The sequence below is a fragment of the Burkholderia sp. Cy-637 genome, from assembly GCF_011753175.1.
Taxonomy (GTDB): Bacteria; Pseudomonadota; Gammaproteobacteria; order Burkholderiales; family Burkholderiaceae; genus Burkholderia; species Burkholderia gladioli.
The window spans coordinates 1-49,315 of record NZ_VWWC01000036.1; the positions used below are offsets into that span (position 1 = coordinate 1).

General features: G+C 69.1%; 42 protein-coding genes and 2 pseudogenes. 21 read left to right on the top strand and 23 right to left on the bottom strand.

Annotation, left to right across the window (positions count from 1 at the left end; genetic code table 11):
• Positions 1–350, bottom strand: a pseudogene (locus tag F3J10_RS12785) (cytochrome c biogenesis protein DipZ); the annotation flags it as partial.
• A 284-nt stretch (positions 351–634) separates the two neighbouring features.
• A complete protein-coding gene (locus F3J10_RS12790) occupies positions 635–1,135 on the bottom strand; it encodes a DUF3331 domain-containing protein (protein ID WP_161783269.1) in 501 nt (166 codons plus the stop codon).
• 546 nt (positions 1,136–1,681) lie between these two features.
• Between F3J10_RS12790 and F3J10_RS12795 the strand changes: the two genes are divergently transcribed.
• From F3J10_RS12795 to F3J10_RS12805, 3 genes are all read left to right on the top strand, one after another.
• Positions 1,682–2,959: an epoxide hydrolase gene (locus tag F3J10_RS12795; protein ID WP_025097902.1), complete on the top strand. Its 1,278-nt coding sequence runs from the start codon at positions 1,682–1,684 to the stop codon at positions 2,957–2,959.
• 192 nt (positions 2,960–3,151) lie between these two features.
• Positions 3,152–3,493, top strand: a complete 342-nt coding sequence (locus F3J10_RS12800) for a DUF4148 domain-containing protein (protein WP_167232104.1) — start codon at positions 3,152–3,154, stop codon at positions 3,491–3,493.
• 94 nt (positions 3,494–3,587) lie between these two features.
• Positions 3,588–4,391 (top strand): alpha/beta hydrolase, encoded by an 804-nt coding sequence (locus F3J10_RS12805; RefSeq protein ID WP_103692525.1) that lies wholly within the window; start codon positions 3,588–3,590, stop codon positions 4,389–4,391.
• Positions 4,392–4,436: 45 nt separating this feature from the next.
• Here the strand turns inward: F3J10_RS12805 and F3J10_RS12810 are convergent, their stop codons facing one another.
• The 4 genes from F3J10_RS12810 to F3J10_RS12825 all read right to left on the bottom strand — a co-directional run bounded on the left by F3J10_RS12810 (position 4,437) and on the right by F3J10_RS12825 (position 8,166).
• Complete coding sequence (locus tag F3J10_RS12810) at positions 4,437–5,084, bottom strand: DNA-3-methyladenine glycosylase (protein ID WP_167242247.1); 648 nt, start codon at positions 5,082–5,084, stop codon at positions 4,437–4,439.
• 19 nt (positions 5,085–5,103) lie between these two features.
• Positions 5,104–6,366 carry a multidrug effflux MFS transporter gene (locus F3J10_RS12815; protein ID WP_166915464.1) on the bottom strand — a complete coding sequence of 421 codons (1,263 nt, stop codon included), beginning with the start codon at positions 6,364–6,366 and terminating at the stop codon, positions 5,104–5,106.
• A gap of 184 nt (positions 6,367–6,550) precedes the next feature.
• Positions 6,551–7,318 (bottom strand): glycoside hydrolase, encoded by a 768-nt coding sequence (locus F3J10_RS12820; protein WP_167242248.1) that lies wholly within the window; start codon positions 7,316–7,318, stop codon positions 6,551–6,553.
• A 152-nt stretch (positions 7,319–7,470) separates the two neighbouring features.
• Entirely contained in the window at positions 7,471–8,166 is a 696-nt protein-coding gene (locus F3J10_RS12825; RefSeq protein WP_167232095.1) for a class I SAM-dependent methyltransferase, read from the bottom strand.
• Between the two features lie 156 nt (positions 8,167–8,322).
• Between F3J10_RS12825 and F3J10_RS12830 the strand changes: the two genes are divergently transcribed.
• Complete coding sequence (locus tag F3J10_RS12830; RefSeq protein WP_167242249.1) at positions 8,323–9,168, top strand: helix-turn-helix transcriptional regulator; 846 nt, start codon at positions 8,323–8,325, stop codon at positions 9,166–9,168.
• A 180-nt stretch (positions 9,169–9,348) separates the two neighbouring features.
• Here F3J10_RS12830 and F3J10_RS12835 read toward each other — a convergent pair whose 3' ends face one another.
• Together F3J10_RS12835 and F3J10_RS12840 are read right to left on the bottom strand one after the other, a co-directional pair.
• The gene (locus tag F3J10_RS12835; RefSeq protein WP_167232089.1) at positions 9,349–11,253 is read right to left on the bottom strand and encodes a S53 family serine peptidase; all 1,905 of its coding nucleotides are present in this window, start codon (positions 11,251–11,253) and stop codon (positions 9,349–9,351) included.
• Positions 11,254–12,003: 750 nt separating this feature from the next.
• Positions 12,004–13,407, bottom strand: a complete 1,404-nt coding sequence (locus tag F3J10_RS12840) for a glycerophosphodiester phosphodiesterase family protein (RefSeq protein ID WP_025097911.1) — start codon at positions 13,405–13,407, stop codon at positions 12,004–12,006.
• A 458-nt stretch (positions 13,408–13,865) separates the two neighbouring features.
• Between F3J10_RS12840 and F3J10_RS12845 the strand changes: the two genes are divergently transcribed.
• On the top strand, positions 13,866–14,780 hold the full coding sequence (locus F3J10_RS12845) for a LysR family transcriptional regulator (RefSeq protein ID WP_167242262.1): 915 nt from the start codon (positions 13,866–13,868) through the stop codon (positions 14,778–14,780).
• On the opposite strand, the gene F3J10_RS12850 is transcribed toward F3J10_RS12845, so the two are convergent.
• Complete coding sequence (locus F3J10_RS12850) at positions 14,756–15,550, bottom strand: glycine betaine ABC transporter substrate-binding protein (RefSeq protein WP_025097913.1); 795 nt, start codon at positions 15,548–15,550, stop codon at positions 14,756–14,758. The genes F3J10_RS12845 and F3J10_RS12850 overlap by 25 nt on opposite strands.
• Between F3J10_RS12850 and F3J10_RS12855 the strand changes: the two genes are divergently transcribed.
• The 3 genes from F3J10_RS12855 to F3J10_RS12865 all read left to right on the top strand — a co-directional run bounded on the left by F3J10_RS12855 (position 15,549) and on the right by F3J10_RS12865 (position 18,214).
• Entirely contained in the window at positions 15,549–15,773 is a 225-nt protein-coding gene (locus F3J10_RS12855) for a hypothetical protein (RefSeq protein WP_146129381.1), read from the top strand. The two genes, F3J10_RS12850 and F3J10_RS12855, sit on opposite strands and share 2 nt — an antisense overlap.
• Positions 15,774–15,828: 55 nt before the next feature.
• Positions 15,829–16,932, top strand: a complete 1,104-nt coding sequence (locus F3J10_RS12860; protein WP_345791205.1) for an L-dopachrome tautomerase-related protein — start codon at positions 15,829–15,831, stop codon at positions 16,930–16,932.
• A 274-nt stretch (positions 16,933–17,206) separates the two neighbouring features.
• On the top strand, positions 17,207–18,214 hold the full coding sequence (locus F3J10_RS12865; RefSeq protein ID WP_167242251.1) for a CocE/NonD family hydrolase: 1,008 nt from the start codon (positions 17,207–17,209) through the stop codon (positions 18,212–18,214).
• Positions 18,215–18,281: 67 nt separating this feature from the next.
• Here the strand turns inward: F3J10_RS12865 and F3J10_RS12870 are convergent, their stop codons facing one another.
• The 5 genes from F3J10_RS12870 to F3J10_RS12890 form a co-directional block, all read right to left on the bottom strand.
• A complete protein-coding gene (locus F3J10_RS12870) occupies positions 18,282–18,692 on the bottom strand; it encodes a copper-binding protein (protein ID WP_240155552.1) in 411 nt (136 codons plus the stop codon).
• Positions 18,689–21,895: an efflux RND transporter permease subunit gene (locus F3J10_RS12875; RefSeq protein ID WP_167242252.1), complete on the bottom strand. Its 3,207-nt coding sequence runs from the start codon at positions 21,893–21,895 to the stop codon at positions 18,689–18,691. Before F3J10_RS12875 ends, F3J10_RS12870 begins: the two co-directional genes overlap by 4 nt.
• Entirely contained in the window at positions 21,892–23,556 is a 1,665-nt protein-coding gene (locus F3J10_RS12880; RefSeq protein WP_167242253.1) for an efflux RND transporter periplasmic adaptor subunit, read from the bottom strand. Before F3J10_RS12880 ends, F3J10_RS12875 begins: the two co-directional genes overlap by 4 nt.
• An 11-nt stretch (positions 23,557–23,567) precedes the next feature.
• Positions 23,568–24,959, bottom strand: coding sequence for a TolC family protein (locus F3J10_RS12885; protein WP_205200277.1), 1,392 nt, complete (start codon positions 24,957–24,959; stop codon positions 23,568–23,570).
• Between the two features lie 93 nt (positions 24,960–25,052).
• Positions 25,053–25,472, bottom strand: coding sequence for a hypothetical protein (locus F3J10_RS12890; protein WP_167242254.1), 420 nt, complete (start codon positions 25,470–25,472; stop codon positions 25,053–25,055).
• A gap of 319 nt (positions 25,473–25,791) precedes the next feature.
• On the opposite strand from F3J10_RS12890, the gene F3J10_RS12895 reads away from it, so the two are divergent.
• Complete coding sequence (locus F3J10_RS12895; protein ID WP_167242255.1) at positions 25,792–26,118, top strand: DNA-binding protein; 327 nt, start codon at positions 25,792–25,794, stop codon at positions 26,116–26,118.
• 22 nt (positions 26,119–26,140) lie between these two features.
• On the opposite strand, the gene F3J10_RS12900 is transcribed toward F3J10_RS12895, so the two are convergent.
• Positions 26,141–26,326, bottom strand: a complete 186-nt coding sequence (locus F3J10_RS12900; protein ID WP_046580956.1) for a hypothetical protein — start codon at positions 26,324–26,326, stop codon at positions 26,141–26,143.
• Positions 26,327–26,853: 527 nt separating this feature from the next.
• Between F3J10_RS12900 and F3J10_RS12905 the strand changes: the two genes are divergently transcribed.
• A complete protein-coding gene (locus F3J10_RS12905) occupies positions 26,854–27,129 on the top strand; it encodes a hypothetical protein (RefSeq protein WP_167242256.1) in 276 nt (91 codons plus the stop codon).
• Positions 27,130–27,389: 260 nt separating this feature from the next.
• Here the strand turns inward: F3J10_RS12905 and F3J10_RS12910 are convergent, their stop codons facing one another.
• A complete protein-coding gene (locus F3J10_RS12910) occupies positions 27,390–27,899 on the bottom strand; it encodes a hypothetical protein (RefSeq protein ID WP_166913429.1) in 510 nt (169 codons plus the stop codon).
• A 382-nt stretch (positions 27,900–28,281) separates the two neighbouring features.
• Entirely contained in the window at positions 28,282–29,892 is a 1,611-nt protein-coding gene (locus F3J10_RS12915; RefSeq protein ID WP_167242257.1) for a DUF2957 domain-containing protein, read from the bottom strand.
• 530 nt (positions 29,893–30,422) lie between these two features.
• Between F3J10_RS12915 and F3J10_RS36270 the strand changes: the two genes are divergently transcribed.
• Positions 30,423–30,995, top strand: a complete 573-nt coding sequence (locus F3J10_RS36270; protein WP_240155556.1) for a winged helix-turn-helix domain-containing protein — start codon at positions 30,423–30,425, stop codon at positions 30,993–30,995.
• A 115-nt stretch (positions 30,996–31,110) separates the two neighbouring features.
• Here the strand turns inward: F3J10_RS36270 and F3J10_RS12925 are convergent, their stop codons facing one another.
• Positions 31,111–31,377 (bottom strand): hypothetical protein, encoded by a 267-nt coding sequence (locus F3J10_RS12925; RefSeq protein ID WP_152554342.1) that lies wholly within the window; start codon positions 31,375–31,377, stop codon positions 31,111–31,113.
• A 47-nt stretch (positions 31,378–31,424) separates the two neighbouring features.
• Between F3J10_RS12925 and F3J10_RS12930 the strand changes: the two genes are divergently transcribed.
• The 6 genes from F3J10_RS12930 (at position 31,425) to F3J10_RS12955 (ending at position 38,951) form a co-directional block, all read left to right on the top strand.
• Positions 31,425–32,840: an MFS transporter gene (locus F3J10_RS12930; protein ID WP_240154575.1), complete on the top strand. Its 1,416-nt coding sequence runs from the start codon at positions 31,425–31,427 to the stop codon at positions 32,838–32,840.
• Between the two features lie 122 nt (positions 32,841–32,962).
• On the top strand, positions 32,963–33,952 hold the full coding sequence (locus F3J10_RS12935) for an amidohydrolase family protein (protein WP_167242258.1): 990 nt from the start codon (positions 32,963–32,965) through the stop codon (positions 33,950–33,952).
• Positions 33,953–33,986: 34 nt separating this feature from the next.
• Entirely contained in the window at positions 33,987–35,087 is a 1,101-nt protein-coding gene (locus F3J10_RS12940) for a maleylacetate reductase (protein ID WP_051598237.1), read from the top strand.
• 17 nt (positions 35,088–35,104) lie between these two features.
• Entirely contained in the window at positions 35,105–35,998 is an 894-nt protein-coding gene (locus F3J10_RS12945) for an intradiol ring-cleavage dioxygenase (RefSeq protein ID WP_025097928.1), read from the top strand.
• A 134-nt stretch (positions 35,999–36,132) separates the two neighbouring features.
• On the top strand, positions 36,133–37,356 hold the full coding sequence (locus F3J10_RS12950; RefSeq protein ID WP_166913424.1) for a porin: 1,224 nt from the start codon (positions 36,133–36,135) through the stop codon (positions 37,354–37,356).
• A 119-nt stretch (positions 37,357–37,475) separates the two neighbouring features.
• Positions 37,476–38,951, top strand: coding sequence for an aldehyde dehydrogenase family protein (locus F3J10_RS12955; RefSeq protein ID WP_167242259.1), 1,476 nt, complete (start codon positions 37,476–37,478; stop codon positions 38,949–38,951).
• Positions 38,952–39,045: 94 nt separating this feature from the next.
• Here F3J10_RS12955 and F3J10_RS12960 read toward each other — a convergent pair whose 3' ends face one another.
• Complete coding sequence (locus F3J10_RS12960; protein ID WP_167232665.1) at positions 39,046–39,567, bottom strand: MarR family transcriptional regulator; 522 nt, start codon at positions 39,565–39,567, stop codon at positions 39,046–39,048.
• Positions 39,568–39,671: 104 nt separating this feature from the next.
• Between F3J10_RS12960 and F3J10_RS12965 the strand changes: the two genes are divergently transcribed.
• The 3 genes and pseudogenes from F3J10_RS12965 (at position 39,672) to F3J10_RS12975 (ending at position 41,668) form a co-directional block, all read left to right on the top strand.
• Positions 39,672–40,304, top strand: a complete 633-nt coding sequence (locus F3J10_RS12965) for a cytochrome b (RefSeq protein WP_205195456.1) — start codon at positions 39,672–39,674, stop codon at positions 40,302–40,304.
• A 46-nt stretch (positions 40,305–40,350) separates the two neighbouring features.
• Positions 40,351–40,479 (top strand): annotated as a pseudogene (locus tag F3J10_RS36275) (hypothetical protein); the annotation flags it as partial.
• Between the two features lie 328 nt (positions 40,480–40,807).
• Entirely contained in the window at positions 40,808–41,668 is an 861-nt protein-coding gene (locus F3J10_RS12975) for an alpha/beta fold hydrolase (protein ID WP_017919244.1), read from the top strand.
• Between the two features lie 147 nt (positions 41,669–41,815).
• On the opposite strand, the gene F3J10_RS12980 is transcribed toward F3J10_RS12975, so the two are convergent.
• Both F3J10_RS12980 and F3J10_RS12985 read right to left on the bottom strand, forming a co-directional pair.
• The gene (locus tag F3J10_RS12980) at positions 41,816–43,936 is read right to left on the bottom strand and encodes a TonB-dependent siderophore receptor (protein WP_025097934.1); all 2,121 of its coding nucleotides are present in this window, start codon (positions 43,934–43,936) and stop codon (positions 41,816–41,818) included.
• Positions 43,937–44,555: 619 nt separating this feature from the next.
• Positions 44,556–45,596 (bottom strand): LacI family DNA-binding transcriptional regulator, encoded by a 1,041-nt coding sequence (locus F3J10_RS12985; protein WP_017919242.1) that lies wholly within the window; start codon positions 45,594–45,596, stop codon positions 44,556–44,558.
• 118 nt (positions 45,597–45,714) lie between these two features.
• On the opposite strand from F3J10_RS12985, the gene F3J10_RS12990 reads away from it, so the two are divergent.
• A complete protein-coding gene (locus F3J10_RS12990) occupies positions 45,715–46,941 on the top strand; it encodes a phytanoyl-CoA dioxygenase family protein (protein ID WP_167242260.1) in 1,227 nt (408 codons plus the stop codon).
• A 10-nt stretch (positions 46,942–46,951) separates the two neighbouring features.
• Here F3J10_RS12990 and F3J10_RS12995 read toward each other — a convergent pair whose 3' ends face one another.
• Positions 46,952–47,752, bottom strand: a complete 801-nt coding sequence (locus F3J10_RS12995) for a hypothetical protein (RefSeq protein ID WP_166913419.1) — start codon at positions 47,750–47,752, stop codon at positions 46,952–46,954.
• 272 nt (positions 47,753–48,024) lie between these two features.
• On the bottom strand, positions 48,025–49,315 hold a 1,291-nt coding region (locus F3J10_RS13000), incomplete at its 5' end, for an aldehyde dehydrogenase family protein (RefSeq protein ID WP_167242261.1).

Here is a 49,315-nt window from a genome sequence, read left to right on the forward strand (position 1 = left end):
CGGCGCGGGCCGGCCTGCTGCGAGCGGCCGATGATCCAGTTGGCGGCCTGCGTCAGCGGCTGGCCGACGCGGGCGGCCAGGGCCGGGAACAACAGCGCGACGCCGAACAGCGCGAAGCCGCCGAGCGCGAGCCAGCGCCCGTAGCGGCTGAGCTGCGCGATGCCGCCCAGGCCGGCCGCGCCGAGGCCCGTGACCAGCGCGAAGCTGGCCGCCAGGCCGATCAGCAGCGGCAGGCGGGTGCGAACGAAGGGGCCGTCGGTCCTGGCGAACACGAAGGGCACCACGGGCAGGATGCAGGGGCTCAGCACCGTGAGCACGCCGGCGAGGAAGGCGATGAGTATCAGCAACATGATCGGATCCGGGTCGAGGTCGGTGGTCGCGCGGCGGGCCGCGCGAGGCAGGGAGGACACGGGGAGGATTTCAGCGCGCCGGTGTATCCGGGGCTTGTCCGCCGCGCGGGATTTGCGCAAGCGTCTGTAACGGGCGGCGTGCGATACACACTGGGATACAAAACGGGCGCTCGCCTCGGTGGAGGGAGCGCCCGCGAAATCCGGGCGCCGGCACGAACACGCGCCGGGCCCGGCAGGAGACTTGCCGGGTCATCCGCGGGCCTCGGGGCCCGTCTGCCTGCTTGTCAGCGGGCCTGCCCGAACAGGGCGCCGGCCTGGCGGCGGCAGGCCGCGTTCGCGATCGGCAACTCGATGCCGGCGTCGATCACCGAGGACAGGATCATCCACGGGTAGTCGGCCGGTTCGTTGGCATCGCGCTTGCGCGGCCGGAACACGCGGCTGCCGCGCGGGATCTCGCGGCCGGTCAAGGCGCAGACGGCGGGGCCGTGCGACAGCGCGGTATGCCAGATCTGTTCGGAATGCTTGCCGAAGCGCGGATCGCTCCAGGTCACCGTGATCGAGCCCGGCGAGGGCCGGTCGATCACGGCGACATGATCCGGGCACAGGCGCGCGTCGAACGGACATTCGCGCGCGGCGCTCGCCTCGTCGCGTGCCGGACGTGCGGCGCGCCGCCTTGCCGGGCGCGCCGGCAGGCCGCCCACGGGCGGGAACAGCATGTCGAGCAGCGCGCGCGCCGCGATGTCGTCACAGGCGAGACCGGGCAGTTCATGGGCGGTCGGCATCATCGATATCTCTCCAGTCCTCAGGGGCGGGGGCGAGCCGGGCGGGCCGGGTCGCGTTGCTGTCGTCAAGGTGGCGGCGCACTTGCCAGGCGGTTCCGGGCGAGCCGGAATCGATCGGCAGCAGCAGGTGAACCGATGGGAAAAAGCATAGCGGCGGCACCTATCCCGATTCCATGAGACCTGCATCTGCCGCGTCCCATGCATTGATATCGAGGCCTTAATACCTTCGTATGAGCGGCATTGCGCGGCCATGCGAAGCCGCGTGCGCGAATGGCACGCGACGGCGCCCGGCGTGCCGCATGCAGGTGACTGTCGCGAAAGGGAAATTCCTCGACGGCATGGGCATGCCGGGTACGCGGCAAGGCGTAAAGGCGAAACGAAAAAGATCAGGAAAACTCAGCGTTTCGATCGGGCGGATACAAAGCGGTACATGACGCACACATGCCCGATACATTGAATCTTTCCAATGGCTGTCACCGCCACGGCCAGCCGGTATCGCGACGAGCCGGCGACGCGGTCTGATCAACCACTGGAACAAGGATAAGAACCATGTCTCACTCCGAGTTTTCTCCGATGCGGCGCCACCTGCTCGCGGCATCGGCCGCGGCCGGCGCGCTGGGCATGCTGCCCGCCGCGGCGCGCGCGGCCGCGGGCAATACCGCGATTCGCCCCTTCAGCGCCCGCGTGCCCGATGCCGACCTGGTCGAACTGCGCCGCCGCATCGCCGCCACGCGCTGGCCGTCGCGCGAGACCGTGGCCGACGAATCGCAGGGCGTGCGCCTCGCGCGCATGCAGCAGCTGATCCAGTACTGGGGCACCGACTACGACTGGCGCAAGGGCGAGGCCAAACTGAACGGCTTCCCGATGTTCGTGACCGAGATCGACGGGCTCGATATCCAGTTCATCCACGTGCGCTCGCGCCACGAGAACGCGATGCCGCTGATCATGACGCACGGCTGGCCCGGCTCGATCTTCGAGCTGCTGAAGGCGATCGGCCCCTTGTCGGACCCGACGGCATATGGCGCGAGCGCCGACGATGCCTTCCATGTGGTGGTGCCGTCGCTGCCCGGTTTCGGTTTCTCGGGCAAGCCGACCAGGACCGGCTGGGGCTCGGACCATATCGCGCGCGCCTGGGGCGAGCTGATGGCGCGCCTGGGCTACACGCGCTTCGTCTCGCAAGGCGGCGACTGCGGCTCGGTGGTCTCGCATCGCATGGCGATGCAGAAGGTGAAGGGGCTGGTCGGCATCCACGTGAACATGCCGGCCACCGTGCCGCCCGAGATCGCCAGGCTGCTGCAGCTCGACGCGCCGGCGCCGGCCGGGCTGTCGCCGAAGGAGAAGGCCGCCTACGACAAGCTCGGCACCTTCTATCGCGACAACTGCGGCTACTCGGCGATGATGGTCACGCGCCCGCAGACGGTCGGCTACGCGCTGGCCGATTCGCCCTCGGGCCAGGCCGCGTGGATGTACGACAAGATCTCGCAATGGACCTACAGCGGCGGCGTGCCCGAGCGCTCGCTGACGCGCGACGAGATCCTCGACGACATCTCGCTGTACTGGCTGACCGACTCGGCCACCTCGGCCGCGCAGATCTACTGGGAAGACCATTCGAACAACTTCAATGCCGTCGACATCTCCCTGCCGACCGCGATCACGGTGTTCCCGGGCGAGATCTACCAGGCGCCGCGCAGTTGGGCCGAGCGCGCCTATCACAAGCTGATCTATTTCAACGAGGTCGACAAGGGCGGCCACTTCGCGGCCTGGGAAGAACCGCTGCTGTTCGCGCAGGAAGTGCGGGCCGGTTTCCGGCCGCTGCGCAACGCCTGACCCGGTCCGATCGGGCGGTGGATTTGTAGGGTTTCGTATCCGGGGCCGCCGTGGAAAAACTGGCTTGCACGGCAGGCCCCGCCCGGAAACATTCCGGATACGTCCGGCGGTTCAAATGGCTTCATGCGGACGACGCGCGGAATGCGCCGCTGCCGAACCCCGCAACCCATCGCCCGATATCAGGAGAAACGCATGAACACCACCCGATTGCTCGTCCTTGCCGCGCTTGCCTGCGCGCCCGTGCTGTCGTTCGCCGGCAGCACGCCGGGCCTGACGCGCGCCGAGGTGCGCGCCGACCTGGTCCGCGTCGAGCAGGCCGGCTACCGCCCGGCGGGCTACGACGCGCAATACCCGCTGGACCTGCAGGCCGCGCTGGTGCGCGTGCGCAGCGACCAGAACAGCCCGTCGCTGTCGCAGTTCGATGCCGACGACGAGCGCGCGCCGAAGCCGGCCGCGCATCGTCGCGCGACGGTTCGATCGCAGGCGGCGCGCGACGAGGTGCCGGGCTTCGGTGAGGTGTACGCGCATTCCTGATGCAAGGGCGGTTGGCCTGGCGCCTGCCGCTTCGGCGGCGCAGGCATTCGCAGTTCACGACTTATTTCGACAATCCATGGAAGGGGGAGTAACGATGAAGGTTTCGATCAAGGGGATGCTGATCTCGGCCGCGCTGGCCGGCGGTGTGTTCGCGGGCGCGACCGGCGTGGCGAGCGCCGCGCCGGTGGCCGATCTCAAGGGCACCAATGTCGTGCTGGTGCACGGCGCGTTCGCCGACGGCTCGAGCTGGAGCAAGGTGATTCCGCTGCTGGAGGCGCGCGGCCTGCACGTGGTGGCGGTGCAGAATCCGCTCAGCTCGCTGGCCGACGACGTGGCGGCCACCCGGCGCGTGATCGAGCAGCAGGACGGGCCGGTGGTGCTGGTCGGCCATTCCTGGGCCGGCGTGGTGATCAGCCAGGCGGGCAACGAGGAGAAGGTCAAGTCGCTGGTCTACGTGGCGGCCTTCGCGCCCGACAACGGCCAGTCGATCGCCGACCTGACCAAGGACGCGCCGCCGCCGGCCTGGGTGGGCGAGCTGCGCAAGGATTCGGCGGGTTTCATGACGCTCTCCGACAAGGCGATCCATGAGGATTTCGCGCCCGACCTGCCGCGTGCCGAGCAGGATGTCGTGGCGGCCACGCAGGGGCCCTGGTTTGGCGGCTGCATCGAGGACAAGGTCACGCAGGCGGCCTGGCACGACAAGCCGTCGAGCTTCGTGGTGGCGACCCGGGACATGATGATCGATCCGAAGCTGCAGCAGCGGATGGCCGAGCGGATCGGCGCGACGGTTACGCGCGTGGGCGCCAGCCATGTGGAGATGCTGAGCCAGCCGCGGGCGGTGGCCGATGCCATCGTGGCGGCGGCCGAGCGGGTGCGCGGCGAGGGGGCGGGGAAGTAAGGGCGCGGGCGGGGGGCGGGCGTGGACGGCGTGGCGTGTGCTTCGCTACGCCGAAGCCATCCCCGAGCCCCCATTCACCACCGCCGTTCCCGACACGAATCGGCTCCCCGGTACGCTCCACCGCCACGGAAAATCCTTCGCGACGCTGATCCCGATCCGCGTGCTGCAAGCCGGGTTTCCCGGCGGCGCGGTGCCGTCGTCCACCACCGCGAACCCCTCGTCGGCGCGTATCAGATCGACCCCATCCTGGGCGCCGGTGATCGCCAGCGCCTGCGTGAGCCGTGCCGGCCCGCGACACAGATCCCGATCGCGAATCCGCTCGCCACGCGCCGCGCGCATCGCCTCCAGCCCATGCAGCGGTTCCAGCGCGCGGATCAGCACGCCGCTGCCGTCGCCCTCGGGGCCGCACACGCAGTTGGCGCACCAGTGCATGCCGTAGGTGAAGTAGACATACATGTGCCCCGGCGGCCCGAACATGGTGGCGTTGCGCCGGGTCTTGCCGCGATAGGTATGCGCGGCCGGATCGATCGCGCCGAGATAGGCCTCCACCTCGACGATGCGGCCGGCCCGGCCATCGGCTGCGGCCAGCACCTTGTTGAGCAGTTGCGGCGCGACTTCCAGCGGGCTGCGCAGGAAAAAGTCGCGCGCGAGCCGCTTGCCCGGCCAGCGTTGCGCGTTGGTTCGCGAACCCATGCCGCGGCGGGCGGCCGGCTCAGGCCGTCTCGCCGCGGCAGGCGACCGGCTGCTGCGGCTTGGCTTGGGCCAGGTGGCGCAGCAGCTTGCCGACCATCACCACCACCACCGCGGCGAGGATCACGAAGAACACCGCCAGCGGCGTGAGCTCGCGCACCGACACGAAGCCGGCCAGCCCCATCATCGCCGAGGACACCAGCAGCAGCGCGCAGCCGAGGATCGCGCTGGTCAGCCCGGCGATATGCGGGAACAGCGAGTTGCCCTTGGCCATCAGCGTCGGGTACATCGCGCCGGCGCAGAAGCCCATCACCAGCACCGGCAGCGCGAGGGTCCAGACGCGCAGGCCGATGGTCAGCGCGAACACCAGCATCGCCACCGAGGCCGCGGCCATCACGTAGGCGCCGATGCGCAGGCGCTGCTCCGAAGTCGGCAGCGCCGCGCTGTGGATCCGGTTCGACAGGCCGCCGAAGAAGTACATCGCGCCGATCGCCAGCGCCAGGTAGCCGAAGTAGGTGGGCGGCTTGTGCAGCGTGCTCTGCACCATGAACGGCCCGATGATGTTGAACACCAGCAGGATGCTGTAGCACACGCCCTGCGCCAGGAAGCAGCTCTGGAACACCGGGCTCGACAGCACCTTGCCGGCATTCGTCACCAGCGTGCGCGGCTCCAGCTTCACCGGTCTGGGCAGGGTCTCGCGATAGCGCCACAGCAGCGCCCACATGATCAGCGAATAGACCAGCAGGAACACCAGGCAGGCCTTCCAGCCGAACCATTCCTGCAGGTGCGCGCCGATCACGGGCGCGATGATCGGCGCCAGCCCCCAGGCGATCGACATGTAGGTGAAGGCATGCATCAGCGCCTGGCCGGAGAACGAATCGGTGATGATCGCCTTGGCCAGCAGGTTGGTGGTGGCGATGCCGAAGCCCTGCAGGCAGCGCGCCAGGATGAAGGTTTCCAGGTTCGGCGCGCCCAGCGAGAGCAGGCAGCCGATGGTGTAGATCACCAGGCCGAAGGCGAGCACGCGCTTGCGTCCATAGGCGTCGGCCACCGGGCCGAAGATCAGCTGGCCCAGCGCGTAGGCCGCCATGTAGCCCGATACGCTCGACTGGATCGCCTGCGGCGAGGTCGAGAAGAAATGCGCCATGGCCGGCAGGGCGGGCACGTAGATGTCGATCGCGAGCTGGCCGGCGGAGGCGAACAGGCAGATCAGGAACAGCAGGAAACGGGGTGAGTTCGTCGCGCGCGGGGCGGTGACGCTACGGCTGGCAGTATCGTGGTTCATGACGGCATCGAGAGGGCGGAGCGGCGGCGCGGGCCGGGACCGTTCGGCTGGCGAACGGCGGCGCGGAGGCGTCGCCGACGCATATTGTGCCTGTCGTTTGAAAACTCGATGCGAATCCCTGTTTTGGGGCAGGGATTGCGAAATCAAAATGAAAGATTTGTCGGCTTGGTGAAAAGCGTGATGCCTAGCGTGCCGAGGCGCTGAAGCTGCTGACGTTCACCGAGCCGTTGGCGCCGTTGCTCTGGATCACCTCGACGCCGAACCGGGTGTTCAGCGTGTACCAGCTTGGGTTGAGCCAGCCCTTGGTGTAGGCAAGGTAATAGATGAAGGGCTGGAGCTTGCCGCTGAAGCTGGTGGTCTGCGCGGTGCGCACGAAGCTCCACACCGGCCAGCCGTTGCTGCCCTGGTAGACGTCCCAACTACCGTCCATGCCGCCCAGCGTCACGCCGGAAGCCACCAGGTTGCCGGCCGGCCGGTTGCCCGAGTAGGCGAGCCAGACCATCATCTCGCCCGAGGGCGAGCCGGGGTTGGTCGAGGGCGAGAAGAACAGGTCGTAGGCCGCGTCGTACTGGTTGTTGCCGCTCATGCTGTAGCTGACCTGGGTGGGCAGCGGCGCCTGGCTCGACACCTGGACCGGAAAGCCGCCCGGGTCGGGCGACCAGGCGCCCATCTGCCAGCCGCGATAGATGCTCGGGTAGGACTTGATCCCGCCGCTGCCGGTGGCCCACCACCAGGTCGACGACCAGCTGTTGCCGGCGGCGCTGCCGGTGCAGACCTGCTGCCAGCCGCCGGGGTTGTTGGCCAGGCCCCATTCGTCGTTCTGGATCGTGTAGCTGCCTTGCGCGAGCGCGCCGTATTGCGTCGAGATGCAGCTCTGCGCCGAGGCGGTGTTGCCGAGCAGGATCGAGAGCGGCAGCAGCCACAGGGCGCGGCGCAGCGGATTCAGCGGCATGGCGGGTCTCCAGGTTGACGGGTTGCGGCGGGTTCGGTTTGCTCGCCGGCAAGCACGAGCCTTGATAGATTAGGCGCCGAACCGGGATCCGGTGCCCCGGAAAACCGGTTCATTCGATTATCGATGCAATATCGGCCCGGCCTGGAACGTCATCACCAGGTCGCGACGCTCAGTTCGTTGCCGCGGCCCTCGCTGATCGGGATCGGCTGGGACAGATAGCCGTTGGCCGGGTCGCGGACGTAGTCGAGGTAGGCGTTGCCCCGCTCGACGGCATTCTCCGCCAGGATCGGCGTGCCCGGCGCGAGATGCGGCTCCAGCAGCTTCAGGATCGGCAGGTACAGGCTGAACGCGCCGTCGAGCAGCACCAGGTCGATCTCGCCGTCGAGTTCGGCAAGCGTCTGCCGCGCGTCGCCCACGCGGATCTCGACCAGGTCCTCGAGCCCCGCGGCCTCGAGGTTGGCGCGCGCCCGGGCGGCCTTGCCCGCCTCCAGCTCGGTGCCGATCAGCCGCCCGCCGCCGTTGTCGCGCAGCGCGGCCGCCAGATGCAGCGTCGAGACGCCCATCGAGGTGCCGAACTCCACGATCCGCCTAGCCTTGCGCGCGCGGGCGCATTGGTAGAGGAAGCGGCCGTATTGCGGCGTGACGTTCAGGAAGTTGTCGGCCAGGCCGCGATAGTAGCCTTGCAGGTCGCGCGCTTCCTCGGCGAACACCTCGCGCAGGGCGTCGTCGAGCGATCCGCCGGCATGCTCGGCCTCGAACTGCGCCAGCAGCGCCTGGTCGGCCTGTTCGGCCTGCTGGAACAGCCGCTGCAGCGTGTCGGCCACGCGGGTCGTGTTCAATGAATTCATGATGAGGAGTAGTCCAAATGATGTCGTAGAGAGGATGCCGCTTGCGATCGCCTGCCTAGCGTAAGGGCGTGGACGCGGCCTGGCATTGGGCGAAGATGCCAAACTGTATGGAATTCTTGCCAATCACCGGAACGCCCTCGCGGCGGGAACATCGACATGCCTTTCCTGAGCGGACTTGCCTCGCTTGACGACTGGGTGGACCCGGATCGCGTGCCGCGGCCGGTGGTCACGATCGGCGCCGCCGATATCGTGCTGGAGGATCACGGCGGCCCCGCCGGCGATCTGCGCTATCGCGCGGCGATGGAATTTCACCAGCACCACAAGGGCGAGCTGCTGCTGGCGCTGCGCGGCGTGTTCACCTGCGAGGTGGACGGCGGCTTCTGGATCGTGCCGCCGCAAAGCGCGATCTGGATCCCGGGCGGCATCCGGCACAAGTTCGTTTCCGCCGGCATGCTCGAGTGCTACGTGGTGTTCGTCGATCCCGAGGCGGCCGGGGCCTTGCCCGCCGATTGTTGCGTGCTGGCGACCACGCCGCTGCTGCGCGAGCTGGTGATCCGCTCCGCCAGCCTGCCCGTCGAGTATCCCGACGGCGGTCTCGCCGCGCATCTGATGACCCTGCTGCTCGATGAACTGGCGCTCGCGCCGGCCGGCAAGCTGCACCTGCCGATGCCGGGCGACACGCGCCTGCGCGGGATCGCGGAGGCGATCATGGCCAGGCCCGCCGATCGCGGCACGATCCGCGTGTGGGCGCGGCGCGCGGGCCTGAGCGAGCGCACCCTGGCACGTCGCGTCACGGAGCAGACCGGCATGAGCTTCGGCCGCTGGCGCCAGCAGCTCCACCTGATGCTGGCCGTGCAATGGCTGGCGAACGGCATGTCGATCCAGCAGGTCGCGGACGAGCTCGGCTACGAGAGCGCCAGCACCTTCGTCACGATGTTTCGCAGGACGCTCGGCGCGCCGCCGGCCCGCTACATGGCGGAGTGGGGCGCGGGCCGTCGTTGAGCGGGCGCTTGCGTGCCGCCTTCATGGACAACCGGCTTCGGCCGGTTTTTTCGTGGAGCGCCGCGCACCATGAAAAACGCGCCGCTCCCGGGAGGAAGCGGCGCGATGGAGGCATCGCACGCGCGCATCAGCGCCGGTCATCGAATCCCGACCGGCCGATTCACGCGTGTCGGCTCGCGATCAGCGCGCGAAATCCGAATGGCTCTTGATGAAGCTGTAGAGCTTGGAGATGTCGATGCTGCCGAAGCCCGTCGAGCCGTCCCAGCCGGTGGCGGCGGCGAAACCCTTGTAGCTGCCGCTGCCGTTGTTGCCCGAGGTCACGTCGTGCAGCAGGGACGCATTGCTCGGGAAGTACTGGTAGAGGCTCGCGGCCGGGAAGCCGAGCGCATTGCCGTTGGCCGATTGCAGGCGCGCCCAGATGCCCACGAAGATCGGCGAGGCCAGGCTGGTGCCGCCGACCTGGTTCGGGTTGCCGCTGCCGTCGGTGGTGCTGCCGTTGTAGTACAGGATCGCACCGGTGCTCGATGCCGCGTCGAAGGCGATGTCGGGCAGCGCGCGGCCGCTCGAGGTGCCGGTGACGCTCGACGATTGCCACGACGGCGCCGCCTCGACCGTGCTGTAGCCGCCGCCGGTGGCCCACAGGCGCTTGGTCGAATCGTAGTCGCCTTCGTTGTCGTAGTAGCCGATCGCCTGCAGCCCTTCGTTCCACACCGTCTCGTTGGCCCAGGTGCTGCCCGAGGTGTAGAGCGTGGTGCCGCCCACGGCGATCACGTACGGCGAGCTGGCCGGCGCCGACACCGAGTAGTGCGTGGTGTTCGGCACGCCGCCCACGCCCGAGACGCGGCTGGTGCTGCACTCGTAGGCGCCTTCGTCGCCGCTCGACACCGAGAAGGTCTGGCCCTGCGCGACCGCCTGCTTGAAGATGTTGTTGTCGGCCGAGCGGATGCTGGAGGCGTCCGAATCGGTTTCGCACCAGCCCAGCGAGACGTTGATCACCTTCGCCACGTTGTCGCTGACCGCGCGATTGAAGGCGTTCGAGATATCGTCGAGCAGGGCCTGGTCGGTCTGCGCATCGTCCGGTGCGTTGTAGAACACCACCTTCTGCACCGCGCCGCCCGCCGCGCCGACGATCGACTGGCTGTCGAGCTGCCATTCGAGGTCGCCGCTGTTGTAGGTGCGGCCCGAGCCACCCGTGTTGATCACCTGCGAGGACACCGCCGAGAGATGGTTGGCGCTCGCGAAGGTGTTCAGGTCCTTCACCGTCTGGGTCTGGCTGCCGTAGGTGATGATGCCGACCGTGGTGTTGGCGGCGCTCGGCGTCGAGCCCGCGTCGTAGATCGACGAGAACTGCACCGGGTTGTGGCCCGTGGCGGTGCCGGCCGCGACGGCGCGCGTCAGCGAGGCTGCCGCCTCGCCCTGCTGCTCGGACGGCTGGAAGCGATGGTGGTAGGTGTGCGCGACCACCACGTCCTGCAGGCCCAGGACGGTGTCGACCACGCCGCCAAGCGAGCTCGGCACCTGCGCATCCTGCGCGTTGGCGAACGCGCGGCGGCCCTTGGCGGTGGTGAACTGCTTGAGTTGCGTGTTGAAGGCCTGCTTGACCGTGCCGGCCGTGCCGTCGGCCGTCACGAACAGGCGGTTCGGCGCGATCTGCACATTGGTGAAGCCGGAGGCGCGCAGGTGCGCCGCCACCGCGTCGGCCTGCGCCTGGGTCGGACCATATTGCTCGGCGAACTGCGCCGGCGTGAGGAAGCCGCCGCCGCTGCCGTGCTGGAGCTTGGCGATGAACTGGTCGAGCCGGGCCTCGTTGCGCAGCTTGAGGCCCACCGTCACGTGAACGGCGGAGCCGCTCGCGAGATCGAGGCTGGAGGCTGCCTGGGTGAGGCCGGCGGAGGACGTGATCGAGGCTGCGGCCGCGGTGCTCGCGGCGGGTTGCACGAGAGGCAGGAAGGCCTTGGTACGGGTGGTGGTCCACCCTTGTTGCGTGGCCGCATGGCCGGCCTGCATGCCGAATGCGGCGAGCGCGGCCGATGCGATCAGGAGCTTGGTGAAATGCTGGCGAACATTACCGGAAACACGATTCATTGGATGATTCCCCCTCGGATGATTGGACGACTTCGTCACTGCCGCTGCGCTCTGCGGTAGGCATCGCGCAGGTTCGTCCGCGCGCGGCGGGGCCGGCGGATCGCGCCGGTCGAGACACGCACGGTGTTCTGCAAAGAGACCCATTGATGCGGATTGCTAAGCAATTCGTGTGAAGCCGTGACGCGGAAGCGGGCTGGCACCACGGGACGAGCCCGCCAGCCGATACGACGCCGGTTTGCCATCGGCCAGGATGGCGCCGGTTTTTTTTCGAATCTCAATCAGGGAACGACTACAGAAAATCGCCGGTCGATTTCGACGTGGATAGTAGCATCGTCAAATCAGCGTCACAAACTTTTTTCAGGAATATCTAAAAAAGTTAGATAAGACAATCTGAATGGTTTTCGTAATGAATTGACGGCTCGATGTAAATATCCGGAAGTGATGCCGCGCCGTGCCTGTCGGAACGGGCAGGGTGGGCCAGGCGGGCCGATCCGCCGGACAGCCGGATAAATACTCGTATCAGAATGAATTCGCTAATTGGCGATTTGATCCGTAATTGCCGGAATGCAATTCCAATTCAAACGACTGTTTATTGAAAGCGGCAGTGAATCTGCCGAGGCGGGAAGCTGGCGGGACCGGCGGCGCTGAAATCCAGCGCCGCCGGCGAGGCGGTTTCATGTCGGTGCATCGATCCCCGGGCCGCGATGGACTGCATGCCGTGCGGCGCGCGTCGCGGCCCGGGCGGCGCGCTTAGCGGCCGGTTTCCTTCAGGTACTGCGCGCGCGCGGCCACGGCGGTGTTCGTGAAATCGGAGAACACGCCGTCGATGCCGGCGCGGTAGGCGTCGAGGTATTCGCCCACCGGATCACCCTTGTACTTGCCGGGCAGGTAGCGCGCCTCGTTGCGGAACGTGTACGAGTGGACGAACAGGCCGGCCTTGTGCGCATCGGCGATCAGGCTGGTCGGCTCGACCGAGTTCACGTCGGCCAGCGAGCCCGCGTAGGGCGTGCCGTCGGCGTTCTTGTCCTTCCACGGCGTGACCTTCCAGGCGAACACCTGCGGCTTCCACGGACCGATGCCGTCGGCGTAGGTCTTGATGTCGGCCAGGCCGGCCGGCGTCAGCAGGTCGCCGAACCAGCGCGAATCGCCGTTGATGGTCCAGCTGTAGGGGCGGCCGTCGACGAAGGCGTAGTCGTCGTTGGTCTGGTAGATCATCTCGCCGGTCTGGTAGTTGACGCCGTTGCCGTCGATCAGCTGCACCATGCGCGATTGCACGCCGCGCGCGCGCATGTATTTCAGGCTGGCCGGGTCGAAGCTCTGCACGAACACCGGCGCGGTGCGCGTGTTCAGGTTGTTGTCGTTGAGGAACTTGACGATCGCGTCCTCGAACGGATGGGTGCCCGTGCCGCAGCCGTTGGCGATCGCCTGCTGGTTGTTCCAGTAGGGGTTCTTCGATTCCGGGTAGATCGTGAACGGCTTGCCGGTGACGGCCGACTTCGCGCGCGCGATGTCGTACACCTCCTGCATGGTCAGGATCGGGAACTGGCCGTTCAGCGCGGTGGGGCGCACGTCCTTGGCGTCGTAGGTGGTGCCGCGGATCCACTGCTTGAGCTCGGCTACCGTGAAGTCGGTGATCGACCAGTCGTTGGTGTGGTCCTCGCCGTCGACGATCAGCGACTTCAGCACCGACTTCGGGTCCGCCGGGTTGGTCAGGTCGGACAGGTAGGTCGAGGGGCCGGTGGTGGCCGTGGTGGTCCACTTCACCGGCACGCGCACGCCGGGCACGGTGCGCTTGCGCGAGGCGACGTCGGCATTGGTCTTGGCGACGTCGGCGACGTTGGTGTTGTCGCTGAGCCAGGGGTTGTGGCGCACCACCAGCACACAGTCGCGGCTCAGGTGCAGGTCTTCCTCGAGCGAATCGGCGCCGGCATCGGCGGCCGCTTCGTAGGACACCTGCGTTTCCTCGGGATACAGGCCCGGCAGGCCGCGATGGCCGATCACCAGCGGCGCATTGCCGTCGAGCGTCTTCAGCGCGGTGGGCGTCTGGGCCGGCGGCGGCGTGGCGGGATCGTCGTCGCCGCCGCAGGCGGTCAGGGCCACGCTGCCGACCAGGGCGAGCAGCAGACAGGAAATACCGGTCCTTGAGAATGTCATGGCGATGTTCTTTTTCATCGAGTAGGTGGGTTGTCGAAACGGGACACGCGGCTTGCACAACAACGGCTCGATACGCACGCGGCCGTGAAAGCCGCGTTCGCCGAATGTCAACGAATTCTGACAGTCGAGCTGTTCGAGTATGAATGTTGAAAAAATGAAATGCTAATTTTGTAATGTGACAGAACATGCGTCGGGCGATGCTGTTTCGAGCGAAACGCAATCCAGCCATGATGGTATGGGAGAAGGGCGATGGCGGGGCGCGGCAGGTGGCGTCGGTCGGAGCTTTCAGTTTTTTCCTATCGACACGGGCCGGGGCATTCCATCCATTTTCGATATTTCATCGTGCTTTCGTTTTGCTGTCTTCGTATTTCCGCCTTCCGCTTCGTGTCGCCCGGCTCGCGATGCCTGAATGCGACAATCGCCTCCCGAACCCAGGCCCACTTCATCGACCCGGCATGATCGAAAGACTCGAAGACATCGGCGTATTCGTGCGCACGGCCGACAACGGCAGCCTGTCGGCCGCCGCGCGCGCGCTCGACATCACGCCCGCGGTGGCCAGTGCCGCGCTCAAGCGGCTCGAGGCCGCGCTCGGCACGCGCCTGCTGACGCGCTCGACGCGCAACCTGCGGCTCACGCCCGACGGCGAGCGCTACCTCGAATACGCGCGCGGCATGCTGGCCGCGGCCGAGGCGGGACGCACCGCGATCGCGGCGGGCCGGCACACGATCGGCGGCGAGGTGTCCTTGTCGGTGCCCTCGGACCTGGGCCGCAACCTGCTGTTCGGCTGGCTCGACGCCTTTCTCGCCGAGCATCCCGCGGTACGCCTGAACGTGCGGCTCTCGGATCGCATCGCCGACCTGTACCGGCAGCCCGTCGACCTGGCCGTGCGTTACGGGCCGCCGCAGGATTCCGCGCTGGTCGCGCTGCCGCTCGCGCCCGACAACCGGCGCGTGCTGTGCGCCGCGCCCCGTTATTTCGCCGAGCACGGCATGCCGCGCACGCCGGCCGAATTGGCTACGCACAACTGCCTGCGTCTCGCGCTCGGCGATACGATCCACCAGCAATGGACCTTCTTCGACGCGGCCGGCCAGGCGCACCCGGTGAAGGTGAGCGGCGACCGCGTGGCCGACGACGGCGAGCTGGTGCATCGCTGGGCGCTGGCCGGCCATGGCCTGACCTACAAGTCGCGGCTCGACGTGCTGGCCAGCCTGCGCGCCGGCACCCTGGTGCAGGCACTGGCCGACCACCAGGGCGAGCCGGCGCCGCTGCATCTGGTGACCACCCATCGCACGCTGATCTCGCCCACCGTGACCGCCTTGCGCGATGCGCTGCAGGCGCGGGTGCGCGACTACCTCGACGCGCCGTCGGCCTGAGCGCCGGCCAGCCAGGCGCGGCCGGCCTCGAGCGCATCGCGGCCCTGGTGCACGGCCAGGTCGAGTCGAGTGACGGCGGCATTGCCGAGCGAGAGCGCGCGCAGCTCGGCGATCGCGGCCGGCGGCAGGTCGTCGAGGCGGCTGCGCCGGATCAGCAGGGTGGCCTGGTCGGTGCCGCGCAGCAGGCCGTTCGGCTCGGCCAGCTCGCGGATCTCATGGCGCGCGAACAGGAACTGCGGCCGCCAGAGCGGCACCACGGCCCAGGCGCGCGCGGCCACGGCGCGTTCGAAGGCCGCCACGCAATCCGCCAGCGTGCCGTTCTCGAAGCGGTAGCCGAGCGCGGCCAGGCCGTAATGGTCGATGATCTCGCGCGAGAAGCGGCTGATGCCGGCGCCCGGGCCGATGCCCTGGATCAGCGGCGTCATGCGGCGGCGCACGGCCGGTTTCGCCAGGTCGGCCACCGAGGCGAGCTCGTCGGCGCTCACGTAGGCCGGCACGCCCCACAACGCATAAGGCGTGTAGAGCACCGCCAGCTTCTCGAAGCCGTCCGCTAGCGGGTCGACATACCGGCCGTGGCTGCCCGGCAGCCAGGCGCTGCAGAGCAGGTCGGCCGAATCGTCGGCGAGCATCGCGAAGGCGGCCTCGTGCGCCGCGCGGCGCTCGGTGACGGCCACGCCGTGCCGTTCGAGCACGGCGCGCACCACGCCGGCCGCGGCATGATGGAAGCTCAGGTCGATGGTGGCCAGCGTGATGGTGGGCGAGGCGGGCATGAAGGGCTCCGTTGATGGATGGGGATGGCCTCATCATGCGAACGGCAGGCGCCGCGATCCAGCCGCGCGGCCCGGAAACATTTTCGGCGGCGCGTTGAAGACGCGCTGGCGACATCGGCCGGAAGCGGCGATTCGGAACATTCCCGATGCCGCGATTTTCGTCGCGGCGACGAAGCTGTTTCCGTCGATGCGCGGTGTTTCGCGCTCGCCCGGCTGTCGATAATCGGCGGCCGAAACGCGGCAATCGGGCCGCGTGGGAATTCCGGCGGGAGCCTCTCGTGACACCTCGAATCCTTCTTTCCTCCCTGCTCGCGCTGCTCGTGGCCTGCAGCTTCGGCGCCCCGGCCGCCGGCGCGGCCGACACCACCGCGCTCGAACTGGTCGCGCAATCGACCACCATGCCCTGGAATGCCGTGGCGCTCGACGCGCGCGGACGCATCTTCGTCAGTTCCCCGAAATGGACCGGCGGCACCGGGCCGGCGCTGGCCACCATCGAAGCCGATGGCCGGCTCGCCCCCTATCCCGATGCGGCCTGGAACGGCTGGACGCCCGGCGCCGACGCGGCGCGAGCCTTCGTCAGCATCAACGCGATCCATCGCGAGGCCGACGGCAGCTTGTGGATCGTCGACACCGGCTCGCCCGAGTTCGGCGGCACGCCGGTGCCGAACGGCGCGAAGCTGGTGCAGGTCGATCCGCGCGAGGACCGCGTGCTGCGCGTCTACCCGTTTCCGGCCAGCGCGATTCGCGCGCATACCTATGTCGACGACGTGCGCATCCACGGCCGGCACGCCTATCTGACCGACGCGGGCGAGGGCGCGATCCTGGTACTCGATCTCGACAGCGGCGCGGTGCGGCGCCGTTTCGACGGCATGGCCTTCGCGCAGGCGGCGCCCGATGCGCGCATCGTGGTGGCAGGGCGCGTGCTGCGCGGGCCCGATGGCCGGCCGTTGCGCGTGAACGCCGATCCGCTCGAACTGAGCCCGGACGGCAAGACCTTCTACTTCGGGCCGTTGTCGGGGCCGATGTCGCGGATCGAGACGCGCTACCTCGACGACGACCGCCTCAGCGATGCCGAACTCGCGCGCCACGTGCGGCGCTGGTTCGCGCTGCCGCCGGTGGGCGGCACCGCGATGGACGCGGCCGGCAACCTTTACTACACGCCGCTGGCCGACAACACGCTGATGCGCCGCGCGCCCGACGGCCGGATCACCCGGCTCGCGCGCGATGCGCGGCTGCGCTGGGTCGACGCGCCCTTCCTGGACGGCCGGGGCCATCTCTACCTGCCGGTGCCGCAGATCGACGGTGCGCCGGTGTTCAACCACGGCCATTCGACGATGCGGCTGCCGATCGCCTTGTATCGGGTTCGCTTGCCGGCGGATTGAGTCGGGAGGCCGCCGGCGCGCGGTTCGCGCATGCGGCGGCGGGGTTCGCCGAACATGGCGGATCGCAGCGGGCCGGCGCGAAGGCGCGGGTTCGACGGGGCGCGGCGAGGGGCGCCGGCGACGATCCGCAGCCAGGCACGGCAGGGCGAAGCGCAACGCGCCCGGCCGTCGCCGGCGATGGAATAATCGCCGGCTGGCGTGCGTTGTGATGCGGTGGCGGCCGTCATGCGCCGCGCCCCGATCCTCGCTCATTCCCGACCCGCAAGGCAGCCCCTTGAAGACACGATTCCTTTCCCCGCGCCGGCTTGCCGGCCCGACCGGCGTGATCCGCCCGCGCCGCGCGCCGGTGCTCGCCGCGCTGGCGCTGGCACTTGGCATCGCCGCCGCCGGTTGCGTCCCGGCCGCCGGCGCGAATCCCGTCGACAGCAGCACGCAGGCGGCACCGGAACTCGACGCGCGGCTCGGCGAACAGGTGCTGATGCTGCCGCGCTATCCAGGCAACCCGGGCAACCCAGGCAATGGCGCCATCGAATTGCAGACCACCGTCTTCAAGCCGCCCGGCCCCGGGCCGTTCCCCTTGGTGGTGCTCAACCACGGCAAGAACCCCGGCGACGCGCGTCGGCAGCCGCGCTCGCGCCATCTGCGCGTGGCGGCCCAGTTCGTGCGGCGCGGCTACGTGGTGGCGATTCCGATGCGCGCGGGTTTCGCGGGCTCGGGCGGCGTCTATCACGGCGATCGCTGCGACAGCGCCCGCCATGGCATCGACGAAGCCGCCGACGTGGCGGCCGCGATCGATTCGCTGGTCAAGCTGCCTTACGTGGATCGTTCGCGCATCGTGATCGCCGGGCAATCCGACGGCGGGCTGACCACCATCGCGCTCGGCACGCGGCGCATTCCCGGCGTGCTGGGGCTGGTGAACTTCTCGGGCGGGGTGCGCAAGAGCGCGTGCGCCGGCTGGCAGGACGCGCTGGTCGACACCTACGCGCGCTACGGCGGCGCGGCGCATTACCCCTCGCTGTGGTTCTACGGCGATAACGACCAGTTGTGGCCGCAACCTTTGCCGCAGCGCATGTTCGGCGCCTATCGCGAGCAGGCGCGCGGGCCGGCCGCCGAGGCGCGGTATGTCGATATCGGCGTGTTCGGCAGCAATTCGCACGACTTCTTCGATACGCCGGCGGGCGTGCTGCTCTGGCTGCCGCAGGTGGGGGCCTTCTTCCGCTCGCTCGGGCTGCCGTTCGAGCCGGTGGTCGACCTGCGCCAGGTCGGCGGGCAGGCCGGATAAACGCGCCTGCCGAGGTGCGCACGCGCGACGCGTTCGACGCGTCGCGCGCGGCCTTGATGGAGCGCGATCAGGAGGGCTTGGCGAGCTTGACGATGGTCAGCGTGCCGTTCACGTTCTCGACGCGCACGCGCACCTTGTCGCCGGCATGCGCCTGCTGGAGCATCGCGGCGTCCCGGGCCTTGTAGGCCATGGTCATGGCCGGCATGCCGAGGTTGGCCAGCGTGCCGTGCTTGAGCGTGATCATGCCGGTGGCGGGATCGACCTTGCGCACCTCGGCATCGGCCAGGCCCGCATCCTTGGCCGCGTCGGCGGGCGCGGCCATCTTCATGCCGGCCATGTCGTCGTCGGCCAGCGCCGGCGTGGCGGCGGCACCGAGCGCGGCGGCCAGGGCGCCGAGCAGAGCCAGAGAGCGGGCCGGAAAGCGGGCGGGAAAGCGCAAGGAGGCGCGGGAGGCAAAAGCGGAAAACATCGGGTTCATCGGTTATCTCCGGTGGAAATGACGGGCACGGTCGTGCCCGAGGTGGGGGAAACGTCATGGCGCGCCCGGGCCGCGTGCCGCACGCGGCGGCGTTGCAGCAGGAACCAGGCGGCCGGAATCACGAACATCGACAGCAGCGGCGCGGTGATCATGCCGCCCACCATCGGCGCGGCGATGCGCTGCATCACCTCGGAGCCGGTGCCCTGGCCGAGCAGGATCGGCACCAGCCCGGCCAGCACCACCGCCACCGTCATGGCCTTGGGGCGCACGCGCTGCACCGCGCCCTCGCGGATCGCCTCGGCCAGCAACGCCTCGCTGAGCGGCTCGCCGGCATCCAGCCGGCGTTGCAGCGCGCCCTTCAGGTAGAGCAGCATCACCACGCCGAACTCGGCGGCCACCCCGGCCAGCGCGATGAAGCCCACCGCGGTGGCCACCGACACCGCATGGCCGAGCAGCCAGATCAGCCAGAAGCCGCCGACCAGCGCGAACGGCACGGTGCTCATCAGCAGCGCCGCGTCGGCGGCCGAGCCGAAGGTCAGCAACAGCAGCACGAAGATCACCGCCAGGGTGACCGGCACCACGGTGCGCAGCTTCGCGGCGGCGCGCTCCAGGTACTCGAACTGCCCGGACCAGGCGATCGAGTAACCGGGCGGCAGCGTCACCTGCCGCGCCACCGCGCGCTGCATCGCGAGCACCGCCGAGCGCAGGTCGGTATCGCGGATGTCGATGTAGACGTAGCCGGCCAGGCGCGCGTTCTCGCTGCGGATCATCGGCGGGCCGTCGGCGATCGACAGGCGCGCCACGTCGCCGAGCCGCAGTTGCGCGCCGCGTTCGGTCAGCACCGGCAACTGCCGCAGCGCGTCGAGCGAGTCGCGCACCTCGCGCGGGTAGCGCACCGAGATCGGGTAGCGCTCGCGGCCCGCGATCACCTCGCCGAGGTTCTCGCCGCCGATCGCGGTGGTGACGAAGGACTGCAGCTCGGCCACCGACAGCCCGTAGCGCGCGGCCGCCAGGCGGTCGATGTCGACGTCGATGTAGCGTCCGCCGTTGAGGCGCTCGGCCAGCGCGGAGCTCACGCCCGGCACGCCCTTCACGGCCTGCTCGACCTGGGCCGCGACGCGATCGATGCCGGCCAGCTCGGGCCCGGTGATCTTCACGCCGACCGGCGTCTTGATGCCGGTGGACAGCATATCGAGCCGGTTACGGATCGGCGGCACCCAGACGTTCGAGAGCCCCGGCACGCGCACGATCCGATCGAGTTCGTCCACCAGCTTCTGCGGTGTCATGCCGGGCCGCCACTGGCTGCGCGGCTTGAAGCGGATGGTGGTCTCGAACATCTCGAGCGGCGCCGGATCGGTGGCCGAATCGGCGCGCCCCGACTTGCCGAACACGGTCTCGACCTCGGGCACGGTGCGGATCAGCCGATCGGTCTGCTGCAGCAGCTCGGCGGCCTTGTCGACCGAGATGCCGGGCAGCGCGGTGGGCATGTAGAGCAGGTCGCCCTCGTCGAGCGGCGGCATGAATTCGCCGCCCAGGCGGCCGAGCGGGATCGCCGTCAGCAGCAGCGCCAGCGCGGCCAGGCCGATCGCGACCCAGGGCCGCCGCAGCGTGGCCGCGATCAGCGGCGCGTAGAGCCGGGTCAGCCAGCGGTTGATCGGGTTGGCGTGCTCCGGCGGAATGCGCCCGCGGATCAGGTAGCCCATCAGCACCGGCACCAGGGTCACCGACAGCCCGGCCGCGGCGGCGATGGTGTAGGTCTTGGTATAGGCGAGCGGCGCGAACAGCCTGCCTTCCTGGCCTTCCAGCGTGAACACCGGCACGAACGAGAGCGTGATGATCAGCAGCGAGAAGAACAGCGCCGGGCCCACCTCGGCGGCCGCGTGCGCGATCAGCTCCCAGCGTCGCGCGGCCGCCAGCGGCTCGCCCGGATGCGCGTGCTGGTACGCCTCCAGGTGCTTGTGGGCGTTCTCGATCATCACGATCGCCGCGTCGATCATCGCGCCGATCGCGATCGCGATGCCGCCCAGCGACATCAGGTTCGCGTTGATGCCCTGGTGGCGCATCACGATGAAGGCGGCCAGCACGCCCAGCGGCAGCGACAGGATCGCGACCAGCGCGCTGCGCAGGTGGAACAGGAACAGCGCGCAGACCAGGGCGACGATCACGAACTCCTCGACCAGCTTGCCCTCGAGATTGTCGACGGCGCGCTCGATCAGGCCGGAGCGGTCGTAGGTGGTGACGATCTCGACGCCGGCCGGCAGCGAGCGCTTCAGTTCCGCCAGTTTCGCCTTGACGCCCTCGATGGTGCTCAGCGCGTTCTTGCCGGAGCGCATCACCACCACGCCGCCCGCCACCTCGCCCTGGCCGTTCAGCTCGACCACGCCGCGCCGCGCCTCGGGGCCGATCTGGATGCGCGCCACGTCGCCGAGCAGCAGCGGCGTGCCGGCCGCGTTGGTGCGCAGCACCACCTGGCGGAAATCGTCGAGCGTGCGCAGGTAGCCGGAGGCGTGCACCACGTATTCCGACTCGGCCATCTCCACCACCGAGCCGCCCGCCTCGCGGTTGGCCCGCGCCAGCGCGTCGGTCACCATCGCCTGCGTGACGCCGTAGGCGCGCATCCGGTCCGGGTCCAGCACCACCTGGTACTGGCGCACCATGCCGCCCAGGCTGGCCACCTCCGACACGTCGGGCACGGTCTTCAGCTCGAAGCGCAGGAACCAGTCGTTGAGCGCGCGCAGTTGCCCGAGATCGTGCCGGCCGCTGCGGTCGACCAGCGCGTATTCGTAGACCCAGCCCACCCCGGTCGCGTCGGGGCCGAGCGTGACCGTCGCGCCGGGCGGCAGGCGGCCCTGCACCTGGTTGAGCGATTCGAGCACGCGCGAGCGCGCCCAGTAGGGATCGGTCTTGTCGTCGAACAGCACGTAGACGAAGGCGTCGCCGAACGAGGAATAGGCGCGGATCGTCTTCGCCCCCGGCACGCCGAGCAGGGTGGTGGTGAGCGGGTAGGTGACCTGGTCCTCGATCAGTTGCGGCGCCTGGCCGGGATAGGAGACCTTGATGATGACCTGCGTGTCGGACAGGTCCGGCAGCGCGTCGAGCGGCGTCTCGCGCAGCGACTGCAGGCCCCAGGCCGCCAGCAGCAGCGTGGCCAGCAGCACCAGCAGGCGATGGCGGATCGACCAGCGGATCAGGTGCGCGATCATTGCGGGCCTCCGCTCGGTTCGACGGCGCTCAGGCGGTAGCCCTCGCCGGCATGGCGGAACGCGAAGCGCACGGTCTGGCCGACCTTCGCGTCGGCGAAGGCGCCGGGCGAGGGTTTCTCGAAGCTCATGGTCATCGCCGGCCAGCCGAGCGCGGGGACCGGCTGGTGCGAGAGCGTGATGGCCTGCGCGTCGATGTGCTCGATGCGGCCGGTGGTCTCGTAGAGGCCGGCCGCGTCGGCGGCGGATGCGGGGGAGGCAGGCATCGACGACATCGCGGACGCGTCCGACGATGCGGCTGGCCGGGACGAGGTGTCCATCGTGCCGGGGCCGTTGCGTGCTGCATTCCCGGCTGTACCTCCTGCCTCGCTACTCGCGGCATCGTGCTCGAGACGCGGCAGCACCGATTTCAGGCTGGCTTCCGAGTCGATCAGGAACTGGCCCGAGGCCACCACCGTCTCGCCTTCGCCGAGGCCGTCGAGCACCTCGGTGAAGTCGCCCAGGTCGCGGCCGACGCTGACGGTGGCCGGGCGCAGCTTGCCGTCGGCATCGCGCACGATCACCACGCTGCGCTTGCCGGTGACGATCACCGCCTCGGACGGCACCATCAGCCGCGAGCGCGTCGCGCCGCCGTCGACGCGCACCCGCATCAGCATGCCGGGGGTGAGCGCCAGCGAGCGATTGTCGAGCTCGACGCGCGCCTGCAGGGTGCGGCTGCCGGTGTCGATGCCGGGCAGGATCTCGCGCAGGCGGCCCTGGATGTGGCGCGAGGGATCGGCGGCGGGCGTCGCGTCGACGGCCATGCCGGGCCGCACGCGCAGCGCCAGCGCCTCGGGGATCTCGACCAGCAGCCACAGCGTCGAGAGCCCGTTGATCTTGGCGATGGTCTGGCCCGGCGCGACCATCGCGCCTTCGCGCAGGTCCAGCTCGCTCACCACGCCGCTGTCGGGGGCGGCCAGCGTGAGGTGGGTCTGCGCGCGACCGCTGCGCTCGGCCGCGGCCACCAGCGCGTCGGGGATCGACAGCGCCCGCATCCGCGCGCGCGCCGCGTCGAGCAGCGCGGCATCGGCGGGGCTGCCCGAGCCGCCGGCGCTGCCCGAGCCGCGGCGCAGCGCCAGGTATTCCTCCTGCGGCGCGAGCCAGTCCGGCACGAACAGCGAGGCCACCGGCGCGCCCCTGGCGATGCGCTGCTGCGGCGCGTTCGCATAGAGACGGTCGATGTAGCCGGTCACGCGCGACTGCGCGACCTCGGCGCGCGATTCGTCGAACTGGGTGGTGCCGATCGCGTCGATGCCGTCGCGGGTCTCGCGGCGCTGGACCTTCGCGTAGCGGATCCCGAGGTCCTGCTGCAGGCCGGCGTCGATGCGGATGCCCGGCTGCGCGCCGGGCGCGCCGTCGTCGCCGTCGGCATAGACGGGCTGCAGCTGCATGTCCATGAAGGGCGACTTGCCGGGTTTGTCGAAGTGCTGGTTCGGCACCATCGGGTCGTGCCAGTAGAGCACCTTGCGCGGGGCGGGCGCGCCGCCGGCCGAAGGTGCCGCGGCAGTGGCCAACGAATCGCCGCCGCCGCGATGGCGGCTGCCGGCCAGGTAGCCGGCGCCGAGCAGGGCCGCGCCGGCGACCAGCGCGAGCGTCGCGCGCAGGGAAAGGGAACGGATCGTCATGATGGGCTCCCTCATTGCGCAGCGGCCAGGGTGGACGGCACCACCTGGTATTCGAGCCGGGCCCAGGTGCGCGATACCTCGCGTTGCAGCTCGAGCACCTGCAACTCGGCATCGAGCTGCGCGCGCCGGGCCGCGAAGCTGTCGGCCAGCGAGCCGGTGCCGGCGCGATAGGCGGCGTCGGCCAGTTGCACGCGCTGCGCGGCGGCCGGCAGCAGGGCCGCGCGCAGATTGGCGATGCGCTCGCGGCCGCTGCTCAGCACGGCCGAATCGTTGCGGATGTCGGCCTCGACCTGTCGTTCGGTGTCCTCGTAGCCGAGCCGCGCCTTGCTGGCCAGCTCGGCCTTCTCGGCCACGTCGCGATCCTGGCGGTCGCGGCGGTTGATCGGCAGCGGGATCGACACGCCGATCGACACCATGTTCGAGTAGGCGCCGCCGCGCTGCTGGTAGGCGATCTCCCAGGTCCAGTCGGGCTTGCGCTCGCTGGTGGCGACGGCCGTATCGGCCTCGGCCACGGCGATGTCGTCGGAGGCGGCGATCAGCGTCGGCTGCGCCAGCCGCAGTGCCTCGGGCGGCAGCGAGGACACGTAGGACTCGGGCGCGGGCGGCGCGCCGGCCACGTCGCCGACCGGGCGCGCGGTCCAGCGCGACAGCGCGATCAGCGCGCTTTGCAGCGCCTGGCGGGCGGCCAGCACCTGGTCGCGTGCCTGCGCCTGCAGGGCCTGGGCGGCCACCACGTCGGCGGCACCGCCGGATTTCGCGCCGCCGCGATAGGCGGCGCGCGTCGCCGCCAGTTCCTCGTCCATGCGCGCGGCGAGCTGCTCGCGCAGGGCCAGCGCCGCTTTGGCGTAGGCGGCGTCGAGCCAGGCCGTGGCGGTCTGTTGGCGGACCGTCGCCAGCTCCATCAGGTAGCCGGCGCGTTCGCGGCCGGTGCGCTGGTCGGCCAGCGCCGTGCGCAGCCGGCGCTTGTCGCGCGAAACCCATTGCTGCTCGATGCCGATGCGCCGCATCGTCATGAAGTCCTGGCCGATCGTGTAGCGCTGGCCGCCCGTCACGGGCAGGTTGTCGACGCCGGCCTTCAGCGTCGGGTCGGGAAGCTGGCCGGCCTTGACGGCAGCCTCGCCGCTGGCGCGCACCGAGGCCTGGGCGGCCTGCATGGCGGCCGAGCGCTCGGCCGCCGATTGCAGCGCGGCCTCGAGCGTGAAGGGCGGCGGCGCGAGGGCGGCGGCGCTGGCGGCCGGGTGGATGGCAGGGCTGGTTGCCGGATTGGCGGCCGCATCGGCGGCCGGTCCGGCGGAAGCGGGCGTCTGCGCCTGGGCGGCAGCCGCGAACAGCGCGACGGCCGCCAGGGCGGGCGCGCGCGAGAAGGCGCGCCGCATCGACGGCGCGCCGGTATGGAAGGACATGATCTAACCCCAACAGCGGAATCGCGAACGGATTCCGTGTCCCGTGGACGGGACGACACTCACCGCGCAGGCGGTGAACCGGTCATTGCGGGATCAGACGAGACGTGGAGGGCGCCACAGGCCGTTCGGGTCGCGCAACACCAGCGATTCGGTGTAGTGGAAGCGCAGCGGCTGGGTCAGCGAAGCGGGCCGGCTGAGGTCGGTCCGCAGGGGCGGGTGATAGAGGTTGCCGAACTGGCATTGCGCCGACATCTTGCAGAGATGTCCGCCGGCCTTGTGCTGGCCGGCCGGCGCCGGTTTCATGTCGTCGCATTCGGCCATCCCGGCCATGCCGTTCATGGCGCTGGCCGACATGCCCGGCATGCCGCCCATTTCCGGCATGGCGCTCGCGCCGTCCTGCCCCATCCCTGCCTGCATCATCGGGCAGGCGCCCGTCAGCCCGCTCGCCGCCAGCCCGCTCAGGGGCAGCGTCGCGCAAAGCAGCAGGATGAAAAGGGTGCGGAGCAGTCGCATGGCGCGGATTATAGCCCGGCCTTTCCGGGCCGCGCGCAGTGTCAACAAAACTTGAGAAGTGTTGCCGCGTGACGTGCCGGGTCGAGCATGTCACGTTACATCGGTGACACATCGCGCCCTCGCGGGCATGGGCGCGCGGCGCGCAAACGCATCGCGGGAAACCGCCAGAATCCCGCAGGGCCTTATCGGGACTGGCTTCGGCGCCGATCGAATGCGACGCGCTAAAGATTCGCCGGAGCTGGTACGAATTCTGCTGAAGAACCGTCATCAACGACATACGGGCCGCCGAGCGGTCCGGCAACGCCTGACGGAACGAATCATGGATACCTGCCCGAACCAATCCGACGCGCAATTCCAGGCCTTCCTGGCGAAACTGCTGACGCAGCCGCAACCGGCCGAATGGGGCGAGAAGCAACGCATCGAACTCGACATGGCGCGCGCCCTGTCGACCAGCATGCTGCGCGTGGCCGAGCACCTGCATGCGCAACCCGGCGATACCGAGAGCTGGCTCGCGCTCTATCGCTACGGCCGCGCGCTCGACTTCATCCTCGCCTCGCTGGCCGGCGGCCGCGACATCCACCCGCGCACGCTGCGCACGATCCTCAAGCTCGCGCACTTCGAGGTGGACGCCAACTACCCCGACTGAGAACCCGGCCGGGCCGGCTCGCTCAGTTGTAGCCGAGGATCGCGCTGCTCGCCACGTCCGGGCGCTCGCCGGCGTTGCTGGCGAGCGCGCAGGTCGGGTTCTGCAGCACCGCCTGGTAGGGCGTGGCGGCCTTGGCCTGCGCGAGGGCGGCGAGGCTGCCCTCGACGGCGAGGGATTCGGCTGCGTCGAGCGGCGAGTGGGCGGGCATGACGGGTCTCCTGCCTGGAAAGTCGGTTCGGGATCGGATCGATGCCGCGCTCGCTGCGTGTTATGTGGCGGCAATATGACAGGCACTATCCCAGAATCGTCCAGGCCGACCAAGCGAGTATTTTTTATTCGAGCCTTCAGTTTTTCTGATGGCGATCACAAAATGATCCCGTGAAACGAATGGCATCCGCGGGCGATTCCGCCATGCCGCCATTGCCCATCGCGCCAGTCGGCGATGGCGTTCTCAGGGATCTCACAGGCACCTCTCAAGTTCTGCCGCGCCCGACCGTCAATCAGCATGAATCGGATTGATTCAGGTCAAACTCCCAAGGTGCAACGATTGCGTGAGCGAACTTCGATGGATTTACTGACGGGTCGTCCCGGCTCGGCGCGCGGCTTTGCCCGGGCCGGCGGCGACGGACGCGAGGCGCGGGTATTGCCTGATGTTGCCGCGGGCGAGGCCGCGCGACGCTACGGCTGCGTGAACCGCGAGACAGCGGCACCACAACAATACAATCGGGGCCAGGCATGAGAGGCATTACGGGGTACAAACTGAAGCAACGGATCCGGGACCGTTTCCCGCAGCGCGGCGACGTCTTGCCGGACTGGCTGGAAGACGCCGAGGCGCGCGACCGCGTGCTCGACAAGGTGCGTGCGCTGGGGCAGGGCTTCTTCGAGATGAGCGAGCGCGATTACCGGTTCTGGTCGGATCACCTGCCGGAAGACGAGTTTGTCGAATTGATCGCGCTGATGATCAATCTGGCGCACGAGCCTGCCGCGAACGCGGCGCCGCTGCGCAACTGAGCGATGGGGAATACGGGCTGGCCGGGTGCCGGCCCGTTTTGCTTTCGGGTGTGGGTAGGTGCAGCGGCTTTTTCGACGCCGCATTCGTGAGGTTGACGCCGTGCGCGGCCTGCGCATCGGTTTTCCATTTCCGCGCTTGTGCCGCGTCACCAAGAAAAACGGGGTGGTGCGCGCGACACCCCCCCGTTCGATCCTGCCAGGTCCTGCCCGATTCCACGATTCGCTCCGGCGCGCGGCCCTACGCTCCGGCGCGTCGCGGTTTATTGGACAAGGAGTTTCGGTGAGGTCGTGACCGTGCCGCTGACCGAGCAGTTCGGCGTGAGAACCGCGTTGTTGAACGTCAGCGATGAACCGCCGTTGTTCCAGGTCGTCACGACTTGGCTCGGACCGCAGGTACCGAGAATCGAGGCGTTGACCTGGGCGTTGTTAATGGTCAACTGCGTGGCCGTATCAGCCTGGCCCGTCCACGGATTGGTGCTCGTGGCGCTGCCCTGGATCAGGCCGCATAAGGCACTGCTCGCCGGTGTGAAGGTCGTCGAAGTGATCGTGACGATACCGCTGGACGTGATCGTGCCGTTGAAGGTTGCCAGGCAGTTCGCGACGATCGTGCCCTTCGTCAGCGTGGTACCTCCGGTGGCCGAGAACGGCTCGCCGTTGGGATTCATCGGATTGCCGTCAGCGCGCGAAACCGTGACGGCGAATGCCGGCGCGGCCAGCGCCGACGAAACAGCCAGAGCAACGACAAGGGAAGCCACTTTTCGAATAGTCATGATGCGTGCCTCAATTGACGAACGGCGGCGAACCGCCATGGGTGAGCGGACGTCGGGCGGCGTACCGCCCGCGTTCCGCGGGTAACCGCTTGCGTCCGCGCGGACGCGCCCGGTCGAAACAGTCCAGCATGGCCGGCAACGGAGCCTCGATGCCCGTTGCCGGATGGCGGCGCATCGTTTGATCGATGCATGATGTGACGCGCCGCCCGGTACGCCGCGCGCCACCCGCGCTGACGTCCCCCTCGCTTCTCTCAGGATTCCATATCGGTAGGCATCCTACCGATTCGGCCATCGGCCAGATCGGCGGCAGGAGTGCTGCCGCCGATCCGTACCGATTACTGCGCCTGCTGCTGCGAATACCTCGAATGCCGCGACTACCGTCTTACTGCACGAACGCGCCGACCGTGAAGAACGGGTTGAACTGGCTGTCGTTCACCACCATCGCGTAGACCTCGCCGACCTTGATCGCCCAGCCGGTGGCACCCTGCTTGAAGATCGCCACGTTGCCGGCGGTGTTGGTCGCGTTGAAGTCCTGCAGCGCGGTGACCTTCACCAGGCCCGGTGTGGCCTGCGTGTAGTCGAGCGAGAAGGTGCTCGAGGCCAGCGAGGTCAGCGGGTTGACGAAGGCGGCCGTGGCGCCGCTGAACAGCGTGGACGTGTAGTTCGTGCCGTAGGTCGAGACCGCGGTGCCATCCAGGCAGTTACCGGCCGATGGATCGAAGTTGCCGTTGGCATAAACACCCGGCAGGTTCGGATGCGGTTTGCTGGCGTCGAAGCCCGGCGAGCTCGCGGCCGGCGAAGTCGACGGACCATTGTTGGCCACGATCCCGCAGGCCGATGCACTGGTCGCGCCGATGAAGCCGCCGGTCAGCGAGTTCGCGGCGAGCGGCGTGGCCGGCGCGAGCGCCGAGATGCCGATTTCCGCGTCGGCGACCGTGTCGAGCAGATCACCCGGCGGCGTCGAGGCGTAACCGACCCGGATCACGATCGGGATCAGCGCGCCGCGCAGCTTGCCGACGATCATGATCCCCTGCGCCTGGCTCGGCGCGAGCAGCACGATCGGCTGGCCCTGGCCGGCGCTGGTATAGGCCGTACCCGCCGAGGTCGGCTTGCTGACGAACACGTTGTCGGCGGAGCCGTCGGTGTTGGTGCGCAGCGTCCACGGCGTACCGGTCGTATGGCACGAGTAGTCGCTGCCGGCCGTGATCGAGCAGGAGCCGTCCGCGTTCAGCGTTTCGTTCCAGTTGATCACGTCCGGCTGCCAGCCTTGCGGCTGCGCCGTCTGGTAGCCCGTGCCGGTCGGCGACAGGTGGATGCCCAGTTCGTTGTAGTTGCCCGCCACCTTGGTGAAGTCGGTTTCGGTATCGGTGAAGCCGATGTACGGGAAGAAATCGAAGCTGCGCGAGGGCACCGTGCCGAGCGTGAAACCAGGCGCGAGCTCGATGCCCGGGAAGGCGATGGTCGCGCCGGGGATCCCGCCGCCCACCACGCCGTTGCCGACGAACAGCGTGGGCGCGTCGGCCGGATTGACGGTGATCGAATACGAGCCGTCGGCGGAGGCGCCGTTGTCGAGCACGAAGGCGCACTGGTTCTGCGCGGCGGTCGGCAGGTTGGTGGCGCGATGGAAGGTGCCGGTGATGGTCTGGCCGGCGCGCGTGTTGTTGATCTGCCCGGCGCTGACCGGCACCGAGGACAGGATGAAGCTCATTTGATAGGTCAGCTTGGTGGTATCGAAGCTGACCTTGACGTATTCGCCGCTGCCCGAGCCGCCGGTATAGACGGTCGAGTAGTCGAGCGTGCTGGGGCAGAGTGCGTTGGGTGTGCTCGGCTGGGTGGTCGAGCCGCTTGCCGGGCAACTGCTGCCCGAGCATTGCGGGACCTGGATCGCGGCCGGTGGATCGCCGCCATCGCCGCCGCCACATCCGGCGAAGAACGGCATCGCGAGCGCGAAACAGGACAGCAGCGCCATGCGCGGCTTGGTGTTACGGAACATACCCCCTCCTTGTTGGTGATTCCCGGCGTCTCGACGTCGATCGGGGCGCGGGCCTTGGCTGGCCCGTCGGATGCGGCGGTTCGATCGACGATGTTCGGGCGCGCGGCCGGCACCACCAGGGCACCGGCCGCGACGTCCGGAATTACGAATGCGTGAAGCGGATGCGGGTTGCGCGGCTCGTGGCGACGCATCCGTGAAAATGCGGATAGGAATGCCGTATCGGCGAAGGGACGAACGTGATGCGCCTCGTGCGCGCCGCTCGTTCCGGCGGGAATGACGGGCGACTGTCGCCCGATTGGCCCCTTGTATGCGTGCGTAGCATCGATGTCTCCGTCGGTACGCGCTGCGTGTTATTTGCTGAAACTTGTTTCGCGAAACTATGATGCGTAGCGTCTTTCAAGTAAATGGACAGCGAATTCCAAACGGCCAGGCGGCAATGGATCCCATTGCGGGAAGGGTTTGCGGCGAAATTTAAACAGGCCGGGAGATGCGCCGAAAGGGCGCTTCAGGCAGGGCGAAGGAGGGGATCGTTGCGAATCGCGCCGGACATCGTTTCATTGGCGGCGAATCGATCGATTATTGTGCAGCGAAGCAAAACGAAATCGGATCGCGCGAATGCTCGAATCGGCGAATGCGTGGTGCAATGCCACGCGAGCCGTCGCGAGGCTGGAGTCCGGCGGGGGTTTGATGTCAAAATCGCTGCACCGCCGGATCGGCGTCAGCGCGGCACGAGATCGCGCTCCATTGCCTGCCGGCGTGAAAGGGCTCTCACACTAGGTGGATATCGCATGCAAGGATTCATCGAAACCGCAGTCGGCCGCGCGAGCGAATCGCGCGCGACGCGTCTCGCGCAAGATTGGCGCCCTGACTTTTCACGGATTCGCGGCCATGTGGCCTTCGCCATCGCCGACCAGATCGAGGAGGCGATTCGCGGCGGGCTGTTCCGCCCCGGCGATCGCCTGCCGAGCCAGCAGGCCATCGCCGATTCGCTGGGTTTTCATCCGAACACCGTGTATGCCGCGTTTCGCGAAGTCGCGCGGCGCGGCTTGATCAAGGGCTTCGCCGGACGCGGCACCCTGGTACTCGACTACGCGTTGAGCTGAGCCCGGCGCCACGTATCGAGGTGGCATCGGCGATGCCGCAAATCGCGGTTCGTCGCATGCCGGAGTCTCGCCGCCATGGTCAGGCAAATTCGACCGCTCGCGATTCTCGCATCCGTCATTTTTCCCGTTTCGCTTTCCTTGCCGAGCCGCCGCGCATGACGCGGCGAACCTCACCGGCTTCCTTACCGTCCTTGCGTTTTCCTCGTCGCGCATCGCGACGCCTGTCGCTTTCGATTGCCGCCGCCTGATGGCCGGCGGCGCTGCCGTTCGCGCCATATCCGCGTAAACGCCTATGTTTGCTTGCAAAAGCAAATATATACTTCGACACATGTTTGCGTTTGCAAATAAATTTCGGGCGAGCCGAACCGGCGGTGCCCGTCACGATCACGCCCGAACGCCGCCGCGCGCGGCCACTGCATGCCGATCACGATGAGCACCACTTCACCGCAGCACCTCGCCCCGGAGCCGACGCTGGACATCCCGGCCCTGATCGACGCGAGCCCGATCGGCCGCTTCCAGCTCGGGGTGTTCGTGCTGGCCGGCGCGGCGATGATCATCGACGGTTTCGACGTGCAGTCGATGGGTTTCGTCGCGCCGGAGCTGGTGCGCGACTGGGGCATCGCGCGTGTCGCGCTCGGCTCGGTGTTCTCGGCGAGCCTGGTGGGCATGCTGCTCGGCTCGCTGGCGCTGAGCGTGCTGGCCGACCGGATCGGCCGGCGCCCGGTGCTGGTGGCCTCGATGCTGTTCGCCGGGCTCTGCATGCTGGGCACCGCGCATGCACGGACGCTCGCGCAACTGCTCGCGCTGCGTGCGCTGAGCGGCGCCGGGGTGGGCGCGATCATGGGCAATGCGATGGCGCTGGTCAGCGAATACTGCCCGGCGCGCCGGCGTGCCTCGACGATGATGCTGGTGTCCTGCGGCTTCACGGCCGGCGCCGTGTGCGGCGGACTGATCGCGGGTTGGCTGATCCCGTTGGCGGGTTGGCGCGCCGTGTTCCTGTCGGGTGGCCTGGTATCGCTCGCGATCGGCCTGCTGATGGCCGCGATGCTGCCCGAGTCGGTGCAGTTCCTGGTGCTGCGCGGCGCGCGCCGCGAACGCATCGCGCGCCTGGTGAGGCGCATCGTGCCGCACCAGCCGGCCGCGCGGCTCGCCGAGGCGCATTACCAGGTTCGCGGCGCGAAGCCGGCCGGCGCGCCGGTGGCCGAGCTGTTCCGTGCCGGTCGCGCCCGCGCCACGCTGCTGCTCTGGGGCCTCAACTTCGCCAACCTGCTGAACCTGTTCTTCCTCTCGAACTGGCTGCCGACCATCGTCAGCGACCTGGGCCAGCCGCGCGCGGTGGCGATCGCGATCGGCACCTTGCTGCAGGTGGGCGGCACGCTAGGCACGATCGGCATGGGCCTGCTGATCGACCGCGCCGGTTATTTCCGCGTGCTGGTGCCGGGCTTCGTCGCGGCGGCGCTGGCGATCCTGCTGATCGGCCAGCCGGGCCTGCCGCTGCCGGCCCTGTTCGCGGTGGTGCTGCTCGGCGGCATCTGCATCGTCGGCGGCCAGCCGGCCATCAATGCGCTGACCGCCTCGGTCTATCCCACCCGCATCCGCGCCACCGGCATCGGCTGGGGCCTCGGCATCGGCCGCGCGGGCTCGATCGTCGGGCCGGTGGCGGCGGGGCAGCTGGTTGCGCTGGGTGGCTCGGCGCACACGATGTTCGTGGCCTCGGCGCTGATCGCGCTGGCCTCCTGCGCGATGACGCTCGTCCTGGCGCGGCGGCGCGACGGGCCGGGCGACGCCGAAGCTCGGGACGCGGCATCGGCCGACGGCGCGCGCGAGGCCGCCGTCGAGCACTGATGGCACCGAGATGAATTTCCCCTATCCCGCATCCGCTCGTCTGCACGACTGAGCGATGTACCGAACCGCGAGCCCGTGCCTTGGACGGGCCTCGCCCCGACTGCCTGACACTGGAGATTGGCATGACGTTCAGCAATGTGAAGAAGATCGCGCTCGAGGAGCATTTCGCCATCGCCGAGACCATCGAGGATTCGGCCGGCTTCGTGCCGCCCGACGACTGGGTGGAGCTGCGCGGCCGCCTGCTCGACATCCAGGAGCGGCGCCTCGCCGAGATGGATCGCGCCGGCATCGAGCTGATGGTGCTGTCGCTGAACGCGCCGGCCGTGCAGGCGATCCGCGATCCGCGCCAGGCCGTCGAGCTGGCACGCCGCGCCAACGACTACCTGGCCGAGCAGGTGGCGCGCCGCCCCGATCGCTTCCGCGCCTTCGCGGCCCTGCCGATGCAGGCGCCCGAGCAGGCCATCCGCGAGGCCGAGCGCTGCGTGCGCGAGCTCGGTTTCGTCGGCGCGCTGGTCAATGGCTTCAGCGAGGCCGAGGACGGTGCCGAGCTCTATTACGACCTGCCGCGCTATCGTCCGTTCTGGGCCGCGCTGGAAGCGCTCGAGGTGCCGTTCTACCTGCATCCGCGCAATCCGCTGGCGGGCCGCGCGCCGATCTACGACGGTCACCCATGGCTGATGGGGCCGACCTGGGCCTTCGGGCAGGAAACGGCAGTGCATGCGCTGCGCCTGATGGGCTCGGGCCTGTTCGACGCGCATCCGCGCCTGCAGATCATCCTCGGGCACATGGGCGAGGGCCTGCCCTACAGCATGTGGCGCGTCGACAATCGCAACGCCTGGGTGTCGGCCAAGCCGAACTACCCGGCCGAGAAGCGGATCGCCGAGTATTTCCGCAACAACTTCTGGCTCACCACCTCGGGCAATTTCCGCACCCAGACGCTGATCGACGCGATGCTCGAGATCGGTTCGGACCGCATCCTGTTCTCGGCCGACTGGCCCTTCGAGAACATGGATCACGCGGCCGACTGGTTCGACCATGCCTCGATCAGCGAGAACGATCGCATCAAGATCGGCCGCGGCAATGCCGAGCGGCTGCTGAAGCTCGGCCGTTGAGCCGGATGCGCGCCACCTTGACTGGATCGAAGCGATGAATCCGATTCCCTACGCGGCCGTCAACACCTGCCTGCCGTTCACCTACGAGGCGCTGCCGGCCCGGGTGCATTTCGGGCATGGCACGCGCGCCCAGCTCGGCGAGGCGGTCGAGCGGCTCGGCATCTCGCGAGCCTTGCTGCTGTATGGGCCGCCGCATGCCGAGGTGGCCGAGGAACTGGCCGGGCTGCTCGGCGCACGCGATGCCGCGCGTTTCGACGGCGCGCGCATGCACACGCCGGTGGCGGTGACGGCCGAGGCGCTCGCGCTGGTCGAGGCGCGCCAGATCGACGGGCTGATCGCGATCGGCGGCGGCTCGACCACCGGTCTCGCGAAGGCGCTCGCCCTGCGCACCGACCTGCCGCAGATCATCCTGCCGACCACCTACGCGGGCTCGGAGATGACGCCGATCCTCGGCGAGACCGAGAACGGCATCAAGACCACCCGGCGCAGCCCGCGCATCCTGCCGGAATGCGTGATCTACGACGTCGACCTGACGCTGGGCCTGGGCGTCGAGATGTCGGGGATGAGCGGCATGAACGCGATCGCGCATGCGGTGGAGGCGCTCTACGCGCGCGACGCGAACCCGGTGATCCATGCGCTCGCGCTGGACAGCGTGCGAGCCCTGGCCAGGGCGCTGCCGGCGATCCATGCCGACCCGGCCAACCGCGCCGCGCGCGCCGACGCGCTCTACGGCGCCTGGCTGGCCGGCGTCTGCCTGGGCTCGGTCGGCATGGCGCTGCACCACAAGCTCTGCCATGTGCTGGGCGGCAGCTTCGACCTGCCGCATGCGCAGACGCATGCGCTGGTGCTGCCGCACGCGCTCGCCTACAACGCGCCGGCCGTCCCGGACGTGATGGCGCGCCTCGCGGCGGCGCTCGAGGTGGACGATGCCTGCCTGGCGCTGCATGATCTGAACCTGGCGATCGGCGCGCCGCGCGGCCTGGGCGCGATCGGCATGCCGGAGGCCGGCATCGCGCGCGCGGTCGAACTGGCGCTCGCCAATCCCTACTGGAACCCGCGGCCGCCCGAGGCGGCCGGGCTGCGGAGCCTGCTGGAACGTGCCTGGCAGGGCGCGGCGCCGGCTGTCGCGGCCTGAAGCAAGGAACACGCACCATGAGCGACACCCCACAACGAAGCTATCCGCTGTTTTCCGAACAGGACTCGGCCGAGATCGTCAACGCGCGGATCGGGCCCGACGTGGCGCCGCGCACCGCGCAGATGGCCGCCGCGATCGTGCGCCACCTGCATGCGGCCGTGAAGGAGATCGAGCCGACCCACGAGGAGTGGTACGCGGCGATCCGCTTCCTGACCGAAACCGGCCAGATGTGCAGCGACTGGCGCCAGGAGTTCATCCTGTTGTCGGACGTGCTCGGCGTGTCGATGCTGGTCGACGCGATCAATCACCGGCGGCCCGGCAACGCCACCGAGAACACCATCCTCGGCCCGTTCTTCGTGGAAGGCCTGCCGGTGCTGCCGGCTGGCAGCAACCTCTGCCTGGACGGCAAGGGCGAGCCGCTGGTGGTGACCGGCAGCGTGAGCGATACCGAGGGCCGGCCGGTGGCGGGCGCCACCATCGACGTCTGGCAGACCAACGACGACGGCTACTACGACGTACAGCAGAAGGGCCTGCAGCCCGAGGGCAACCTGCGCGGCAAGTTCGAGAGCGACGCCGGGGGCGGCTTCTGGTTCCGCAGCGTGCGCCCGCGCGACTACCCGATTCCCGACGACGGCCCGGTCGGCAAGCTGCTGGCCACGCTGGGCCGCCATCCGAATCGCGCCGCGCATATCCATTTCATGATCCAGGCGCCCGGCTTCGAGACGGTGATCACGCACATCTTCTCGCCGGATTGCCCCTACCTCGCCGAGGACACGGTGTTCGGCGTGAAGCAGAGCCTGGTTGGCGAGTTCGAGCGCGTCGACGATGCCGGCGCCGCGGCCGCCTACGGGTTCTCGGGCCCGTTCTGGAAAACCGATCGGCCCTTCGTGCTCAAGCGCGAGGAAGGCTGAGCCCCGGCGACGGGCGCCTGCCGCCCGTCATCCCACCACCAAGACCAAGGAGACCGCCACCCACCTGGTAGCCGCAGCAGCACGATCGTGACGATAAAGAGAACTAATTATTATGAAATTGGAGACGATAGGTCATGAAGCATTGCATTCTGGGCGGCCTGGCCGCGCTGGGAGCTGTCTGCGCGCACGCGCAGAGCAGCGTGACGCTGTACGGGATCATCGACGCGGGGGTGTCCTACGCGAACGACGTGCAGACCGCGAGGCCGGGCGGGCGCCCAACCGGGGCCGGCCAGGTGTCGTTCCAGGACGGCTTGACGGCGGGCTTGTCGGGTAGCCGCTGGGGCTTTCGCGGCAGCGAGGACCTGGGCGGCGGCCTGAAGACGATCTTCACGCTGGAGAACGGCTTCACGGTCAACAACGGCGCGCTCACGCAAGGCGGCGCGGAATTCGGGCGGCAGGCCTTCGTCGGCCTGGCCTCGACGCGGTTGGGCACGCTGACCTTCGGGCGCCAGTACGACACGCTGCTCGACTCGATCCAGCGTTTCTCGGCGCCGTCCTGGGCCGGCTGGATGGCCTCGCACGTCGGCGACATCGACGACCTCGGGCTGCTGTACCGCATCAACAATGCCGTCAAGTACGTCACGCCGGTGTTCGGCGGGCTGCGCGTGAGCGGGCTCTACAGCTTCGGCGGCGTGCCCGGCGCGGGCGGGCAGAACCAGGTCTGGTCGCTCGGCGCGAGCTACGAGCATGGCGGCTTCGGCTTCGGCGCGGGCTACCTCAACGCGCGCAATCCGAACGTGTCGTTCTACGGCAATACCCCGAACAAGGGGCTCGCCACGGTCAACAACATCGGCTCGGCCGGCTCGGCGACCACGCCCGAATCGTTTCCCGCCTTCGCCGGTTATGCCTCGGCCAATACGCTGGAGATCATGGGGCTGGGCGGCAGCTACAGCTTCGGGCGCACCACCGTGGGCGGCGTGCTGACCCGCACCCGCTTCGATTCGCTGGGCTCGGCCTCGGGCCCGAATCCGCTCGGTTATACCGGCAACGCGGTGTTCACCAGCGCCGAGCTCGGCGTGCGCACGCTGATCACGCCGGCCCTGCAGACCGGCATCGCCTTCGACTACACGCGACGCAATTCGGTCGACGGCGACGGCGGCGCGCGCTACCTGCAGCTCGACGCGGTGGCCGACTACGCGTTCTCGACGCGCACCGACGTCTACCTGCTGGCGATCCTGCAGCGCGCCAGCGGCCGCGATTCGCTCGGCCAGCCGGCGGTGGCCACCATCGGCGGCTTCTCGCCCTCGGCCACCGACAAGCAGGTGGTGGTGCGCGTGGGCTTGCGGCAACGCTTCTGAGGAAGTGTCATGAGGCACGCGATCCGGGCCCGAATCGCGTGCATTTGTTTGCAATTGCAAGTGTTGCAATTGCTATGTAAGATGCCTCGCATCGATGAGAACAGGCAAGGAGTGGACTGATGCAACAGGATAGGGAACAGGGCGCCGCGGCGCCGATCGAGGCGCGGCACTGGATCGACGGCGAGTGGCTGGGCTCGGCGCGCGTGGGCGACAGCGTCGACCCGGCCACCGGCCGCATCATCGGCCGCTATCACGATGGCGGCGCCGAGGAGGCCGAGCTGGCCATCGCGGCGGCCGCGCGCGCCTTCGAGGACGACAGCTGGACCGCCGATCCGCAGCGCCGCGCGGTGGCGCTGATGCGCCTGGCCGATGCCTACGAGGCGCGCCGCGAGGAGGTGGTGGCCACGCTCTGCCGCGAGAACGGCAAGCTGCGCCACGAGGCCGGTTTCGAGGCGGGGCTGATCCTGCGCGGGCTGCGTTTCGCGGCCGGCCTCGCGCTGCAGAACTTCGGGCGCGTGATGGACCCGCGCCCCGGCTTCCAGGGCATGAGCATCGTGCAGCCGATCGGCGTGGCCGGCTTGATCATCCCCTGGAATTCGCCGGCCTACCTGTCGATCCGCGCGCTCGCGCCGGCGCTGGCGGCCGGCTGCACGGCGGCGATCAAGATGCCGATGCAGGCCGCGCAGACCGCGGCGCTGATGAGCGAGATCCTCGCCTCGGTGCCGGACCTGCCCAGGGGCGCGGTCAATCTCTTCATCGAGTCGGGCGCGGCCGGCGCGAAGCGCCTGGTGGATTCGCCGCTGGTGAAGACGGTCAGCTTCACCGGCAGCACCGGCACGGGCCGCGCGATCGCGCTGGCCGCCGCCGCGCAGCTCAAGCGGGTCGGCCTCGAACTGGGCGGGAAGACGCCGCACCTGGTGTTCGACGATGCCGATCTCGATGCGCTGCTGCCGGTGCTGGAGAAGTCCTCGACGGTGTTCGCCGGGCAGTTCTGCATGTGCGGCAGCCGGATCCTGGTGCAGCGCGGCATCGCCGAGCGCGTGCGCGAGGGGCTGGCGGCGCGGCTGCGCGCGGTCCGGCCGGGCCCGGCCGCCGATCCCGCCAGCGACATGGGGCCCTTGATCGACCGTGCCTCGCTGGGCCGCATCGACGCGATGGTGGAGGCCGCGCTGGCGGCCGGCGCGAAGGCGATCGTGCGCGGCGGGATCGTCACCGAGGCGCCGCTCGCCGAGGGCAATTTCTATCGGCCCGCGCTGCTCGAGATCGACGATCCCGCGCTGGCGATCGCGCAGCAGGAAGTGTTCGGCCCGGTGCAGACCCTGCAGGTGTTCGATACCGAGGCGGAGGCGATCGCGTTGGCCAACCACAGCGAATACGGCCTGAGCGCCTGCGTGTGGAGTCGCGACGTGGACCGGCCGGTGCGCGTGTCGCGGCGGCTCGAGGCCGGCTTCGTGTCGATCAACGGCTGGGCCAACATCGCCGTCGAGTTCGAGGAGGGCGGCTACAAGTCGAGCGGGCTGGGACGGCTGGGCGGCGTGGCTTCGCTCGAGGATTTCATCGAGCGCAAGCAGATCACGCAGACCTACGCGGTCTAGCGTATCGGCCCGGCGCGCGGCAAGGCGCGGCGCGCCGGACGAGAGGCAGGGCGAGCGCGACCGGGCTCGCCCTGCGCGCGAGCAAGCGCGTGGCTCAGCGGCGCGTCTTGCGCGCCGCCGCCGCGCGCGATCGGGCCGGCGCGGGTTCCGGTTCGACCCGCGGCGCCGTCGCCTCGTCGCTGTGCAGGTTCGCGAAGATGTGGTCCATCAGCAGCTTCAACTGCTTGAGCTGGGCGCTGTCGAGCCCGGCCGTGGCCAGCTTCTCGTAATGGATCGCGCGCGGGATCCAGCGCTCGACCAGCGCGCGCCCGGCAGCGGTCAGCGAGATGCAGACGGTGCGGCCGTCGTCGCTGAGGCGTTTGCGGGTCACGTGACGCATCGTGATCATCTTGCCGACCAGCCGCGAGAGCGTCGACAGCTCGCTCGACACCATCTCGGCGAGATCGATCAGGCGCTGGTCCTCCTGCTCGCGCAGGGCGGCCATCACGCGGTACATCGGCAGGGTCAGGCCGACCTCGCGCAGCTCGGCGGAGAACAGTTGCTCCATGCGAACCCCGACCTTGGCGAGCAGGTAGGGGAAGGCTTCGGTGAATCGGTAGTGATCGAGATCGGGCATGTCGGCGAGCCTGGCGTGCGGGGATGAAGGGCGTCGGCAAGGCATCCGCCCATCTGTTTGCAAAATCAATTATTGCGCGTGGCGATTATATAGGAGGCGAAAACATGGCTCAACTTCACGGCAATGGCAACGGCAGCGGCGATGCCGGGCCGGCGGCGCGTTATCCGCGCGGTGCGCGGCGGTTCCACTGGCTGATGGCGGCCATCATCGTGACGGTCTGGTGCATCGGCTTCGGCTCGGCGCACCTGCGCGGGGATGCGCCGCGCGGGGGCACGCCGCTGCTGGTGCACAAGGCGATCGCCTCGACCGTGCTGTTCCTGGTGGCGGCGCGCATCGTCTATCGCATCTGGCGACGGCGCGCCTACCCGGCGCTGCCCGCGAGCATCTCGCCGCCGATGCGGCGGCTCGCCGGCGGCGTGCACCTGCTGCTCTATGCCGGCGCGATGATCGCCACGCCGCTGTCGGGCTGGATCTGGAGTTCGGTGGCGGGGCACCCGGTGCCCCTGCTCGGCATCGTCAACCTGCCGCCGCTGGTTCCCGTCGACAAGGCCAGCTACGACCTCTGGATGTGGATCCACCGCGCCTTCGCCTGGAGCGCCGGCGCGGTGATCGCGCTGCATGTGCTGGCCGCGCTCAAGCATCATTTTGTCGATCGTGACGGCATCCTGCTGAGGATGCTGCCGGGGCGGGACGCACCGGCGGCGGCGCCGAGCGGGCCGCTGCGCGATACGGCCTGAAGGCGCGCACAATCCCGCCGGCTACCTGCCGTCGCGCGAGTTGTTCATGCGGGTGGCCGAGTTCGCGCGCCGCCACGGGCCGATCCTGTTCAGTGACGAGGTCGATCGCGGCCTCGTGTTCGACGAGGACGAGCGGTTGCCGGCTGCCTGCGACGTCCACGAGCGGGCGGTGTCGCTCGGCTACCTGTCGAAGTCGCACGGGCTGGTCGGCTTGCGGCTGGGCTGCCGAGCTGCTGCCCATCGTCGATGCCCGGCTGGGCGGCGCCGGCTGAGCCTGCGTCCCGGCGCGGGGGCGCCGCGTGCGAATCCCGCGCCGCTGGCGCGAAACGACGGAGCCCACGCCGCGCGCGAAGCACGCGGCTCTTGTATCATGGGCGCCGCCGTCCGGCGGCGTCGAGCGCAGGCCCAGCCTGCCATCGGGATCGGACCATGCGTGCCGCATGTCGATCCGGGTCTCGCGCCGGCTCGCGGACTTCCGTCCATCCACTCCCAGCCCCGATCCCATGGATATCACCACCCACCGAACCGCCAACGACATCGCGATCACGCTGCGCCGTCCCGATGCCGCCGGCGCGCTGCCCGTCATCGTGCTCTGCCACGGCTTCTGCGGCATCCAGGAACTGCTGCTGCCGCGCTTCGCCGAAGCCTTCGTGGCGGCCGGTTACGCGGCCGTCACCTTCGACTATCGCGGTTTCGGCGCGAGCGGCGGCGAGCAGGGCCGCCTGGTGCCGGCCATGCAGATCGAGGACATCGCCACCGTGCTCGAATTCGTCAAGGCGCTGCCCGGCATCGACGCGGCGCGCATCGGCCTGTGGGGCACCTCGCTGGGCGGCGGCCACGTGCTGGCGGCGGCCGCGGCCGATCCCGCCGTCAAGGCGGTGGTGAGCCAGCTGAGCTTCGCCGACGGCGAGCAGGTGGTCACACGCAGCATGAGCGAGGAGGAGAAGCAGGCCTTCGTCTCGACGCTGGAGCGCATGCGCGAGAAGAAGGCGGCCACCGGCCGCGAGATGTTCGTCGCGATCACCAAGGTGCTGACCGACGAGCAGTCGAAGGCCTTCGTGGTGGAGGCGCGCGCGCGTCATCCGGAGATGGACATCAAGATCCCGTTCCTGACCGTGCACGAGATGCTGAACTACAAGCCGGCCGAGGCCGCGGCGCGCGTGGCGTGCCCGGTGCTGGTGGTGGTGGCGGGCGAGGACGGCGTGAACCCGCCGGAGCAGGGCACCGCGCTCCACGAGGCGGTGGGCGCGAGCGTCAAGGAGCTGTTCGTCGAGGCCGGCGCCGGCCACTACGACATGTACGACGGCCAGCACTTCGAGCACAGCATCGCGAAGCAGTTGGCCTGGTTCGGCGCGCACGTCTGAACGCGCGCGCTTGAAGACATGAGGCGGCGCCTGGGCGCCGCCTGAAGCGAGGTGGGGCACCGAGGGCGCGACACGGCAAGTGCGTGCGCCCCCGGTGCCCCGTTTGCCTGATGAGCGGCCAGGACCGGCGGCCCCGGCCGAGCCCGCTCAGTAGACGAAGTGCCCCTGCACGTAGACGGTGCGCGGCGCGCCGACCATGCGGCCCGCGTTGCCGTCGACGTTGCGCGTGTAGTAGCGCGCGTCGCCGACGTTGTTGATGCCGGCGGTCAGCGTGCTGCCCTTCATCTTCGGGATCTTCCAGTCGGCCTGCAGGTTCCAGACGCGGAAGCCCGGCACGCGGCCGACGCTGCCGTCCGCCGATTCGGCCACCGTGTTCGCGGTATCCGAATACTGCGCGCTCTGGTGCGTGCTCGAGACGTTGAAGGTCCAGGCGCCGGTCTTGTAGCGCGCGCCGATGGTATCGGTGAAGCGCGAGTAGAACGGCACGTCGCGGCCGGCGAACTGGCCCGACTCCTGCACCGCCTTGGTGTAGGTGAAGTTGATGTAGGCGTCCAGGCCGCGCAGCGGGCCGTCGTCGGCGAACTCGTAGTCGAAGGCGGTTTCCACGCCCTGGTGATGGGTCGCGCCGATGTTCTGGAAGGTGGCCGGCACCACGCCCACGATCTGCTGGATCTGGTTGTCGAAGCGCATGTTGAAGGCGCTCACCTCGGCGTGGATCTGCCGGCTGGTCCAGCGCGCGCCCACCTCGAAGGTCTTGGCGGTTTCCGGCTGCAGCGGGTTGGTGGCCGACTGCGAGTTGAGCTGGGTGTTCTGCACCGGGCCGAACGAGGTGCTGTAGTCGGTAAACAGCGTCAGCGCCGGCGTCAGCAGGTAGGACAGGCTCACCGCCGGCAGCGGCTTGTTGTTCTTCGAGCCGAAGCTCTGGTTCAAGATGTCGTCGCGGCGCACCGACTCGATGTGCTCGTAGCGGATCCCCGGCGTCAGGCGCCAGCGGCCGAAGGCGATCTTGTCGTCGATATAGACGGCATGCGCGTCGGTCGAGTTGTCGAAGCGCGTCGGGCTGGTCAGGATGCCGGTCAGGATCGACTGGTTGAAGCTGTTGTCGGTGCCGCGCTCGCGAATGTAGCGATAGCCGACCGTCACGTCATGGGTGGTCGGCCCGAGCGAGAAGCGCTGGGTGAAGCGCGGCTCGATGCCGTACACCGAGTAGGTGCGAGGCTGGTCCTGCAACTGCGTGCGCGCCGCGTTGATCAGCGAGCTGGTGCGGTAGCTGTCGTTGTAGAAGGTGCGGATCTCGAATTCCTGGTTCGCCGAGATGGTGTTCAGGTAGCCGACGTCGAAACCCTTGCGGTCGCCGTACCAGAAGTCGGTCGGCCGGGTGTTCTGGAACGGGTCGGCATTGAACTGCGCCACCGTCAGGCCGCCCGGCGTATGCGATTTGACGTCGTAGTAGGAGAACTTGCCGTACAGCTCGGAGCTCGGCGTGAGCTCGTAGCGCCACTTCAACTGCAGGTCGTTGACGCTTTCGTCGCTGCCCACGCGCCAGTCGCGGCCGGCCATGCCCGAGTAGAGCAGGGCCACGCCCAGGCCATTGTCCATCTGGGTGCCGAGGAAGGTGCTGTACTGGGTGCTCGCGCCGCCGTGCGTGTAGATGTTCTCGCGCATCGTGGCGTCTGCGGTCAGGCCCGGCTGGCTGGGGATGTCGCGGGTGCGGAAGTTGATCACGCCGCCCACGTTCTGCGGGCCGTAGCGCACCGAGCCGCCGCTGCGCACCACGTCGATCGACTGGATGTTGCCCAGGCTGATCGGTGCGAACGACATCTGTGGCTGCCCATAGGGGGCGAAGGCCAGCGGAATGCCGTCGAGCAGGATGGTCGAGCGCGGCGCGTAGCGACCGGTCAGTCCGCGCACGCCGATGTTCAGCGAGATCGCGCTGCCGGCCGAACCCGAGTTGTCGGTGGCCTGCACGCCCGGCACGCGGCGCAGCACGTCGGCGATGCTCGACGCGCCGCTGTCCTCGATCGCCTGGTGGTTGACCACGGTGCGCGCGCCCGCGAAGGTCTTCACGCTGTTCTGCAGGCCGCTGCCGAGCCAGTCGCCCGACACGTTGATGGTGTCGAGCACGGTGGTGTTCTGCGGCTCCTTCGGTTTCGGATCGGATTCCTGGGCGAATGCCGGCTCCGCGATCGACAGGCACGCGAGCGCGGCGAGCGCCGCGCAGCGGGTCAGGCGGGTGGTTTCGGTGAAATGGCGGCCAGTCCTTGCCATGATGCGATGTGTCCTGTTGTCGTGTGTCGAGATGGGTTGCCGCCGGATTCGCGGGTAGCGAACATGCCGGAAGTACGCACCGGATGCCGGGCTTATCGGCAAACGATGGGCGGAATTAGAATGAGAATCATGTTTATTTGTAAGCGGTTTGCTGCGTGTCCGACATGCTCGTGCGAGGGCTTCCGTAAGGGAAATGGCCGCGCCGGAACGGAGCGACACACGGGAAACAGCTAGGGGAATTGCGGTTCGGCGCTAGGCGTCGGCGGCGACGAGGGTGACGTCGCGCGCGCTTCGGGCTGAAGGTCGATGCGCTGGCTCACGCTGGCCGACACCCGGGCGGGCGTTGCGGGGCAAGCGTTTTCCGGCTGGCGGCACCTGGCTGTCGTGATCTCGACGAACTGGCTTGGCGCTCCCGGGACGGTCCGTGGACCGTGGTGGAAATCGAGGCTCCGGCACTATGCCATTGTTAATTTTTCGTTATATGAGTAATTTTGATGAAATCCATCTACTGGATGGATGAATCGTCCAATCGAGTGAAAACGATGCGTTTCGTTGTGCTCGCATCGATCTTTCAGACGATAGCGGGCCGGCGCGAATCGACCTCGGGCGCCTCGCCCGCTCAGGCGAAACGGGCCGCGATGTGCGCCGGGATGTTCTCCGGCGTGATCACCACCAGGGACGAACACGGCGCGATCGCGCCGGCCGGCAGCAGGCGATGGAAGTGCATCAGGTGCTGGCAGGCGGCGCGCAGGTCCTGGCGCAGGTCGTGGTGCAGCACCGCGTGCAGGCGTCCCTCGCGCAGCAGGCGGATATTGTCGCGATCGAGGTCGTGGCCGACGAAGCAGACCGGCGCCAGGCGCCGCGCCTCCAGCGCCGCGACGATCGCCGCATTGCCGCCGCCCATCGAATAGACCGCCACGATCTCGCGCCGCCTGCCGAGCGCGGCGCGCACGCGCTCGCCGGTGGCCGCGTCCAGCCCGTGGCCGCCGCTCGCGTCGATCAGGCCCAGCTTCGGGTAGCGGCTGCGCAGCGCGCGCCGGAAGCTGATCTCGCGTTCCTCCTCGCCGCGAAACCGCTCGTCGCTCAGGGTCACCAGCACCTTGCCGGAGCGCTCGCCCAGCCACTGCCCGATCAGCCAGGCCGCCGTCGCGCCGGCCACGCGGTTGTCGGGCCCCGCATAAGCCAGGCGCGCCGAGCCCGGCAGGTCGGTGAAGATCGTCACCACCGGGATGCCCTGCGCATGCAGCGCGGCGATCGCCTCGGCGATGGCGGGTTCGTCGCGCGCCTTGAGCAGCACGCCGTGGCTGCCGCGCTTGCCGATCGCGCGCAGCGCCTCCACCACCTCGGCGGTGCCGAGCGTCTCGCGCATCAGCAGGCGCGGGCGGAACACGGCCGGATGCAGGCCCGGCAGCTCGGCATCGAGCGCCGCGCCGATCTCGTCGGCGAAGCGCGCGGGCGCCTCCACCAGCACGTCGACGATCAGCTTGCGGCCGGCCGCATCGAGCTGCCGCGCCTGCTTCTCCAGTTCGCGGATCGCCTGCTCGACACGTCGCCGCGTGTGGTCGCGCACATGCGCCCGGCCGTTCAGCACGCGATCGACGGTGGCCGCGCCGACGCCGGCCTGCAGGGCGATTTCCTTGACCAGGAACTTGTGGGCCATGATTTCGGCGATCCGGATTTGAGGTGTTCTTGATGGATCGATGATAGTTCGAATCGATCGTGCATCGCTATACTCGTTTCGCATCACGATGCCTGCACGACAGGCGGGAGACGAAGCGATGACGAGCCGGGCGCAAGCGCAAGTATTCGACAGGATTCCGAATGGAGATGCCGAGCCGGAACCGAACTGGTTCAGCGAGGCGGGCTGCTCGCTCGAGGCCTTCGTCGCCGAACTCGGGCGCGGCGAGCGCGAGCATGGAAGGCCGGCGCGCGCCGGCGAGCTGCTGAGGCAGGTGCCGATCTACGATTGCCGCGACCTGCGCGGCGTGTGGCGCGATCGCGAGGCGCTGATGGCCTGGCAGGCCGAATGGGCCGAGGTGTTGCTGCACGGCGCGGGCGTGCTGGTGCTGGCCCATGCCTACGAGGACACGGCGCCGGTCGACGCCGCCACCGAGGTGTTCGAGGCGATCATCCACGCCGAGCGCGAGCAGGGCGGCGGCGGGGCCGATCACTTCGCGCGGGCCGGCGCGAACGACCGGATCTGGAACGCGCAGGAAAAGCTGTGCCGGCAGGCGCCCGAGGTGTTCGCGGCGTATTTCGCCAATCCCGCGCTGCGTGCGATCGCCGAGGCCTGGCTCGGGCCGGCCTACCAGATGACCTCGCAGGTCAACGTGGTGCGGCCCGGCGGCGCCGCGCAGCAGGCGCATCGTGATTACCACCTCGGTTTCCAGAGCGCCGAACAGGCCGCGCGCTACCCGGCGCACGTGCATCGCATGTCGGCCCTGCTGACGCTGCAGGGCGCGGTGGCGCATGGCGCGATGCCGGTCGAGAGCGGGCCGACCAAGCTGCTGCCGTATTCGCAGCGTTATGCGCCTGGTTATGTCGCCTGGCGGCGGGCCGATTTCCGTGCCTATTTCGAGGCCCATTGTGTGCAGTTGCCGCTGCGCAAGGGCGATGCGCTGTTCTTCAACCCCGCGCTGTTCCATGCCGCCGGCGAGAATCGCACGGCCGACGTGCAGCGCATGGCGAACCTGCTGCAGGTGTCTTCCGCCTACGGCCGCGCGATGGAGACGCTCGACCGGCGCGCGATGTGCGAGCGGCTCTACCCGGTGCTGCACGCCTGGCGCGCCTCGGGGCGGCTGGACGAGGCGCAGGCCGAGGCCGTGATCGCATCGAGTGCCGAGGGTTATCCGTTCCCCACCCGGCTCGATCGCGATCCGCCGCTGGGCGGCCTCGCGCCGGCCAGCCAGCAGCAGTTGCTGCGGCAGGCGCTGGCGGAGGACTGGACCGAGCAGGCGCTATCGGCGGCGCTGGCCGAACACGCCTGGCGCCGCGAAGCGTCCTGAAGCGCGGCGCTCAGGAGGCCGGCGTGGCGGGATTGACGGCCGATGCCGGCGCCTGGGCGGCGCTCGGCGCGGTGCCGCCGTGCGCCGTGCCCGAATGGAAGGACTCGAGTTCCGAGGACAGGCGCTGCGCGCGCGTGCCGTTCGGGTTGTAGTACTCCTCGACCGTCTTCACCCAGCGATTGACCGAGGGCACGTACCAGACCGCCTTGTAGAGGCGGCCGGTGGTGGTGACGGCCTTCTGCCCGCCGGCATGCGCGATCGCGGTGACGCCGTTGTTGTCGTGCACCACCGTGCTGCCGGCGACTTGCGTCGGCGCGAGGTCGGCCGTCCACTGGCCTTCGCCCTCGATCTTGATCGCATCGAAATGGCCGGCCGGCACGTCGATCGCCTCGTGGCCCACCACCCGCATCCTGGTGTCGTAGGTGCGCGAGCTCAGGCGCGCGTTCGGCTGCTGCTCGGTGAACTTGACCTCCCACTGCTTGCCGGTGCCGAGCGGGAACGCCAGCGGCCGGCTGACCACCTGCTCGGTGCCGTTGACATTGCGCGCGCGGCTCCAGTCGAGGCCCGAGATCGATTCGATCGGAGCCTGGGGGGAGTTCGCCGTCTTGGTCTCGACATAGATGTGATCGGCGGTGGTGCGCAGCGCGACGATGCTGTCGTGCGACTGGCGCCAGCCGTTCGGCCCGGTCTCTGCCGTGTTGATGTAGGTCCAGGTGTCGCCGGGCGTGATGGTCGGCGCGGGGATGCCGTCGGCGCGGCAGATCATCGGCGTGGCCAGCAGCGCCAGCATCCAGCTAGTCTTGATTTTCATGGGGAGGGATTCCCGGGTTGGTCTCGCCGCGATTCTAGTGGGCCGAGCTTTCGCTTGGCCTGCGATCGAGAGGCCCGGGAAGGGCCGGCGAAACGGCCTGCGAAACGGCCTGCGAAACGGCCCGCCGTTTCGTGTCAGCCGCGTGACATCGAGGGGCCGGCGCGGGATGGCGCTCGCCTGCTTCGAGACGATGCGTTCGCGGTGCCGCGCGCGTGGCGACGGAGCGATTCACACGCGCCGCGGCACGGCGCGGCAGGCCGCGCGCCGCTCCCTCAAGCCGAGATCCGGTGCCGCAGTTCCTGGTAGCTGCGCAGCCCGGCCAGGCCCAGTTCGCGGCCGATCCCGCTGAGCCCCAGCCCGCCCCAGCAAACCTGCGGGAAGATCAGCTGCGGGGTGTTGATCCACACCAGGCCCGCGCGCAGCGCCTGCGTATAGCGCCGCGCCGCGTCCGCATCGCGCGTGACGACCGTGGCCACCAGCCCATAGGCGGTGTCGTTGGCCAGCGCGATGGCTTGCTCGTCGTCGCGGAACGACTTCACGCAGGCCACCGGGCCGAACACTTCCTCGGTCCACAGCGGATTGTCGAGCGCGGGTTCGTCGATCACCACCGGCGCGCGGAAGAAGCCGTCGCCGCAAGCGGGATCGAGCCGGCCCTCGAAGGCGATCGCGGCGCCGGCGGCCAGCCCGGCCTCGAGCGCGGCGTTCACGCGCGCGCGATGCGCGGCCGAGATCAGCGGGCCCATCGCCACCTCGCTCAATTGCGGCGGCCCGACCACCAGCTCGCGCACCGCCGATTCGAAGGCGGCCATGAAGGCGCCATGCAGCGTGTGATGCACCAGGATGCGCGCGGTGGCCGAGCACATCTGCCCGGCATTGGTGAAGGCGCCGCCCACCGCGAGCGAGACCGCTAGCGCGAGGTCGGCATCCTCGCGCACCACCAGCGCCGACTTGCCGCCCAGCTCCAGCGTGAGGCGCGTCATCCGCTCGGCGGCCGCGCGCATCACGTGCCGACCGGCGGCGGTGCTGCCGGTGAAGGAAATCTTGTCGATGCGCGGATGCGAGCTCAGCAGCGCGCCCACCTCGGCGCCGCCGTTCACCACGTTGACGGCGCCGGCCGGCACGCCGGCCGCGTGCACGTGGGCGATCAGGCGATGCTCGACGGGCGAGCTCAGCTCCGAGGGCTTGAGCACCACGGTGCAGCCGGCGGCCAGCGCCGGCGCGAGCTTCCAGGCGGTGGTCACCATCGGGAAGTTCCACGGCACGATCAGCGCGGCCACGCCCACCGGCTGGTAGTCGCGCTCGGCCGCGATTTCGGCGCCGGGGATCGCGATCGATTCGGGAGAAAACAGCGTGGCCTGCTCGCAGAGTTCGGCGTAATAGCGGAAGGTCGCGGCCGCGTCGCCGACGTCGATGTCGGCCTCGACCGGCGGCTTGCCGCTGATCTCGCGTTGCAGCGCGGCCAGCGCTTCGCGGTCCGCCTCGATGCGATCGGCGATGGCGTGCAGCAGCCGGCCGCGCTCGGCGCTGGCCGTCGCGCGCCAGGCCGGCAGCGCGGCGCGGGCC

Coding starts and splice junctions, on each gene's coding strand:
- F3J10_RS12975 (WP_017919244.1), top strand. CDS start 40,808: ATGGATATCACCACCCACCGAACCGCCAACGACATCGCGATCACGCTG.
- F3J10_RS12835 (WP_167232089.1), bottom strand. CDS start 11,253: ATGAATCGTGTTTCCGGTAATGTTCGCCAGCATTTCACCAAGCTCCTG.
- F3J10_RS12980 (WP_025097934.1), bottom strand. CDS start 43,936: ATGGCAAGGACTGGCCGCCATTTCACCGAAACCACCCGCCTGACCCGC.
- F3J10_RS12890 (WP_167242254.1), bottom strand. CDS start 25,472: ATGCGACTGCTCCGCACCCTTTTCATCCTGCTGCTTTGCGCGACGCTG.
- F3J10_RS12900 (WP_046580956.1), bottom strand. CDS start 26,326: ATGCCCGCCCACTCGCCGCTCGACGCAGCCGAATCCCTCGCCGTCGAG.
- F3J10_RS12960 (WP_167232665.1), bottom strand. CDS start 39,567: ATGCCCGATCTCGATCACTACCGATTCACCGAAGCCTTCCCCTACCTG.
- F3J10_RS12830 (WP_167242249.1), top strand. CDS start 8,323: ATGCCTTTCCTGAGCGGACTTGCCTCGCTTGACGACTGGGTGGACCCG.
- F3J10_RS12935 (WP_167242258.1), top strand. CDS start 32,963: ATGACGTTCAGCAATGTGAAGAAGATCGCGCTCGAGGAGCATTTCGCC.
- F3J10_RS12825 (WP_167232095.1), bottom strand. CDS start 8,166: ATGAATTCATTGAACACGACCCGCGTGGCCGACACGCTGCAGCGGCTG.
- F3J10_RS12940 (WP_051598237.1), top strand. CDS start 33,987: ATGAATCCGATTCCCTACGCGGCCGTCAACACCTGCCTGCCGTTCACC.
- F3J10_RS12895 (WP_167242255.1), top strand. CDS start 25,792: ATGGATACCTGCCCGAACCAATCCGACGCGCAATTCCAGGCCTTCCTG.
- F3J10_RS12800 (WP_167232104.1), top strand. CDS start 3,152: ATGAACACCACCCGATTGCTCGTCCTTGCCGCGCTTGCCTGCGCGCCC.
- F3J10_RS12985 (WP_017919242.1), bottom strand. CDS start 45,596: ATGGCCCACAAGTTCCTGGTCAAGGAAATCGCCCTGCAGGCCGGCGTC.
- F3J10_RS12880 (WP_167242253.1), bottom strand. CDS start 23,556: ATGACGATCCGTTCCCTTTCCCTGCGCGCGACGCTCGCGCTGGTCGCC.
- F3J10_RS12795 (WP_025097902.1), top strand. CDS start 1,682: ATGTCTCACTCCGAGTTTTCTCCGATGCGGCGCCACCTGCTCGCGGCA.
- F3J10_RS12850 (WP_025097913.1), bottom strand. CDS start 15,550: ATGCCCGCCTCGCCCACCATCACGCTGGCCACCATCGACCTGAGCTTC.
- F3J10_RS12930 (WP_240154575.1), top strand. CDS start 31,425: ATGAGCACCACTTCACCGCAGCACCTCGCCCCGGAGCCGACGCTGGAC.
- F3J10_RS12990 (WP_167242260.1), top strand. CDS start 45,715: ATGACGAGCCGGGCGCAAGCGCAAGTATTCGACAGGATTCCGAATGGA.
- F3J10_RS12855 (WP_146129381.1), top strand. CDS start 15,549: ATGAAGGGCTCCGTTGATGGATGGGGATGGCCTCATCATGCGAACGGC.
- F3J10_RS12870 (WP_240155552.1), bottom strand. CDS start 18,692: ATGAACCCGATGTTTTCCGCTTTTGCCTCCCGCGCCTCCTTGCGCTTT.
- F3J10_RS12965 (WP_205195456.1), top strand. CDS start 39,672: ATGGCTCAACTTCACGGCAATGGCAACGGCAGCGGCGATGCCGGGCCG.
- F3J10_RS12820 (WP_167242248.1), bottom strand. CDS start 7,318: ATGCCGCTGAATCCGCTGCGCCGCGCCCTGTGGCTGCTGCCGCTCTCG.
- F3J10_RS12875 (WP_167242252.1), bottom strand. CDS start 21,895: ATGATCGCGCACCTGATCCGCTGGTCGATCCGCCATCGCCTGCTGGTG.
- F3J10_RS12840 (WP_025097911.1), bottom strand. CDS start 13,407: ATGACATTCTCAAGGACCGGTATTTCCTGTCTGCTGCTCGCCCTGGTC.
- F3J10_RS12910 (WP_166913429.1), bottom strand. CDS start 27,899: ATGACTATTCGAAAAGTGGCTTCCCTTGTCGTTGCTCTGGCTGTTTCG.
- F3J10_RS12790 (WP_161783269.1), bottom strand. CDS start 1,135: ATGATGCCGACCGCCCATGAACTGCCCGGTCTCGCCTGTGACGACATC.
- F3J10_RS12805 (WP_103692525.1), top strand. CDS start 3,588: ATGAAGGTTTCGATCAAGGGGATGCTGATCTCGGCCGCGCTGGCCGGC.
- F3J10_RS12810 (WP_167242247.1), bottom strand. CDS start 5,084: ATGGGTTCGCGAACCAACGCGCAACGCTGGCCGGGCAAGCGGCTCGCG.
- F3J10_RS12915 (WP_167242257.1), bottom strand. CDS start 29,892: ATGTTCCGTAACACCAAGCCGCGCATGGCGCTGCTGTCCTGTTTCGCG.
- F3J10_RS12955 (WP_167242259.1), top strand. CDS start 37,476: ATGCAACAGGATAGGGAACAGGGCGCCGCGGCGCCGATCGAGGCGCGG.
- F3J10_RS12945 (WP_025097928.1), top strand. CDS start 35,105: ATGAGCGACACCCCACAACGAAGCTATCCGCTGTTTTCCGAACAGGAC.
- F3J10_RS12885 (WP_205200277.1), bottom strand. CDS start 24,959: ATGTCCTTCCATACCGGCGCGCCGTCGATGCGGCGCGCCTTCTCGCGC.
- F3J10_RS12905 (WP_167242256.1), top strand. CDS start 26,854: ATGAGAGGCATTACGGGGTACAAACTGAAGCAACGGATCCGGGACCGT.
- F3J10_RS12995 (WP_166913419.1), bottom strand. CDS start 47,752: ATGAAAATCAAGACTAGCTGGATGCTGGCGCTGCTGGCCACGCCGATG.
- F3J10_RS12815 (WP_166915464.1), bottom strand. CDS start 6,366: ATGAACCACGATACTGCCAGCCGTAGCGTCACCGCCCCGCGCGCGACG.
- F3J10_RS12950 (WP_166913424.1), top strand. CDS start 36,133: ATGAAGCATTGCATTCTGGGCGGCCTGGCCGCGCTGGGAGCTGTCTGC.